General features: G+C 69.8%; 54 protein-coding genes and 1 pseudogene (1 of these 55 cut by a window edge). 35 read left to right on the top strand and 20 right to left on the bottom strand.

Features of this window, described 5'->3' with window-relative positions:
• Window positions 1–313: the 5' portion of a 1-deoxy-D-xylulose-5-phosphate reductoisomerase gene (gene dxr / locus AB0H42_RS07255; RefSeq protein ID WP_357051155.1), read on the bottom strand. It extends 827 nt beyond the left edge of the window; 313 of the gene's 1,140 nt are visible here — the first part of the coding sequence; it begins with the start codon at window positions 311–313; the stop codon falls past the left edge of the window.
• Window positions 314–408: 95 nt separating this feature from the next.
• On the opposite strand from dxr, the gene AB0H42_RS07250 reads away from it, so the two are divergent.
• From AB0H42_RS07250 to AB0H42_RS07235, 4 genes are all read left to right on the top strand, one after another.
• Window positions 409–675: a DUF2631 domain-containing protein gene (locus AB0H42_RS07250; protein WP_357051152.1), complete on the top strand. Its 267-nt coding sequence runs from the start codon at window positions 409–411 to the stop codon at window positions 673–675.
• Between the two features lie 168 nt (window positions 676–843).
• Window positions 844–2,001, top strand: coding sequence for a flavodoxin-dependent (E)-4-hydroxy-3-methylbut-2-enyl-diphosphate synthase (gene ispG / locus AB0H42_RS07245; RefSeq protein WP_357051149.1), 1,158 nt, complete (start codon window positions 844–846; stop codon window positions 1,999–2,001).
• Between the two features lie 124 nt (window positions 2,002–2,125).
• Window positions 2,126–2,989 (top strand): GNAT family N-acetyltransferase, encoded by an 864-nt coding sequence (locus AB0H42_RS07240; RefSeq protein ID WP_357051146.1) that lies wholly within the window; start codon window positions 2,126–2,128, stop codon window positions 2,987–2,989.
• Between the two features lie 63 nt (window positions 2,990–3,052).
• Window positions 3,053–4,840: a penicillin-binding transpeptidase domain-containing protein gene (locus tag AB0H42_RS07235; protein WP_357051143.1), complete on the top strand. Its 1,788-nt coding sequence runs from the start codon at window positions 3,053–3,055 to the stop codon at window positions 4,838–4,840.
• A 23-nt stretch (window positions 4,841–4,863) separates the two neighbouring features.
• Here AB0H42_RS07235 and AB0H42_RS07230 read toward each other — a convergent pair whose 3' ends face one another.
• The 6 genes and pseudogenes from AB0H42_RS07230 to AB0H42_RS07205 form a co-directional block, all read right to left on the bottom strand.
• Entirely contained in the window at window positions 4,864–5,091 is a 228-nt protein-coding gene (locus AB0H42_RS07230; protein ID WP_030521757.1) for a hypothetical protein, read from the bottom strand.
• Between the two features lie 213 nt (window positions 5,092–5,304).
• Window positions 5,305–5,799, bottom strand: a complete 495-nt coding sequence (locus tag AB0H42_RS07225) for a peroxynitrite isomerase (RefSeq protein ID WP_357051140.1) — start codon at window positions 5,797–5,799, stop codon at window positions 5,305–5,307.
• Window positions 5,800–5,868: 69 nt separating this feature from the next.
• Window positions 5,869–6,396, bottom strand: coding sequence for a hypothetical protein (locus AB0H42_RS07220; RefSeq protein WP_357051137.1), 528 nt, complete (start codon window positions 6,394–6,396; stop codon window positions 5,869–5,871).
• A gap of 99 nt (window positions 6,397–6,495) precedes the next feature.
• Window positions 6,496–7,820: pseudogene (locus AB0H42_RS07215) on the bottom strand (APC family permease).
• Window positions 7,821–7,986: 166 nt separating this feature from the next.
• Window positions 7,987–8,856, bottom strand: coding sequence for a helix-turn-helix transcriptional regulator (locus AB0H42_RS07210; RefSeq protein WP_357051134.1), 870 nt, complete (start codon window positions 8,854–8,856; stop codon window positions 7,987–7,989).
• A gap of 124 nt (window positions 8,857–8,980) precedes the next feature.
• Window positions 8,981–10,615 (bottom strand): class I adenylate-forming enzyme family protein, encoded by a 1,635-nt coding sequence (locus tag AB0H42_RS07205; RefSeq protein WP_357051132.1) that lies wholly within the window; start codon window positions 10,613–10,615, stop codon window positions 8,981–8,983.
• A 769-nt stretch (window positions 10,616–11,384) separates the two neighbouring features.
• Here AB0H42_RS07205 and AB0H42_RS07200 point away from each other — a divergent pair.
• The 5 genes from AB0H42_RS07200 (at window position 11,385) to AB0H42_RS07180 (ending at window position 15,880) form a co-directional block, all read left to right on the top strand.
• Complete coding sequence (locus AB0H42_RS07200; RefSeq protein ID WP_039825863.1) at window positions 11,385–11,744, top strand: DUF4254 domain-containing protein; 360 nt, start codon at window positions 11,385–11,387, stop codon at window positions 11,742–11,744.
• A 290-nt stretch (window positions 11,745–12,034) separates the two neighbouring features.
• Entirely contained in the window at window positions 12,035–12,682 is a 648-nt protein-coding gene (locus tag AB0H42_RS07195) for a GntR family transcriptional regulator (RefSeq protein ID WP_357051668.1), read from the top strand.
• A gap of 82 nt (window positions 12,683–12,764) precedes the next feature.
• Window positions 12,765–13,628, top strand: a complete 864-nt coding sequence (gene map / locus AB0H42_RS07190; RefSeq protein ID WP_357051129.1) for a type I methionyl aminopeptidase — start codon at window positions 12,765–12,767, stop codon at window positions 13,626–13,628.
• Window positions 13,625–15,229 carry a cobyric acid synthase gene (locus AB0H42_RS07185; RefSeq protein WP_357051126.1) on the top strand — a complete coding sequence of 535 codons (1,605 nt, stop codon included), beginning with the start codon at window positions 13,625–13,627 and terminating at the stop codon, window positions 15,227–15,229. Before map ends, AB0H42_RS07185 begins: the two co-directional genes overlap by 4 nt.
• 87 nt (window positions 15,230–15,316) lie before the next feature.
• The gene (locus tag AB0H42_RS07180; protein ID WP_357051123.1) at window positions 15,317–15,880 is read left to right on the top strand and encodes an alpha/beta hydrolase; all 564 of its coding nucleotides are present in this window, start codon (window positions 15,317–15,319) and stop codon (window positions 15,878–15,880) included.
• 1 nt (window position 15,881) lies between these two features.
• Here AB0H42_RS07180 and AB0H42_RS07175 read toward each other — a convergent pair whose 3' ends face one another.
• Complete coding sequence (locus AB0H42_RS07175) at window positions 15,882–16,913, bottom strand: alpha/beta hydrolase (protein WP_357051120.1); 1,032 nt, start codon at window positions 16,911–16,913, stop codon at window positions 15,882–15,884.
• Between the two features lie 271 nt (window positions 16,914–17,184).
• On the opposite strand from AB0H42_RS07175, the gene mqo reads away from it, so the two are divergent.
• From mqo to AB0H42_RS07145, 6 genes are all read left to right on the top strand, one after another.
• Window positions 17,185–18,702 carry a malate dehydrogenase (quinone) gene (gene mqo / locus AB0H42_RS07170; protein WP_357051117.1) on the top strand — a complete coding sequence of 506 codons (1,518 nt, stop codon included), beginning with the start codon at window positions 17,185–17,187 and terminating at the stop codon, window positions 18,700–18,702.
• 129 nt (window positions 18,703–18,831) lie between these two features.
• Window positions 18,832–19,281, top strand: coding sequence for a GNAT family N-acetyltransferase (locus tag AB0H42_RS07165; RefSeq protein WP_357051114.1), 450 nt, complete (start codon window positions 18,832–18,834; stop codon window positions 19,279–19,281).
• A gap of 113 nt (window positions 19,282–19,394) precedes the next feature.
• Window positions 19,395–21,353: a VWA domain-containing protein gene (locus AB0H42_RS07160; protein ID WP_357051665.1), complete on the top strand. Its 1,959-nt coding sequence runs from the start codon at window positions 19,395–19,397 to the stop codon at window positions 21,351–21,353.
• A gap of 57 nt (window positions 21,354–21,410) precedes the next feature.
• Window positions 21,411–22,025, top strand: a complete 615-nt coding sequence (gene cobO / locus AB0H42_RS07155; RefSeq protein ID WP_357051111.1) for a cob(I)yrinic acid a,c-diamide adenosyltransferase — start codon at window positions 21,411–21,413, stop codon at window positions 22,023–22,025.
• Window positions 22,026–22,092: 67 nt separating this feature from the next.
• Window positions 22,093–23,499, top strand: a complete 1,407-nt coding sequence (locus tag AB0H42_RS07150) for a cobyrinate a,c-diamide synthase (RefSeq protein WP_357051108.1) — start codon at window positions 22,093–22,095, stop codon at window positions 23,497–23,499.
• Complete coding sequence (locus tag AB0H42_RS07145) at window positions 23,496–23,900, top strand: cobalamin biosynthesis protein (RefSeq protein WP_357051106.1); 405 nt, start codon at window positions 23,496–23,498, stop codon at window positions 23,898–23,900. Before AB0H42_RS07150 ends, AB0H42_RS07145 begins: the two co-directional genes overlap by 4 nt.
• Window positions 23,901–23,977: 77 nt before the next feature.
• Here the strand turns inward: AB0H42_RS07145 and AB0H42_RS07140 are convergent, their stop codons facing one another.
• A complete protein-coding gene (locus AB0H42_RS07140; RefSeq protein ID WP_357051103.1) occupies window positions 23,978–25,108 on the bottom strand; it encodes a hypothetical protein in 1,131 nt (376 codons plus the stop codon).
• A 1-nt stretch (window position 25,109) separates the two neighbouring features.
• Window positions 25,110–26,240: a phosphotransferase family protein gene (locus tag AB0H42_RS07135; protein ID WP_357051100.1), complete on the bottom strand. Its 1,131-nt coding sequence runs from the start codon at window positions 26,238–26,240 to the stop codon at window positions 25,110–25,112.
• A 232-nt stretch (window positions 26,241–26,472) separates the two neighbouring features.
• On the opposite strand from AB0H42_RS07135, the gene AB0H42_RS07130 reads away from it, so the two are divergent.
• Complete coding sequence (locus AB0H42_RS07130; RefSeq protein ID WP_357051097.1) at window positions 26,473–27,189, top strand: DUF305 domain-containing protein; 717 nt, start codon at window positions 26,473–26,475, stop codon at window positions 27,187–27,189.
• Between the two features lie 39 nt (window positions 27,190–27,228).
• On the top strand, window positions 27,229–27,639 hold the full coding sequence (locus AB0H42_RS07125; protein ID WP_357051094.1) for a PPOX class F420-dependent oxidoreductase: 411 nt from the start codon (window positions 27,229–27,231) through the stop codon (window positions 27,637–27,639).
• Window positions 27,640–27,667: 28 nt separating this feature from the next.
• Here AB0H42_RS07125 and AB0H42_RS07120 read toward each other — a convergent pair whose 3' ends face one another.
• From AB0H42_RS07120 to yaaA, 3 genes are all read right to left on the bottom strand, one after another.
• The gene (locus AB0H42_RS07120; RefSeq protein ID WP_357051092.1) at window positions 27,668–29,116 is read right to left on the bottom strand and encodes an MFS transporter; all 1,449 of its coding nucleotides are present in this window, start codon (window positions 29,114–29,116) and stop codon (window positions 27,668–27,670) included.
• Window positions 29,117–29,155: 39 nt separating this feature from the next.
• Entirely contained in the window at window positions 29,156–30,427 is a 1,272-nt protein-coding gene (gene cobA, locus AB0H42_RS07115; protein ID WP_357051089.1) for a uroporphyrinogen-III C-methyltransferase, read from the bottom strand.
• 67 nt (window positions 30,428–30,494) lie between these two features.
• Window positions 30,495–31,238 carry a peroxide stress protein YaaA gene (gene yaaA, locus AB0H42_RS07110; RefSeq protein WP_357051086.1) on the bottom strand — a complete coding sequence of 248 codons (744 nt, stop codon included), beginning with the start codon at window positions 31,236–31,238 and terminating at the stop codon, window positions 30,495–30,497.
• A gap of 145 nt (window positions 31,239–31,383) precedes the next feature.
• Between yaaA and AB0H42_RS07105 the strand changes: the two genes are divergently transcribed.
• On the top strand, window positions 31,384–33,141 hold the full coding sequence (locus AB0H42_RS07105; protein ID WP_357051083.1) for a proline--tRNA ligase: 1,758 nt from the start codon (window positions 31,384–31,386) through the stop codon (window positions 33,139–33,141).
• On the opposite strand, the gene AB0H42_RS07100 is transcribed toward AB0H42_RS07105, so the two are convergent.
• Complete coding sequence (locus AB0H42_RS07100; protein ID WP_357051080.1) at window positions 33,103–33,756, bottom strand: helix-turn-helix domain-containing protein; 654 nt, start codon at window positions 33,754–33,756, stop codon at window positions 33,103–33,105. The two genes, AB0H42_RS07105 and AB0H42_RS07100, sit on opposite strands and share 39 nt — an antisense overlap.
• Before the next feature lie 334 nt (window positions 33,757–34,090).
• Window positions 34,091–34,825, bottom strand: coding sequence for a glucose 1-dehydrogenase (locus tag AB0H42_RS07095; protein WP_357051077.1), 735 nt, complete (start codon window positions 34,823–34,825; stop codon window positions 34,091–34,093).
• A gap of 120 nt (window positions 34,826–34,945) precedes the next feature.
• Between AB0H42_RS07095 and AB0H42_RS07090 the strand changes: the two genes are divergently transcribed.
• The 4 genes from AB0H42_RS07090 (at window position 34,946) to AB0H42_RS07075 (ending at window position 39,416) form a co-directional block, all read left to right on the top strand.
• Window positions 34,946–36,022 (top strand): diacylglycerol kinase, encoded by a 1,077-nt coding sequence (locus tag AB0H42_RS07090; RefSeq protein WP_357051074.1) that lies wholly within the window; start codon window positions 34,946–34,948, stop codon window positions 36,020–36,022.
• Window positions 36,023–36,134: 112 nt separating this feature from the next.
• Window positions 36,135–36,323, top strand: coding sequence for a hypothetical protein (locus AB0H42_RS07085; RefSeq protein WP_357051071.1), 189 nt, complete (start codon window positions 36,135–36,137; stop codon window positions 36,321–36,323).
• A gap of 85 nt (window positions 36,324–36,408) precedes the next feature.
• A complete protein-coding gene (locus AB0H42_RS07080) occupies window positions 36,409–38,295 on the top strand; it encodes a hypothetical protein (RefSeq protein WP_357051069.1) in 1,887 nt (628 codons plus the stop codon).
• Window positions 38,296–38,543: 248 nt separating this feature from the next.
• A complete protein-coding gene (locus tag AB0H42_RS07075) occupies window positions 38,544–39,416 on the top strand; it encodes a hypothetical protein (RefSeq protein WP_357051066.1) in 873 nt (290 codons plus the stop codon).
• Between the two features lie 12 nt (window positions 39,417–39,428).
• On the opposite strand, the gene AB0H42_RS07070 is transcribed toward AB0H42_RS07075, so the two are convergent.
• Together AB0H42_RS07070 and AB0H42_RS07065 are read right to left on the bottom strand one after the other, a co-directional pair.
• On the bottom strand, window positions 39,429–39,863 hold the full coding sequence (locus AB0H42_RS07070; protein ID WP_357051063.1) for a ferritin-like domain-containing protein: 435 nt from the start codon (window positions 39,861–39,863) through the stop codon (window positions 39,429–39,431).
• Window positions 39,860–40,423: a hypothetical protein gene (locus AB0H42_RS07065; RefSeq protein ID WP_357051060.1), complete on the bottom strand. Its 564-nt coding sequence runs from the start codon at window positions 40,421–40,423 to the stop codon at window positions 39,860–39,862. The genes AB0H42_RS07070 and AB0H42_RS07065 overlap by 4 nt, the downstream gene beginning before the upstream one ends.
• A gap of 159 nt (window positions 40,424–40,582) precedes the next feature.
• Between AB0H42_RS07065 and rimP the strand changes: the two genes are divergently transcribed.
• The 11 genes from rimP to truB all read left to right on the top strand — a co-directional run bounded on the left by rimP (window position 40,583) and on the right by truB (window position 51,916).
• A complete protein-coding gene (gene rimP, locus AB0H42_RS07060; RefSeq protein ID WP_357051057.1) occupies window positions 40,583–41,206 on the top strand; it encodes a ribosome maturation factor RimP in 624 nt (207 codons plus the stop codon).
• Window positions 41,203–42,231 (top strand): transcription termination factor NusA, encoded by a 1,029-nt coding sequence (gene nusA / locus AB0H42_RS07055; RefSeq protein WP_265804560.1) that lies wholly within the window; start codon window positions 41,203–41,205, stop codon window positions 42,229–42,231. The genes rimP and nusA overlap by 4 nt, the downstream gene beginning before the upstream one ends.
• Entirely contained in the window at window positions 42,228–42,719 is a 492-nt protein-coding gene (locus tag AB0H42_RS07050) for a YlxR family protein (RefSeq protein WP_357051054.1), read from the top strand. The genes nusA and AB0H42_RS07050 overlap by 4 nt, the downstream gene beginning before the upstream one ends.
• Window positions 42,720–42,827: 108 nt before the next feature.
• Window positions 42,828–45,827 carry a translation initiation factor IF-2 gene (infB, locus tag AB0H42_RS07045; protein ID WP_357051051.1) on the top strand — a complete coding sequence of 1,000 codons (3,000 nt, stop codon included), beginning with the start codon at window positions 42,828–42,830 and terminating at the stop codon, window positions 45,825–45,827.
• Between the two features lie 118 nt (window positions 45,828–45,945).
• Window positions 45,946–46,236 (top strand): DUF503 domain-containing protein, encoded by a 291-nt coding sequence (locus AB0H42_RS07040; RefSeq protein WP_030521718.1) that lies wholly within the window; start codon window positions 45,946–45,948, stop codon window positions 46,234–46,236.
• 92 nt (window positions 46,237–46,328) lie between these two features.
• Complete coding sequence (rbfA, locus tag AB0H42_RS07035; RefSeq protein ID WP_357051048.1) at window positions 46,329–46,769, top strand: 30S ribosome-binding factor RbfA; 441 nt, start codon at window positions 46,329–46,331, stop codon at window positions 46,767–46,769.
• 12 nt (window positions 46,770–46,781) lie between these two features.
• Window positions 46,782–47,810 (top strand): bifunctional oligoribonuclease/PAP phosphatase NrnA, encoded by a 1,029-nt coding sequence (locus AB0H42_RS07030; RefSeq protein WP_357051045.1) that lies wholly within the window; start codon window positions 46,782–46,784, stop codon window positions 47,808–47,810.
• A gap of 77 nt (window positions 47,811–47,887) precedes the next feature.
• Entirely contained in the window at window positions 47,888–49,231 is a 1,344-nt protein-coding gene (locus AB0H42_RS07025) for an MATE family efflux transporter (RefSeq protein ID WP_357051042.1), read from the top strand.
• 58 nt (window positions 49,232–49,289) lie between these two features.
• Entirely contained in the window at window positions 49,290–50,249 is a 960-nt protein-coding gene (locus AB0H42_RS07020; protein ID WP_357051662.1) for a metallophosphoesterase, read from the top strand.
• 99 nt (window positions 50,250–50,348) lie between these two features.
• On the top strand, window positions 50,349–51,017 hold the full coding sequence (gene npt, locus AB0H42_RS07015; protein WP_357051039.1) for a 4'-phosphopantetheinyl transferase Npt: 669 nt from the start codon (window positions 50,349–50,351) through the stop codon (window positions 51,015–51,017).
• A complete protein-coding gene (gene truB / locus AB0H42_RS07010) occupies window positions 51,017–51,916 on the top strand; it encodes a tRNA pseudouridine(55) synthase TruB (RefSeq protein WP_357051036.1) in 900 nt (299 codons plus the stop codon). Before npt ends, truB begins: the two co-directional genes overlap by 1 nt.
• A gap of 10 nt (window positions 51,917–51,926) precedes the next feature.
• Here the strand turns inward: truB and AB0H42_RS07005 are convergent, their stop codons facing one another.
• The 3 genes from AB0H42_RS07005 to AB0H42_RS06995 are packed head-to-tail and all read right to left on the bottom strand — an operon-like array spanning window position 51,927 to window position 54,090.
• Complete coding sequence (locus AB0H42_RS07005; RefSeq protein WP_357051033.1) at window positions 51,927–52,607, bottom strand: GntR family transcriptional regulator; 681 nt, start codon at window positions 52,605–52,607, stop codon at window positions 51,927–51,929.
• The gene (locus tag AB0H42_RS07000; RefSeq protein WP_357051030.1) at window positions 52,594–53,325 is read right to left on the bottom strand and encodes a maleate cis-trans isomerase; all 732 of its coding nucleotides are present in this window, start codon (window positions 53,323–53,325) and stop codon (window positions 52,594–52,596) included. The genes AB0H42_RS07005 and AB0H42_RS07000 overlap by 14 nt, the downstream gene beginning before the upstream one ends.
• Before the next feature lie 45 nt (window positions 53,326–53,370).
• Window positions 53,371–54,090, bottom strand: a complete 720-nt coding sequence (locus tag AB0H42_RS06995; RefSeq protein WP_210436807.1) for an Asp/Glu/hydantoin racemase — start codon at window positions 54,088–54,090, stop codon at window positions 53,371–53,373.
• 107 nt (window positions 54,091–54,197) lie between these two features.
• On the opposite strand from AB0H42_RS06995, the gene AB0H42_RS06990 reads away from it, so the two are divergent.
• Together AB0H42_RS06990 and AB0H42_RS06985 are read left to right on the top strand one after the other, a co-directional pair.
• Window positions 54,198–55,163: a D-2-hydroxyacid dehydrogenase gene (locus AB0H42_RS06990; RefSeq protein WP_357051027.1), complete on the top strand. Its 966-nt coding sequence runs from the start codon at window positions 54,198–54,200 to the stop codon at window positions 55,161–55,163.
• 13 nt (window positions 55,164–55,176) lie between these two features.
• Window positions 55,177–56,580, top strand: a complete 1,404-nt coding sequence (locus AB0H42_RS06985; protein WP_357051024.1) for an amidase — start codon at window positions 55,177–55,179, stop codon at window positions 56,578–56,580.
• Window positions 56,581–56,689: the final 109 nt, after the last annotated feature.

The following is a 56,689-nucleotide window of genomic DNA, read 5'->3' as shown; positions in this document are numbered from 1 at the left end:
GCGTCGGCTCCAGGCCCAGGGATCCGACCAGCGCGTTGAGTACGACGTCGGCCTCGGTGCGCCGGACCAGTTCGGTCACCGCGCCCGCGCCGGTCAATGGGACTCCCAGTTCGGCTCCCGCGGCCGGGTCGGCCACGGCGACGGCGGTCGTGCCGGTGGCAGCCATCTGCGCGGCGAGCAATTCGGTGTTCCCACCACCCGCGGCCAGGCCGACGACTTCGAATCTGTCCGGATTCGCGGCGATCACCTCGAGCGCCTGGGTGCCGATGGAACCGGTGCTGCCGAGCAGGAGGACTCTGCGGAGATCTGACACCTGCCCATTGTCACCGACCGTGCCCCTGCTGGCTACGACGGGCGGTCGTATGCCACGATATCGGGCAGTATCCGTTCTCTCGAGGAGGAGCGATCGTGGCCGCCACGGAAGTCGAACCCACCAGTGACAAGGCTGTCGTCACCAAGGTGGACCCCGCAGAGGTTCCGTCGGCGGCCTGGGGCTGGAGCGGGGAATCCCGCCGGACGTTCCAGGTGGCCGCGGTCGTGGTGATCATCATCCTGCTGGGCATGCTCAAGGGCAATCACCACGGCAAGGTCGAGGATCTCTACCTCGTCGGATTCGCCGCCGCCCTGGCGGTCCTCGTGATCCGCGATATCCTGCTGCGCCGCAAGCCCCGGTAATCCGCGGTTCTCCGCAGGCCGCGCTACCGCGCGAGGTACCGCGGGTGACGGCGAGGTGACGTGCTGGTGCCGGTCGCGACTGTTGTCCATGTCTCGGCGGCTCCCCGCCGGGGCGAGACTAGACTCGGCACCGACCGGCCGGACCAGTACGAAAGTAGGCAGCCGAAAGTGACCAGCACAATCGGATTGGGGATGCCGACCGCACCGGCCGCGGTGCTCGCACCGCGGCGCAAAACCCGCCAGTTGATGGTGGGTGGGGTCGGTGTGGGCAGTGACCACCCGATCTCGGTGCAGTCGATGACGACGACCAAAACGCACGATGTGAACGCGACATTGCAGCAGATCGCGGAGCTCACCGCGTCGGGCTGCGATATCGTGCGGGTGGCGTGCCCGCGGCAGGAGGATGCCGACGCGCTACCCACGATCGCGAAGAAATCGCAGATCCCGGTGATCGCCGATATCCATTTCCAGCCGCGCTACATCTTCGCCGCTATCGATGCGGGCTGCGCGGCGGTGCGGGTGAATCCCGGCAACATCAAAGAGTTCGACGGGCGGGTCGCGGAGGTCGCCAAGGCGGCCGGTGCCGCCGGTATCCCGATCCGGATCGGGGTGAACGCCGGTTCCCTCGACAAGCGGATGATGGCCAAATACGGCAAGGCCACCCCGGAAGCGCTGGTGGAGTCGGCGCTGTGGGAGGCGAGCCTGTTCGAGGAGCACGGGTTCGGCGATATCAAGATCTCGGTCAAGCACAACGACCCGGTGGTGATGGTCGAGGCGTACCGGCAGCTGGCCGCGCAGTGCGACTACCCGCTGCACCTCGGCGTCACCGAGGCGGGTCCGGCTTTTCAGGGCACCGTGAAGTCCGCGGTCGCGTTCGGCGCGCTGCTGAGCGAGGGTATCGGCGACACCATCCGGGTCTCGCTGTCCGCACCACCGGCCGAGGAAGTGAAGGTCGGCGGGCAGATCCTGCAGTCGCTGAACCTGCGGCCCCGCAAACTCGAGATCGTGTCCTGTCCCTCCTGCGGTCGCGCGCAGGTGGATGTGTACACCCTGGCCGACGAGGTCACCGCAGGTCTGGACGGCCTGGAGGTGCCGCTGCGGGTCGCGGTCATGGGCTGTGTGGTGAACGGCCCGGGCGAGGCCCGGGAGGCCGATCTCGGTGTCGCCTCCGGTAACGGCAAGGGGCAGATCTTCGTCAAGGGTGAAGTCGTGAAAACGGTGCCCGAGGCGCAGATCGTGGAGACCCTCATCGAAGAGGCCATGCGGATCGCCGAGGAGATGGGTGCGGACGCCGAAACCGGTCAGCCGGTCGTCAGCGTGGGCTGAGTTCCCCGCGCCATCGGCTCGCCGGCGCGGCGAGCCGGTCGGCGCTGCCCGCCCCGCCGGCGCCGCGCGGACGCTTTCCGGATATTCGTACCGTCGCGGTGCGGTTCATGGCAGGCTGTTGTAGGTGCGGAGTCTGCTGGAGCCGACCCGGCGCGCGAAATATGTTCCCGCGCGTCAGCTCGCCAAGCGGGACCTTGCCCAGGTACTCCGGGTCCTCGACGATGACCCGGTGGCCACCTGCATGGTCGCCGCCCGGTTACAGGAATACGGTCTGGACAACCGGTGCGGCCAGGGTGAGCTGTGGAGTCACGGCGGCCCGTCGGAATCACTGTGCTTCTCCGGAGTGAATCTCATTCCGCTGCGCGGCGGCCGTGAGGCGCTGCGCGCCTTCGCCGACCGGGCCATCCGGTGGCCCCGGATGTGCTCCTCGGTGGTCGGCCGGCAGGAACTCGCGCTGCCGCTGTGGGAGATGCTCGCCGACCATTGGGGTCCGGAACGAGAGCTGCGCGGTGCGCAGCCGCTGCTGGCCCTCACCGATACCGCCGTATCGGCCGCCGACCCGCAGGTGCGCCAAGTCCGTCCCGAAGAAATCGACCGGTATCTCGCGGCGGCGATCGCCATGTTCATCGAAGAGGTCGGGATCGATCCCCGGGCCGGTGACGGGGGCCGCGGCTATCGGCGCCGCGTGGCCGGACTGATCGAGGCCGGCCGGGCCTGGGCACGGTTCGAGGACGGCGAGGTCGTGTTCAAGGCGGAGGTGGGGGCCCAGTCCCGGCGTACCGGGCAGATCCAGGGCGTCTGGGTGCATCCGGAACACCGGGGGCAGGGCCTGGGCACGGCGGGTACGGCGGCGGTGGCCAACTCGGTCGTCGCTTCGGGACGTACCGCCAGCCTGTACGTCAACGACTACAACGAAGTGGCCCGGCGGGCCTATCGGGCGGTCGGCTTCCGGCAGATCGCCACATTCGCCACGGTCCTGCTCGACTGATCCCGTTCGGATCCGGTGTGCCGCAGGTGGATCACCGGCTCCGGTCGCCTACCATCGGCTCCGATGACGATCCGATCGGTACTCGTGATCGCGGTCGCGGCGCTCGCATTCGCCGTGACCGGTTGTGCGGCGGGCTCCTCCGGGCCGATCACCGCCGCGGACGGTTTTCTCGGTGCGTTCACCGCGCGTGATATCGAGGCGGCCGCCGATCGGACCACCCGGCCCGAAAAGGCTTTCGCCGCACTGACTTCGGCGTGGGATGAATTGGGCGCCGAAGAGCTGTACGCCGACACCGGCGCCGCCCGCATCACCGGTGACACCGCCACTGTCGACTACACCTACGAATGGCGGCTGCCCGGCGGTCGCATTTGGACCTATTCGGGGCAGTTACCGATGGTGCGCGCCGGCGGTGCCTGGACGGTGCGCTGGAGCGGCGCGGCCGTGCATCCGCGCCTCGGCGATACCCAGACCATGGCGTTGTCGATACAGCCCGCGCCGCGGGCCCGGGTCAACGAACAGTCCGGTAGCGATGTCCTGGTTCCGGGCACCGTCTCGCGGGTGACCTTCGATGCCGCCGACAGCGCCGACCCGCAGCGGGTGGCGACGGCGCTGTCCCGGGCCCTGGCCGAAATCGACGACCGGCTCACCCCGGAGCGGATCCTGGATTCCGCGCGCGCCGCCGACGGCGTGTACACGGTGATCGTGCTCAACGAGGTCGAGTTCGGCCGGGCCGGCCCCCAGCTGATCGGGCTCCCGGGCGTGCGCGTGACCCAGGAGTGGGATATGGCGCCCACCGACCGGAAATTCGCCCCCGATCTGATGACCCAGGTCCGGCAGGCTGTGATCGACGATGTCGACGGCCGGTCGGGTTGGCGGGTGGTGGCCCGCAATGCCGGCGGTGCCGAGACCGGAGTGCTGCACGAGGTGGCGGCGCAACCGGCGCCGTCCTTTGCGCTGAGTGTGGACCGCCGCATCCAGAACGCGGCCCAGCGTGCGGTCGACGGCCGCCGGGAACAGGCCATGATGGTGGTGATCGAGCCCTCGACCGGCGGCATCCTCGCGGTGGCGCAGAACGCGGCCGCCGACCGGGACGGGCCGGTGGCCACCATCGGCCAGTACCCGCCCGGGTCGGTGTTCAAAACGGTGACCGCGGCCGCCGCGATGAGCGAGGGTATCGCGACACCGGATACCGTCGTCTCCTGTCCTAGCGCGGTCACCATCGGCGAGCGGATGATTCCGAACTACAACGGATTCTCCGTCGGCGACGTACCCATGACGACCGCGTACGCGCGGTCGTGCAATACCTCGTTCGCCCGATTGGCCAGTAAATTGCCGGAATCCGCTCTCACCGACAGCGCGGCGTCTTTCGGTATCGGACCGGATTACACGGTGGCGGGCCTGCCGACCTTTTCCGGATCGGTGCCCGCGGCCGACGACCGCACCCAGCGCACCGAGGACGGGATCGGCCAGGGACGGGTGGTGGTGAGTCCTTTCGGCATGGCCCTCCTGGCCGCGGCTGTCGCCTCGGGTTCGGCGCCGACGCCCTACTTGATCGCGGGTCGGGAGACGGTGGTCGACGGTTCGCGTCCGGCCCTCGCACCGGAGGTGGTGCGCGGGTTGCGGGCGATGATGCGGCAGGTGGTCGTCGCGGGCACCGCGGACCGGATCGCCGATCAGGGGGAGGTGTTCGGCAAGACCGGCGAAGCGGAAGTGGAGGGAGGTTCGCATTCCTGGTTCGTCGGGTACCGGGGCGATATCGCCTTTGCGACGCTGCTGGTCAGAGGCGGAAGTTCGGATAACGCGGTGGCGGTGACGCGGGATATGCTGGCGGTGCTGCCCCCGGGGTACTGATACCGGTCGTTACCCGCGGCCCGTTACTGTCCGGCGGACCCGGTTTCCGACGCGGTCGCGTAACGGTGACCGATATCGGTGATGCGAGTATCGGTGGTCACCGAATCGCTGACCCGGGCGGGCGCGACAACCGATACGGTCCGGTCGGCGACCGGTGCGGACGAAGCGGTATCGGTTCCCAGGATCTCGACGACCCCGGCACCCCCCAGGATCAATCCGGCAGTGATGAAAGCAACGGCGGAACGCTTCATTTCCGGCTCCCTCCGATTCAGAGGTTCGACAGACAGCGAGCTCGGAGTGCTGCTGGCGACCGGGCTCTGCGGAAGAGTTTTCTGATGATTTGCTGCTCCAGCCAACCTAAGCGGGGGATACCCACCGAGACAAGACGGGAAGGTGGATTGAATCGATGACGAGCAAATCGTGACCCGGGCCACATTATCCGTGATCCACTCGTTACGTTCCATTCAGATTTTGCGCAGACTTGCCGCGAGGTGATCCTGTAACGGCAGTCCGACCGCACCCATCTGCAGGGTGTAGTCGATGACGCCGCCGTGCATGTGAACGGTCCGGCTGAGGGCGGTCACCGATTTGGCCGTGCTACTCAGACCGATCGCGGTCGACTCCAGCTCCAGGCGCAGTTCGTCGTCGCCGAGCGTGAGTTTTCCCTCGCAGATCTCGGTGATCCCGGTGGGATGGGAGAGGATGAGTTCCACCCGGTCGGGGCCGGGGCAGCGCAGATATCCGGCCTCCACATGGAGTGGACGGTTGTCGTCGGCGTGCCGGGTGCGCTGCCGGTAGGTCAGGAACGGCCGACCCAGATGCCCGAAGGTGATCTCCTCCAGATAACCGAAGGGTTCGATCGTCGGGTAGTCGCCCTGGCCGCGACCGCGCCAGGTGCCGAGCAAACCGGCCAGCGGGGCGATAGCGGGATGCGGGGCAGGTGTCTGCGGTTCGGCCACGGCCCACAAGCGTAGACCCTCGGCCGGCCCCCGCCGCACTCGTGCCCGATCCGCGCGCCGGATCTGTCGCTACTTGTTGCGGCGGCGGCCGAACGGCCAGAAGGAGCGGGTGCGGCGCCGGGGCAGCGCCGCGTAAACCATGGTCATTTCGGCGTAGACCCCGGCCTCGCGTTCCCGGTCGGGGCCGAAATCGTCGCGGCCCAGAATCTGCGTGATCGACCCGGGGGCGATCGTGGCGAGAGCGTCGAGCAGTGAGGCGTTCAGCGCACCCAGCGAGATACGGGTGGTATCGGGGTCCTCGGCACCCGGGCCGCCGTGCCCCAGCAGCATATGGCCGACCGCGTGCAGCACGATGTGGTCGGCGTTGCGGCCGGAGGCCGACGCATCGTAGACGATGATGTCGTCGTTCTTACGGGCGATCCAGAGGCCGTTGCCGTTGCAGCCCAGATCGGCCAGCGCCGACCGGTGGGCCGGCTGCAATGAGATCGGCCGCTTCCGGTGCGCGGCCACCTCGGCGAGGTAGGCGTTGAGGTCCCACGGGCTGGGCAGGGGCACCGACCCAGCCGCATCGCCGAACCTGGCGTCCATGCTTGTCATCGGCGAATACGTTACCGATCGCGCGTCGACTCGTCACTTCCGCGAATTCGCGCGCATCGCTGGGAAACCGGCGACCTGGGCGGAAGACGCGGCAGGTGGTCAGATATCGACCCCCGGGCCCACCGGCCGGACATTGTGCTGTGTGTTCCACAGCGCGGTGAACGCCCAGAGCACGACGCCGACGACCAGCAGGACCCCGGCGATGGCGTACTGCTGGGGATTGCGGTCGGTGAAGGGTGTGGCCAGATACGCACAGCACACCGCGCCGAGTACGGGCAGCGGTGTCGGGGTGCGGAAGTGCTCGTGCGCCACCCGGTCGCGCCGGAGCACGAGAACCGCGATGTTGACGATGGTGAACACCACGAGCAGCAGCAGTGCGGTGGTGCCACCGAGCTCGGGCACCTGGTCGACGAAGGTGAGCAGGCCGAAGGCCAGCAGGGTGGTGAACAGGATCGCGATATAGGGGGTACGCCGGCGCCGGTCCACCCGGCCCAGCACCCGGGGGACCACTTTGTGCTTGGCCATGCCGTACAGCAGCCGGCTGGCCATCAGCATATTGATGAGGGCCGAATTGGCCACCGCGAACATCGTGATGAAGGCGAAGAGCTGGGTGGGGAACCCGGGTGCCCCGATCTTCACCACCTGCAGCAGCGGGGTATCGCCCTCGGCGAGTTCGTCCGGTGGAACCAGCGCCACCGCGGTGATCGAGACCAGCACATAGATCACCCCGGTGATGAGCAGCCCGGTGAGCAGGATCCTGGGGAAGATCCTGTTGGGCTCTTTGGTCTCCTCGGCCATGTTCACCGAGTCCTCGAAGCCGACCATGGCGTAGAAGGCCAGTGTGGTCGCCGCGATGACGCCGCCGAACGCGGTGCGGTCGCCGGTGTCGAATTCGATGACCCGGCCGAAGTCGCCGTTGCCGAATCCCAGCGCCCAGAGGCCGATGCACACCACGATCAGCAGACCGGACAGTTCCACACAGGTGAGCAGGACATTGGCTTTGACGCTCTCCCCACGCCGCGCAGGTTGATCGCGGCGGCCGCCGCCATGAAGGCCAGCGCGATCACGGTGAGCAGTGGCCCCTCCCCGTCGAATTCGAAGGCTTCGGCGAAATTCGCCGCGAAGGCCTTGGCCGCGGTCGCGGCGGAGGTGATACCGGAACTCATCACCGCGAACGTCACCATGAAGGTGACGAAATGGATCCCGAACGCCTTATGGGTGTAGAGGGCGGCGCCGGCGGCCTGCGGATATTTGGTGACCAGTTCCAGATAGCTGAGCCCGGTGACCATCGCGACCGCGAAGGCGACCAGGAACGGGATCCACACCGCCCCGCCGACCTCCCCGGCCACCCGGCCGGTGAGTGCGTAGATGCCGGTACCGAGAATATCGCCGACGATGAACAGCAACAGCAGCCACGGGCCCATGACCCGTTTCAACTCCGGTTGCGGTGCCGGATCGGTCCGGTCGGTGATGTCTGCCAAGAGAACCCCTCAGCTCCGCAGTGGCTGTGCGAGCCCTGAATCGGACAGTTCCGATCTGGGTACCCACTCGGTGTGGCCCGGACTCCTCGTTCACGGGCTGTTCACAAGGTCAGGCCAGAGCTTCGGCTGCCGCGGCCGATTCCGCGATCACGACCGCGGAATCGCGGGGACTCAGGGCCATCGCCCGCAATTGGTCGAACATGACACCGAATCGCCGGATCTCGGTATGTCCTTCGACGAGGGCGTCTCCGGAGATGCCCTCGACATAGACCAGCTCGGGATCGGTCGGATCGGGGAAGTCGAGAATTGTGAAGGACCCGGCCATGCCCGGGTGCGCCCCCGCGTCGAAGGGCAGGATCTGCAGGATCACATTCTTGCGTTTCGTCGCCTCACCCAGCCGGCGCAGCTGACCGCTCATGACCTCCGGGCCCCCGACCATCCGGCGGATCGCGGCCTCGTCGAGTACCACCCACAGTTCCAGCGGCTCGTCCTTGGCCAGTACCGCCGCCCGGTCCATCCGGGCGCGGGCGCGCCGCTCCAGATCCGACGCCTCCAATTTCGGCATGCACGTATCGATCACAGCCATGGCGTACTGCTCGGTCTGCAACAGGCCGGGGATGAAGGAGGTCTGATAGTGCCGGGCGGACAACGCCACCGATTCGAAATTGATGTACGCGGCGTACACCTCCGACAGACTGGCCTCGTAAGGCCGCGACATCCCGGGTTTCTGCGCGTCCGACAGCAGCTCCAGCGCCTCCTGACGCCGTGCCTCCTCGACGTCGTAGAGGTCCAGCATGGTCATCAGGGTGCGGCGCTGAGGCCGGGCCTGAGCGGTCTCGATGCGGTACAACGTGGTCACATTGATGCCGGTGCGCGCGCTGACGTCCTCCTTGCTCAGCTTCGCGTCGTCGCGCATCTCCAACAGCAGCACCGAGAGCCGGCGCAGGCCCGCCGTGAGGACGGTGCGTTTGCCTGCCATGTCATCCCTTTCCCTCGCGCCCGGCGCGGCCCGCCGACCACGATCCTCGCCCGCCGCGCCCTCTGTCGAGCAACAATAACGAGGAAAGACCGAAAGTGGGGCGAGGAGCGGCCGGAACCGGTGCTCATGGCGTGATTTCGCGGCGCAACACCTTTCCGGTTGCGTTGCGCGGCAGTGGTGTCGCGGTGAGCGTCCAGCGTTCGGGGACCTTGAAGTACGCCAGCCGTTCGGCGACGAACGCGCGCAGTTCGCCGGCGTCGAGGGTGTCCGCATCATCGGTCACCACCACCGCCGCGACCCGCTGTCCCAGATCGTCGTCGGGCACACCGACGACCGCCGATTCCCGGACTGCGGGATGTTCGTCGAGGACGTTCTCGATCTCGGTGGGGTACACGTTCTCTCCGCCACGCAGGATCAGATCGGTACGGCGCCCGGCCATTCGGAGCCGGCCGTCGGCCAGAGTCCCGAAATCACCCGTTCGTAACCAGCGTTCGCCGTCGATCGCCGCGGCGGTGGCCGCCTCGTCCCGCCAGTAGCCGAGCATGACGTACGGGCTGCGCACCCAGATCTCGCCTTCGGTGCCCTGCGCCACCGGAGTTCCGGCGGGATCGCGGATCTCCACGGAGACACCGAGAATCGGGCGCCCGACGGTCTCCGGGTCGGCGGCGAGTTCGGCGGGTGTCGCGACGGTGGCGGCGGTGCCGCTCTCGGTGAGGCCGTAACTGGTGGTGAGGGCGATTCCGGTGCCGGGCAGCCGGGCGCGCAGTCGCTGCTGGAAGGCCGGTGAGGAAGGGGCGGCGTTGAGGGACAGCGCGGTGAGTGCCGACAGGTCGTAACCGGCCGGATCGTGTTCCAGCAGCCGGGCGGCCAGGGTCGGCACGGCGCCCCAGTTGGTCACGCGCTCCCGCGCCATCAGCGACAGCACCTGGTCGGCCGCGAAAGCGCCGGTGTGCACGATCACCGCCGCACCTGTCGCGAGCCGGGGGACGACCAGATTGTGCAGGCTGGCGATATGGAACAGGGGAGAGGTGAGCAGGAAGCGCTTATCGCTCGGCTCGCGGTGCGCGCGGCCGGCCAGTGCCGCGCCGAGCGCGTCGGTGTAGCGGTGGTAGTCGGCGATCGCGATGAGGTTGCGGTGGGTGTGTACCACTCCTTTGGGGCGGCCGGTGGTTCCGCTGGTGTAGAGGACGACGGCCGGATCGTCCTCATCGACCGGTATCACCGGGGCCGGGCCCCGATGGTCGGCGATCAGCCGGGGCAGGTCCGCGGTGGTGAGCACGGGCACTCCGTGGCCCGCGGCGAGGGCGGCACGGGGGTCGTCGGCGACGACGACCCCCGGTTCGGTGTGCCGGATACCGAATTCGACCTCCGGTGCGGCCCACCACGCGTTGTACGCGACCGCGACCGCGCCCAGGCATTGCGCCGCCCAGAAGGCGATCACCCATTCGGGGCCGTTGGCGGCCAGGATGCCGATCCGGTCGCCGCGGCCGATGCCGTACCTGCCGTCCAGCGCGCGGGCCAGCGCCTGGGCGTCGGCGGCATGCTCGGTGAACGAGATACGCCGGTCGGCGGTGACCAGGTAATCGCGTTCACCCCAGGACTGTGAGTGGTCGAGCAGTTCGCGCAGTGAGCGGTGCCGCTGGCGCCGGACGGCGAGCGGGGCGCCGAGCACCGTCTCGGTGGACAGCTCGAACGGTCCACCGGGGCCGGTGAGCTCGGCGGCCACCTGCGCGGCTCGTGGGTCGGGGGCACTGCTCATGGGTCCACATCCTTGTCGGCGACTGTCCGCAGAATCCATACCGCACAGCGCGGGCGCGACGGTGACCGGCCGTCGTGGCCGGGTGTCCGCGGTTCTCCTCGCCTCGGCGAATGGTCCACGAGCCAGGGCATCCGGACGAGATGGCAAACAGTTGGCAAACGGTGCCGAGCGTTTGATCGTGCTTCCCGGGTGCAAGGCCGGATGGCCGCCGTGGGTTTCGGACCGGCCGGGAGCCGGCGCCGCGAAGAAGGCCCCGTGACGGCGGGTGGTGTGGCCGGGGGTCGTTGTGTCACAGGACCATAGGGGTCGGTATGGTTGCCGGTGCGTGCCGCGCCCAGATCTCGGCACGGTTGCGATGTGGTCGCATAACGAGGTGTCGTGCCTGGTCCGGGGTGTGTGCCGGGTATGGTTCGCGGCGGCGGGGATTCGGACCGCCGACGGGAAGGATCTTGGCGGATACGCATTTTCGGTGGGACCGCTTCCAGGTTCCGCGGAAGGGATCGTTAGGCTCGCGCACGACGCTGTTCGCAACATTGCGTACCGAAGTCTTGTGTTCTTGCATATGTAAGAGCATGATCCAGCTAGCCTTGTTGTGAACAACGATCCGATGTCCGGGATTACCGAATCGAGAGCCGATCATGTTGGTACAGAGTGTGATGGTGCCGGGTGAGTTCGAGGGGTGCGGATGAGCGCACTCACTCTGGGAACCCTGCCGACTGCGCCACAACTGCTGTGCGCCTTTCAAGGGCGGCGGATCCAGGAGCGTGTGCTGTTGCGCTTCGCGCACGCACTGGTCGAACTGCACAAGCGTCGCGCGCAGGTTAGAGATATGGCGCAGATAGCGGAAATCGACTGTCGTAGAACAGAACTCGTGGACGACATCAACGACTGGATCACCCGTAGGATGCCGCAGCACCGCAACGGCGCCTCGCTGCACACCGAAAGCCTCGGCGCGGTGATCGACCGGATGGCGTTCAGTTGGGTGGCCGCGAATCAGGCGATCGAGGCCGACGGGGTGCGGAGCGACCGGACGCACCGGCACTGGTACCACCTGGCCGAACTGGTCGACGGTTACACGGATTTGATCGCCGAGGTAGCGGGTGGGCGCCGGCGGCTGCCGGTGCAGTAAGGGTTCGTCGGATCACCGCCACGTTCAGTTCGCTGGACGTCGTCGAACCTCTGAGTTGGGCACGCGAAAGACCGCAGATTGTCGAATGGCCTAGACCTGAGGGAACCGTAGGGCGAATGCCCGGTTACCGCATCGGTACAGGCCAATTGGAGGTAGTTTCTGCCATGAGGCAGACCGAAGGGGTCGTAGACGCCGTCACGGCGCGCGAAGACCTCGACACAGAGGCAGCCGCGGTGCCGGGAATCGCCGCTCTGTCGAAGGTATACCGGGTCCGGGCCGAACTGGACACGATGCTCGGCGAGCTACGTCCCGGCGACCGGGTGCCCGCCGAGCGGGAACTGGCCGGACGTTTCGGAGTCGCCCGGGAAACCGTTCGGCACGCCCTGCGGGATCTCGCGGTGGAGGGCCGCATCCGCAGACAGGGCCGCGGGACCGTGCTCGCCCGCCCGAAGGTGGTGCGGCCGCTGGCGCCCGAACCCACCGTCGAGGACGGATCCGGGGTGGTGCGCAGCCTGCTCTCCTGGGAGGATACCGAGGCCGACGCCGAGATCGCCCGGGACCTGGAACTTCCGCTGCACACCCCGATCATGACGCTGGAACGGTTGCTGCACGCCGACGGCGAACCGATCGCGCTGGAACGTATCGATCTCTCGCTGGACCGTTTCGGCTGGCTGCGCGCGGGTTTCGATCCGCTCGCCTCGCTGTCGGCGACGATCGGCAGTTCCGGTGTCGAATACGGCGGCGCCACCGAACGTATCGAGACCGTGCTCGCCGCGCCCCGGGAAGCCGGTCTGCTCGGCTGCCGGCCCGCGGTCCCGCTGATCCGGGTGGTGCGCCGCGGGATGGACACCCAGGGCCGTCCGATCGAACGGGTCGCCGCCCTCTATCGGGGTGACCGGGTCGCGTTCGAGGTCCGTACGGGCGGCCGCATCCGCTGAGGCGGAGCCGGCGCGGGTCGGGCGGCACCGTCCGGGACCGTTCCCGGCGACCGCCCGGCCTGCGCCGACTACTCTGGAACGCATGTCCGTGCGTACTCGCCAGCCGCTGCTTCCCGGAACCCCCACTCCGATCCGTGAGGTCCCGCGTGGGATCGAACGGCCGGAGTACGTCTGGAAGAAAACGGCCGAGGAGGGTTCCGAACCCTGGGTACAGACCCCCGAGACCATCGAGAAGATGCGGATCGCCGGGCAGATCGCCGCCCGGGCGCTGGCCGAGGCGGGTAAGGCGGTCGCCCCGGGTGTCACCACCGACGAACTCGACCGAATCGCCCATGAGTACATGTGCGATCACGGGGCCTACCCCTCGACGCTCGGGTACAAGGGCTTTCCGAAATCGTGCTGCACCTCGCTCAACGAGGTGATCTGCCACGGTATCCCCGACAGCACCGTGGTCCGCGACGGTGACATCGTGAATATCGATGTCACCGCCTATATCCACGGTGTGCACGGCGACACCAACGCCACCTTTCTCGCCGGTGAGGTCGAGGAAGAGGTGAAACTGCTGGTCGAGCGCACCGAAGAAGCGACCGCGCGGGCCATCAAGGCGGTGCGTCCCGGGCGGGCGCTGAACGTGATCGGCCGGGTGATCGAGTCCTACGCGAACCGTTTCGGCTACGGCGTCGTCCGGGATTTCACCGGGCACGGGGTCGGGCCGACCTTCCACAGTGGCCTGGTGATCCTGCACTACGACCAGCCCGCGGTCGAATCGGTGATCGAACCGGGAATGACGTTCACCATCGAACCCATGATCAACCTGGGCGGTATCGACTACGAGATCTGGGACGACGGCTGGACCGTGGTCACCAAGGACCGCAAGTGGACGGCCCAGTTCGAGCACACCCTGGTGGTCACCGAGACCGGCGCCGAAATCCTTACTCTGCCGTGAGCCGGCCCGGTGGGGCGCTGCTGATCGCGGGGACGACCTCCGACGCGGGCAAGAGCGTGGTGGTCGCCGGTATCTGCCGGATGCTGCGGCGGCGTGGTGTACGGGTGGCGCCGTTCAAGGCGCAGAACATGTCGAACAACTCCGTGGTCACCCTGGACGGTGGGGAGATCGGCCGGGCCCAGGCACTGCAGGCCCGGGCGTGCGGGCTGGAACCGAGCGTGCGGTTCAATCCGATCCTGCTGAAACCCGGCAGCGACCGGCGTTCCCAGCTGGTGGTGCGCGGCCGGGTGGTGGACACGGTAGGGGCCGCGGACTATTTCACCCATCGCACCCGGTTACGCGAGGTGGTGGCCGCCGAACTCGCCGCGCTGCGCGCGGAGTTCGATGTGGTGATCTGTGAGGGGGCGGGCTCGCCCGCCGAGATCAACCTGCGCGCCACCGATCTGGCGAATATGGGTCTGGCCCGGGCCGCGGAGCTCCCGGTGCTCGTGGTCGGCGATATCGACCGGGGTGGGGTGCTGGCGCATCTCTTCGGCACGCTCGCGGTACTGGAACCCGAGGATCAACGGCTGATCGCCGGATTCGTGATCAACAAGTTCCGCGGCGATGTGGAACTGCTGCGGCCGGGCCTGGACCAGCTGACCGCGCGCACCGGACGCCCGACGCTAGGCGTGCTGCCGTACTGCGACGAGCTGTGGATCGACGCCGAGGATTCGCTGGGGACCGTCGCCGGTGCCGCGGTGGGCCGCCCCATCGCCCCGATCGGCAGCGAATGGCTCACCGTCGCCGCCGTGCGCTTGCCGCGGATATCGAATTCGACCGATGTGGAGGCGCTGGCCTGCGAGCCCGGCGTCACGGTGCGCTGGGTGAGTGACCCGTCGGCGCTGGTGGACGCGGACCTGGTCGTCCTGCCCGGGAGCAAGGCCACGGTGGACGATCTGGCCTGGCTGCGGCGCACCGGTATCGCCGAGGCGCTGACCCGCCGGGCCGCGGCGGGCGGGCCGATCCTCGGCATCTGCGGGGGTTACCAGATGCTGGGCCGCCGGATCGTGGACACCGTGGAATCGGGCACGGGGGAGGTGGCCGGGCTGGGACTGCTCGATATGGATATCGAATTCGGCAGGCAGAAGGTGCTGCGCCGGACGACCGCGGCCGGTGCGCGGGGTGCGGCAGGGGATACGACCGCGGCCGGATACGAGATCCATCACGGCCGGGTCCGGCGTACCGCCGAGCAGCCGTGGCTGTACGTCACCGGCTGGGCGGAGGCGGCGGATGGCGCCGGCCCGGTGATCGGGGAGCGCGTCCCGGAGGGCGGGGCACGGGGCGCGGTCTGGGGCACCCATCTGCACGGGCTCCTGGAATCCGACGAATTCCGGCGGGGCTGGCTCACCGAGGTCGCCCGGTGTGCCGGCCGCGCCGGGTTCACGGTGGCTCCCGGGACCCGGGTGGCGGCGGTGCGAGCCGCGCAACTGGACCTGCTCGCCGATCTGGTGTCCGCGCATCTCGACGTCGCCGGGCTGGATCGGCTCCTCGCCGAGGGCGTCCCCGCCGGGCTGCCGAGTGTCGGGTCGACGCTGGAAGCGCTGTCGGGCGCGGGCTGATCGCGGCGGCGGATCCGGCGTCACGATCTCGGCGCGGTCGACCCGGTCGACCCCACGGTGGGGGTGGGCGGTGTAGCGTCAACCGGCATGGAATCTCGGCGCATCGCGGTCGGTGACCGGGACTGGACGGTGCGGGTGGACGGGCCGGTGACCCAGCACAGCGTGCTGCTGCTCCCCGATTCCGGTGATCCCCCGGACGTCTACGACCGGGTGTGCGCACGGCTGCACAGTTCCGATCTGCGGACCATCGTGTTCGAAACGGCCGCGGGACTCGACACCGCCGGGGTGTACGCGGCCCTCGACGAGATCGGCGTGCCCTGGGCCAATGTGGCCGGCCGGGGCACCGGCGCCAGCGTGGCCTGGGAAGTCTGCGCGAAGGGTTTCGGCCGCTTCGTGAGCCTGGTGGTCGCCGATCGCGGGCATCCGGCCGTACCCGACGAGGACGGGGCGGTGCTCGACGCCCGCTGTCCGGCGGTAGAACTGCCCACCACCGTGCTGGTGACCAAACGGCTGCCGCGTCCGGTGGCCGATAGCTCCGGCCGCCACGTGTACGGCGAGTTCCGGGTGGTGGGCGTCGACGTCGACAATGTCGCCACCGAAGCCGATCAGCAGTTCGCGACCGAGATCGTGCTGCGGACCAGTATGTGGTGACTCAGGCCGGCCGAGCGGCCAGCCAGTCGAGCCAGTTGTCCAGTTCCCGGAAGGCCTCGGTCCGTGGGCCCTCGGCGGACAGGAACACATCGTGGCGGGCTCCGTCGATCGGGACGATATTGGTACGGCCGCCCAGACAGCCCGCCCAGCGCTGGATCTGCGCGACGTCCAGGACCGCGTCCGCGACATCCACCGCGGGCCCGTATGCGCGGGCGAATTCGGTGAGCTTGGATCGCAGCAGCAGCGCGGGCACCCCGATGTCCAGGCCGCGGTGCAGCCGCGCCTGACCCAGCCGGATCGCGCGCAACCACCCGGCCCGCACCGGGAAACCGTGCCGCGGCTTCCAGTCCAGGTCATAGTCCCATTCCCCGGCCAGGCTGTGGTGCAGGCTGTCGCCGTAGGCGCTGGATTTGCCCAGCGGCAGCGCCGACTTCGCCCGGAAACGGCCCACCGTGTTGATGAGTTGGGTACCCACGGTGCGCACATAGGCCGGGCCCTGCAGGTCGAACCACGGGCTGTTCAGCACCAGCCCGCTGATACCGGCGGCCGCCGTGCCCCCGGCGCGTTGCCGCCGGTCCAGCCACAGCGAGGTCACCAGGCCGCCGGTCGAATGCGCCACCACCAGCACGTTCGCCTCGGTCTCGGCGGCGATCAGCCGCAGCGAATCGTCGAGTTCCCGGTCGTAGAGGGCGAGGTCGCTGATGAAGTGGGGGGTCTGGCCGGTTTGTAGTGATCGGCCACATTTGCGCAGGTCCAGTGCGTAGAACCGGTGTCCGCGGGCGGCGAAGTGCTCGGCGACGTGCCGGTGGAAGAAATAGTCGGTGAAGCCGTGCACGTACAGCACCGCGTCGGCGGTGGCCACCGCATCGGCCGCGGGCAGATGCCGGACCAGGGTGGCGACGATATCCCCCTCGCCGTCGGGATCGGGCCCGAGTTCCAGGGTGCGGTATTCGTACCCGTCACCGAGGACATCCGGCTGCCAATCGGCGGTCCGGCCGAGGGCGCCGATACCGGCCGCGGAATCGTTCGTCACGGCCTCCAATCTAGGCGACCGATGAGTAGCAATGGCAGGCCCGAAGGTGACGAGGAGGAGGAATCTACGTCACAATCGCCGCCCTGGCTGCGGATTCCGGGCGTGTCGAGGTGCACAATTAGCAATAGTGAACGACGGGTAACCTACATTCGGCCGAGCCCGGAAGGCTCACCATCGCGACCCGTACACAACTGCACAAGAGCCCGTGCCCCAGCGGGCCGCATCCCACGGATGTGCGCCCCGCGCATCAGGACAAGGAAGTCGAACACCCGTGCCGAACGCTGCCCAGACTGAAAAGACCGATGTAGTCCTCATCGGTGCCGGCATCATGAGCGCCACGCTCGGCGCGCTGCTGCGTCAGTTGCAGCCGGACTGGTCGATCTCGGTGTTCGAACGGCTGGACGCCGCCGCGGCCGAGAGCAGTGATCCGTGGAACAACGCCGGTACCGGGCATTCGGCCCTGTGTGAGCTCAATTACAGCCCGCAGAGGCCGGACGGTTCGGTCGATATCAGCAAGGCTGTCGATATCAACGAGCGGTTCCAGGTCTCCCGCCAGTTCTGGGCCTACGCGGTGGAGAACGGGATCCTGAGCGATCCCTCCCGCTTCATCAACCCCATCCCGCACGTGAGTTTCGTGCACGGCGCCGCCGATGTGGAGTACCTGCGCAGGCGGTACGAGGCGCTCTCCCGGCACCCACTGTTCGCCGGGATGGAGTACATCGACAGCCCCGACGAGTTCGCCCGCCGGCTACCGCTGATGGCCCGCGGCCGCGATTTCTCCGACCCCATCGCCCTCAACTGGTCGGACGGGGGCACCGATATCGATTTCGGTTCGCTCACCAAGGAACTGCTCGCCCATATCGGTGCCAGCGGCGGGGAGATCGGCTTCGGTAACGAGGTTCGTAACCTGTCCAAGCAGAAGGACGGCAGCTGGAAGGTCACGGTGCGCAACACCCGGACCGGGCGCACTCGCACGCTGATCAGCAAGTTCGTCTTCGTCGGGGCCGGCGGCGGGGCGCTTCCGCTGCTGCAGAAGGCGGGAATCAAGGAGATCCGCGGTTTCGCGGGATTCCCGGTCTCGGGTCAGTTCCTGCGGTGTACCAATCCCGAACTGATCGCAAAGCACGGAGCCAAGGTCTACGGCAAGGCGGCGGTCGGTGCGCCGCCGATGTCGGTGCCGCATCTGGACACCCGCGTCATCAAGGGCAGGCCCGGCCTGCTGTTCGGCCCCTATGCCGGCTGGACCCCCAAGTTCCTCAAGGACGGCAGCAATGCCGACCTGTTCAAATCGATCAAACCCGGCAACCTGGCACCGATGCTCGGCGTCGGCGTCACCGAGTTGAGCCTGGTCAAATACCTGATCACCGAGTTGATGAAATCGCAATCCGGCCGGGTGTACACCATGGAGGAGTTCCTCCCGCGCGCCGAGGGCCGGGACTGGGAACTCATCACGGCCGGCCAGCGAGTCCAGGTGATCCGCCGTAAGGGCATCGGCGGTGTCCTGGAACTGGGTACCGCCGTCATCGCGGCGCAGGACGGTTCCATCGCCGGCCTGCTGGGCGCCTCGCCCGGCGCCTCCACCTGTGTCACCGCCATGCTGGACGTCCTGGAACGCTGCTTCCCGGCCGAGTACGAGCAGTGGACGCCCAAACTGGAGGAAATGGTCCCGTCGCTGGGTGTGAAACTGTCGGAGAACCAGCGCCTCTTCGGCGAGGTGTGGGACTGGACGGGTAAGGCTCTGCAGCTCACCCGGTCCGATACACGCGCCGGGGTCGCCGCCGGGGTCTGATCCGGGCAAAATCGCGCGCGACGGCCCGCGGGGTGGAACCTCGCGGGCCGTGCCGTGTCGCGGCCGCGCGCCACGGTGCGCCCGGGGCATTCGCGTGCATCTCGCGCCGAGGTGTGATAGCAAGGCGCGATGATGTCAACGGTTGCACTCCGGCGGTCATGGGCGCAGGATCTCGATACCCCCACCCTGTACGAGTTGCTGAAGCTGCGGGTCGAAGTGTTCGTGGTCGAGCAGAAATGCGCGTACCCGGAGCTGGACGGACAGGACCTGCTGCCGGAGACCCGGCATCTGTGGCTCGACGACGAGGGCGAGGTCATCGCCACCCTGCGCCTGCTCGAAGAGCACGAGGACGGCGTCAAATCCTTCCGGATCGGGCGGTTGTGTACCGCGGTCGAGGCCCGCGGGCACGGATACACCACCCGGCTGCTGCAGGCCGCCCTGGCCGAGACCGGATCGCACACCGTCCGGCTCAACGCGCAGACCTACCTGATCGATCTCTACACCAAACACGGTTTCGAGGTCGACGGCCCGGAGTTCATCGAGGACGGCGTCGCGCACGTACCGATGCGCAAGGGATAGCCACCCCGGGCCCTTCCGCCCGTCTCGGGCAGGGGAGGGCCGGGCCGGGCGACAGCACGTTTTAGAGTGGGGCCGTGTCCTCCACCGAAACCGCCCGGCCCGCATCCCGACCGATCGTCTCCGCCGCGGATGGCGGTGAGGCCGGGTTCCCGTTCTCCGCGGTGGTCGGACAGGAGCGGTTGCAACTGGCGCTGATCCTGTGCGCTGTGCATCCCGGTATCGGTGGCGTACTCGTGCGCGGCGAGAAGGGAACCGCGAAGTCCACGGTGGTGCGGGCGCTGGCGCGGCTGCTACCGCCGGTGGTAGACGAATCGGGCGCCCGCCCGGCGCGACTGGTGGAACTCCCGGTCGGCGCCACCGAGGACCGGGTCGTGGGCTCGCTCGATCTGGAGCGGGTCCTGCGCGACGGCGAACAGGCGTTCCGGCCCGGACTGCTCGCCGCCGCCCATCACGGTGTGCTGTACGTGGACGAGGTCAACCTGCTGCACGACCACCTGGTGGATGTGCTGCTGGACGCCGCGGCCATGGGCCGGGTGCACATCGAACGCGACGGTGTCTCGCATTCCCATCCGGCCCGGTTCGTCCTGGTCGGCACCATGAACCCGGAGGAAGGCGAGCTGCGGCCGCAGCTGCTCGACCGATTCGGCCTGACCGTGGATGTGATCGCCTCCCGGGACGTGGACGTCCGGATGGTCGTGGTCCGCCGCCGCCTCGATTACGAGGCCGATCCGAACGGTTTCGCGGCCGCCTACGCCGCCGCGGACGCCGAGATCGCCGACCGTGTCCTCACCGCGCGCGACCGGCTGCCCGAGGTCGCGCTCGACGATGTGGAACTGCGGCGTATCGCCGCGGTCTGCGCCTCCTTCGACGTCGACGGTATGCGGGCGGATCTGGTGGTGGCCCGCACCGCCGCCGCCCATGCCGCCTGGTGCGGGCGCGGCAGTGTCACCGCCGACGATGTGCGCGTCGCCGCCGAACTGGCGCTGCCGCACCGGCGGCGGCGGGACCCGTTCGACGAACCCGGGATCACCCCCGAACAGCTCGACGACGCCATGCGCGACGCGGCCGAGCAGGCCGGCGATCAGCAAAACGCACCGGCCGACGACGAGGCGCAGGGGTCTCGGGGCCCCGCCGATCCCGACGACGACCCGGACGGTCCCGGTGGCGGCGCCGAGGCACCCGGTGCGGACACCGAGACGAGCGAGAACTCCGGCAACCCGGATGGCGCCGGCGGGGCCGGGCAGACGAGCGCGCCGGTCGCGGCACCGGTCCGGCCGCCGCGCTGGGAGGTGCCGGGTGTGGGCGAAGGAGCGCCCGGCCGGCGGTCCCGCGCGCAGACCCGGCAGGGCCGCGTGGTGAACTCGACTCCCGAGCCCACCGGCGGCCTGCATCTACTGGGCACCCTGCGGGCCGCGGCGCCGCATCAGCGGGCGCGTGGCCGGCGCACCGGGCCACTGGTGCTCGCGCCCGGCGATCTGCGCGGGGCGTACCGCGAGGGCCGCGAGGGCAACCTGGTGCTCTTCGTGGTCGACACCTCCGGTTCCATGGCCGCCCGCGACCGGCTGTCCGCGGTGACCGGCGCGGTGGTGACTTTGCTGCGCGATGCCTATCAGCGGCGCGACAAGGTCGCGGTGATCTCGGTCCGCGGCAGCGAGGCCGAACTGGTACTACCGCCCACCTCCTCGATCGATATCGCCGTCCGCCGCCTGACCGGGTTGCGTACCGGCGGGAAGACTCCGCTGGCCGCGGGGTTGCACACCGCACGCGAGGTGGTCTACCGGGAACGCGTCCGCGACCCGCAGCGCCGGCCGATGCTGGTGTTGCTCACCGACGGCCGCGCCACCGGCGGAACCGATCCGGTGCCGCGGGCCCGCGCGGCGGCCGACCGGCTCGCCCGCGACGGTGTCACCTCCGTTGTCGTCGACTGCGAACGCGGCATGGTCCGGCTGGGACTGGCCGCCGAACTGGCGGCCGCGCTGGGCGGTACGGCCGTCCGGCTCGGCGAATTGACCGGTGCCTCGGTGGCCGAGGTGGTCCGCGCGGGCGCCTCCGGCGGCGCGCGCGCCGCGTGAGCCCGGTTCCGGCCCGTACCGGACGAGCACGAAATCCGAACCAGATCAGGAGAACTCATGCCCCAAGGGGTGCCCGAGCATGTACCCGACGACGGGCTGACCACCCGGCAGCGCCGTAATCAGCCGGTTCTCGCCGTGCACACCGGTCCGGGCAAAGGTAAGTCCACCGCCGCCTTCGGGATGGCGTTGCGCGCCTGGAACCAGGGTTTCGATGTGGCGGTGTTCCAGTTCGTCAAGAGCGCCAAGTGGAAGGTGGGGGAGGAAGCGGCTTTCCGCGAGCTCGGCCGGCTGCACGGCGAGACCGGTGTGGGCGGGCCGGTGCAGTGGCACAAGATGGGCGAGGGCTGGTCGTGGACTCGTAAACAGGGCACCGAAACCGATCACGCGGCCGCGGCGCTGGCCGGCTGGCAGGAGATCGCGCGGCGACTGCGTGCCGAGGAGCACCGGTTCTATGTGCTCGACGAATTCACCTACCCGCTGAAATGGGGGTGGGTGGATGTGGCCGAGGTCGTCGACACCCTGCGCGCGCGTCCGGGCAACCAGCATGTCGTCATCACCGGCCGGGACGCGCCGCCGGAACTGGTGGAGGCGGCGGACCTGGTGACCGAAATGACCAAGGTGCGCCACCCCATGGACGCGGGACGCAAGGGGCAACGGGGTATCGAATGGTGAGCCGGTCCCGGGGTGCCGGGATCCGGTGCGCGGGCCGCCGGTCCCGCTCGACCGGGAATGCCGGGCGATGAGCGCCGCCCCGGGGATAGTGCTCGCCGCGCCGGCCTCCGGCAGCGGGAAGACCACTGTCGCCACCGGTCTCATCGGTGCGCTGCGCGGTGCGGGCCGCCGGGTGGCCCCCTTCAAGGTGGGGCCCGACTACATCGATCCCGGCTATCACGGCCTCGCCGCCGGACGCCCCGGTCGTAACCTGGATCCGGTGCTGGTCGGGCACGACCGGATCGCCCCGCTCTATCGCCACGGTGCCCGCGACTGCGATATCGCGGTGGTGGAAGGGGTGATGGGTCTGTTCGACGGACGGATCGACGAACAGGCCGCCGACCCCGTCGCGGAAGGCTCCACCGCCCAGGTGGCGAGCCTGCTGGGCCTACCGGTGGTCCTGGTCGTGGACGCGCGCGGGCACAGCCAGAGCCTGGCCGCACTGCTGCACGGGTTCGCCACCTTCGACTCCGGTGTGCGGCTGGGCGGGGTGGTGCTCAACCGGGTCGGTAGTGCGCGGCACGAGCAGGTGCTGCGCGCCGCCTGCGACCGGGTGGGCCTGCCCGTGCTCGGCGCGCTGCCCCGGCTGGCCGAACTCGAGGTCCCGTCCCGGCATCTGGGCCTCATCCCGGCGGTGGAACACGGCCTCGCGGCGCGGCGCGCGGTGGACGCGATGACCGATCTGGCCACGCGTCATATCGATCTCGCCGCGGTCGTGGCGCTGGCCGCGGCGCCGGAGTCCGGGCCGAGCTGGGACGCGGACCGGGAACTCGCGGACGACGTCGCGCTGCCGCACGGGCCGGATCCGGTGATCGCGGTAGCCGGTGGACCCGCCTTCACCTTCGGCTATGCCGAACATCGGGAACTGCTCACCGCCGCGGGCGCCCGGGTCGTCGTGATCGACCCGCTGCACGACACCCTGCCGGGCGAGGCCGCGGGCCTGGTGTTGCCGGGCGGATTCCCGGAGGAGCACGCGGGAACGCTGGCGGCCAATACCGGACTGCGCGCCGCGGTGGCGGAGCGAGCCCGGGCGGGGCTGCCCGTCCACGCCGAATGTGCCGGGCTGCTGTACCTCACCCGATCCCTGGACGGTCATCCGATGGCGGGCCTGATCGACGCGGTCGCCGAGTTCGGACCCCGCCTGACCCTGGGATACCGAGACGCGGTGGCGCTGGCCGATTCCGCGCTGTGGCGGACCGGTGAGCGGGTACGCGGCCACGAATTCCATCGGACCCGGCTGGTGGAATCCGGCGGTGCCCCGCCTGCCTGGGGGTGGCGTACCGCCGGGGAGCAGTGGCGCGAGGGTGCGGTCGTGCACCGGGTGCACGCGTCCTACCTGCACACCCACCCGGCCGGAAACCCGGACGCCGTGCGCCGGTTCGTCGCCGCCGCACGCGCCCATCAGCGCACCCGCCCCGCGGCGCGCGCACGGTGATCGGCGGAGACCGGCGGTCCGGAGCCGCCCCGGCACCCTGCCGTGAAGAACTCGCGGTCGGTCTCGGCCTGCGCCCGGATCCGTCCGCCGAGCAAATTCTCGCGGTACTGGTACAGGCCTTCCCCGGGCAGCGGATAGCCTGCCTCGCGACCCTGGATCGCCGGGCCGGGGAGCCGGGGCCTCGCGACGCTGCCGCCGTACTGGGCGTGCCACTGTTCGGCTATTCCACCGAGCGGCTGGCGCGGGTGCCGGTGCCGAACCCATCGGAGCGGGTAGTCGCCGCGCTGGGTATCCCCGGTGTGGCCGAGGCCGCCGCGCTGCTGGTCGGCACCGGGCCGTTGCTCGTGCCGCGGCGGGTGGTCGGGGGCATCGTGGTCGCCGCGACCGCCGCGCACGATTAGACCGGGCCGGCGCACCGCCGGTCTGCCGGAGGGAGAGCGCTTCGACCACGCGTGCCGGTCGTCGTCGACCTCTGACGCTAGGGCGCCACCGACAGCAGATCCGCGAAACCGGTGGGGTCGTGCCGGCCGACGCTCGCGTGTTCGAACAGTCCCCAGCCCTCGGCGTCCCCGCAGCGGGCGTGCGCGATGTGGTCGGTGACGCCCCACGGCATCCGCCCGGCGATCGCCGGATCGGTGAGGTCGTAGCTGTTGGCCCACGACCAGTCGCGGCCCTTCCACTGCCCGTGCTGCCAGTCCGGGTCGCCGCCGTAACCGCAGCCGATGTGCAGCGGTATCCCGGTGACGGTGCGGATATCGATGGTCAGCGGTTTCCCGTCGGGAGTCCGCAGTTCCAGGCTCGCGCTCTCGGGATGGCGGCTTCCCGACCGGTAGTCGATGGTGATCCGCGGCCAGCCCAATTGTTCCACCGATCCGTCCGGGAACACCCGGACCGCATCGTTGAGGGTGCGGTAGCCGTCGGGGCTTTCCTGGATGATCACCACTACCGCGAAATCGTCGAATCGCAGCGGCACGTACAGCCACCAGAACCCACCGGCACCTTCGGCGGCGGCCCGGCCCGGCGGTTCGGCCTCACCGACGGGGCGGATACCCCAGGAGCGGTCCCGGGTGCCGGTCCAGATCGCCGGGTCCACGGTGATGTCCTCGCCGCCGATCGCGAGCGTGCCCGCCCACGAACCGACCTGGGCGAAGCGGGAGGCGTCGAGGGTCGGACGGTTGCCGGCCAGCATGACGTGCGGCTGCTCCTGCACGGCGGGGAAGGCGCCGGTCCAGGTGAGGTCGAGGCCCAGGTCCTCGTGTTCGCACACCACCCGGATGCGGCGCAGCGGTTCGACCACTTCGATCCGGTAACCGCCGACCGCCATATCCAGACTCCGGTCGCCGCGTGCGTCGGAGAACCGCACGGAGGTGATCTCGTCGCCGCGGCGTACCGCGGCGTAGGCGTCGGCGACACCGAGATTCGGGTAGACCCCGAATCCGGTCACCAGCATGATCGCGCCGTCGCGGTTGTGCGCGTTGAAATAGCTGCGGTCGTAGAAGTTCCGGTCGCTGGTCGCGGCCCGGGCGATGGGCAGCGGTGCCTGGTGGATCGGGTACTCGTCCAGGGCCCCCGGGGCGGTGGCCGGGGTGTGGGCGGTGGTTTCGCTCATCTCAGTCCCATCCGTAGGTGCCGTCGAGCAGGGCTTCCAGGGTGGCGCGGTGCATGATGTAGTCGTCACGCTCCGCCGGGGCGGTGTCCTCGCCCATATGGATCATCCGGCGTTTGATCCGGGCCATGACGATCGCGTGCCGCAGCGCGGCATAGGTGAGGTAGAAGTCCAGGTCTGTGACGGTGTGTCCGCTGACCTTCTGGTAGTGCGCGACGACCTCGTCGCGGCGCAGGAAATCGGGAAGGCCGGGGAAGCCGAATCCGGTGGCGATGTCCTGGAAGAAGCGGTGCAGGAAGATCATCCAGGCCAGATCGAGTTCGCGCGGGCCCAGTGTGGCCATCTCCCAGTCCAATACGGCGACCGGGGCGAACCCCTCGTAGATGATATTACCGGGCCGGGCATCACCCCAGCTCAGCACATCGGGACCGGGATCGTCGGGAAAGTTGCGGTCCAGCCAGTCGAAAGCGCTTTCGATGAGCGGGATCTCGTAGCCGTCGCCGGCCAGCGCCCAGTGGTACCAGGCCCGGTCCGCTTCGATATGGCGGCGTAGCGCCGTGCCCGGCCCGTCGAGTTCGGGGAACCGTCGTGCCGGTTCGGGCAGCGCGTGGATCCGGGCCAGGACATCGAGGGTGTTGCGGGTGAGTTCGGCCCGCTCGGCGGTGGTCGCGTCGTAGAGCCAGCCCGCGAACACGTAGGGCGGATTGTCCCCCGGGATGCGGCCGGGTACCCGGTCCATCACGAAGAACGGCGCACCGCAGGCCGCGCTCCCGGTTTCCAGCCAGCGCAACCGTGGTACCGGGACATCGGTGGCGGCGGCGATTTCGGTGATGACCCGGTACTGCAGTTCCAGATCGTATTTCTCGAAGACCGGGAACGCGCCTTCCTCCGGGATCATCCGCGCGACGAAGGCGCCCCCTTCGGTGCGGCCGCCGGATTTCCAGTGCGCGTCGAAGAGCACCGAGGCGCTGGACAGGCCGCCGGACAGCGGCCGCTGCAGATCACTGATGACCGGCGGTCCGTCGGCGCCGACCCGGTCCCGTAACCACTCCGAGAGTTGTCCCCCCAGCGCGTCCAGATCGCGTTCGCTGGTGGTGAGCCGCATATGTTCGGTGGGGTTCACATCGTCGGGCATCGTCGTCCTCCTGACGCCATCCGGCCTCGGCGCGGAGACCGCCCGGTCTCGGCTGACAGGTCACCGGGCCGCCCGCGTGCGGGAGACTGTAACGTGTTTCAGTCTCGGGCGGTGCCGATTCGGCGGATCATCGGTCTGCCGGAACATCGCGAATCGCTCCCCGCGCGCGGCCGGCCGACCATAATTCCTGCTATGGCCGGGGCGAGCCGCTCGGCCGGGTGGGAGGACCACGATGAGCGTGACGCTGTGCCGGCGCGACCGCGGGTGGTGGGGCGCGGCGGCGGGATCGTCCCCGGCCCGGCAGACCGGGCGGGCCCGCATAAAGCGTTTACGCGACGCGATCGCCGTGCTGGTGGCGGCGGTGCTGCTCCTGGCGCTGGGGACGGCGTTGCGCCCGCTGTTCGTCGACGACCCGGCGGCACCGGAGGTGCTGTCCGCCACGGAGATCGGATTCGTCCAGGATATGGCCGCCCATCACCATCAGGCACTGGTGATGGTGCAACGACTCGATCCCGGCGTCGCCCCCGCGGTGCAGGGTTTGGCCCGGCAGATCGAGGACACCCAGCTCTCCGAGATCGGCACCCTGCTGGGCTGGTTGCGGCTGGCCGGAGCGCCGGCCGCGGGCGCGGAGCCGATGGGCTGGATGCCCGCGCGGACCCACGATCATCACGCCGCCCACGACCCGGCGGCGGCCGTGATGCCGGGGATGGCCACGCAGGCCGAACTCGACAGCCTGTCGGCCGCGCGGGGCCGTACTGCCGCGGTCCTGTTCCTGCAACTCATGCAGCGCCATCACGACGGTGGTATCGCCATGGCCCGGGTGGCCGACGCGCTGCTCACCGAGGGGGTGGTGAAACAGGTGGCCCGGGAGATGATCACCGCGCAAACCCAGGAGTCCGGCCTGATGACCTTGCTGCTGGCGGAGCTGGCGGCGGATCCGCCGGGCTGAGCCGGAATGAACGCCCCCCGGAGCCGGTTGCTCGTGTGCATGAGCGCTATCTCGTTGCCCGACACCGTCAAGCAGTACATCGACGATGCCAAACTGTTCGTGACAGTGGCCACCATCGGCCGCGACGGGCACCCGCATCTGACCGTCACCTGGATCGACCGGGACGGCGACGAGTTGCTCTACTCCACGACGACCGACCGCGTCCAGGGCAAGAATCTGGCCCGCGATCCGCGCATCTCGGTTCTGATCGCGCCGCCGGACAACCCGTATGTCTACGCGGAGATCCGCGGTACCGCCACCCTCACCCCGGACCCCGACCTGCTGGTCGGCGACCGGATGTCGATCAAGTACACCGGCAAGCCGTACGCTGAGTTCAATCCGGCCGCGGTGGACGACGGCCCCCGGGTGGCGGTGCGGATCACCCCGACCAAGATCACCGGGAGGCTGTGACGCCGGGTGACCGGGTGGGTCGCCGGGGTCAGGCCGCCTGGGCTTCGTCCTGGGCGTGCTGAGCCCGGGCGACCTCTTCCGCGGTGTAGCGCAGGGTCAGCGCGATCAGGCCCACCAGCAGCCCGCCGATCGCGGCCACCAGCAGGGCCAGGGTGTAGCCGTCACCGAGTGCGGTGATCTCCGCCGCCGTCATCTCGGCCGGTTTCTTGATGGTCCCGCCCTCGGACAGGGTCCGGGAGGCGGCCAGCGGAGTGAGCACGCCGATGGCGATGGGGGTCCCGAGGTTCAGGAACATCTGGCCGATCGCCGACAGCGGGCCGATCTCGTCCGGCGGCACCCCGACCAGCACACACAGCGGAATGAGCACCATGGCGATACCGATGCCGAAACCGATCACCGAGAACAGCGGCAGCAGGGTGGACCAGTAGCCGACGTCCGCGTCCAGCGTCGAGCCGTAGCCGAGGCCGGCCATCAGCACCACCGCCGCGCCGACCAGCAGCCACCGGGGCGCGATGTGCAGGGCCAGCCGGGTGGCCACCGCGCTGCCGAGGCCGACGCCGACGGTGAACGGGATGAACGAGATCCCGGCGACCAGCGGGCTGTAACCGACCACGTTCTGTACGAACAGGCCGGCGAAATAGGTGGTGGCGCCGAGCACGCCACTGGCGAGCAGGATCACCACGAAGGTGGCGACGCGGTCGCGGCTGTCGAACAGCGTCCATGGCAGCAGGGGATTGTCCACGTGCCGTTCCGCGAAGACGAAAACCGGCAGCAGCACCGCGCCCGCGATCAGGGTGCCGTAGACCAGGGGGTCACCCCAGCCGAGTTCCGGTCCCTCGGTGGCGCCCCAGACGATCAGGGCGCACGCCAGGGTGCCGAGGAACGCGCCGCGCACATCCAAAGTGAGCCGCTGATGGTGGGTATCGCGGAGCGCGACCAGCGCGCCGATCACGATGAGCACGCCGATCGGCACATTGATCAGGAAGATCCACCGCCAGCTGGCCTCGGTGAGTGCCCCGCCGATCACCAGCCCGCCGACCGAGCCCAGCGCGACCATCGAGCCGAAGATGGCGAAGGCCTGGTTGCGGACCTTGCCCGGGGCGAAGGTGCTGGCGACCAGCGCGAAGGCGGCGGGCGCGGCGAGTGCGGCGCCGGTGCCCTGGAAGGCTCGCGCGGCGATGAGCATCTGCTCGCCCTGCGCCAGCCCGCACAGCATGGAGGCCAGCGTGAACAGGCCCACACCGAGGACGAACATGCGCCGTCGTCCGAACGAATCGCCGATCCGGCCGCCGAGCAGCATCAGGCCGGCGAACGGCAGCCCGTAGGCGGTGATGGTCCACGCGCTGCCCGAACTGGACAGGCCCATTTCCTCCTGCAGCCGCGGCAGGGCCAGGATCACCACGGTGCCGTCCAGCACCACCATCAGCTGTAACCCGCTGAGCACGAGAATGGCGAGGCCGAAGGCTCGTTTCGTCACCGGATATTTGATAGCTGGGGGGTTATCGAGCACAGTGGGTCACTGTAACCGACCGTCGCCGGCCGCTACCGGCGCGGCGCTGAACCCGGCCGTGGGCCCGATCACAATGATCGCGGGCGGCCGGATCCCTTCGGCGCGGACGCGTTCGGCCACATCGGCGAGGGTGGCCCGCAATACCCGCTGGCCACGCAGGGTGCCCTCCTGGATCACCGTCGCCGGGGTCTCGGCGGGGCGGCCACCCGCGCGCAGGACGGCGGCGAACTGTTCGATCCGCTCCACCGCCATCATCAGGACAAGGGTGCCGCGCAGCCGGGCCAGTGCCGGCCAGTCGACCAGCGAATCCGGGTGGTCCGGTGGAATATGGCCACTGACCACCACGAATTCATGGGTGACACCGCGATGGGTGACCGGGATGCCCGCGGCTGCCGGCACCGAGATCGGGCTGGTGACTCCCGGCACCACCGTCACCGGCACCCCGGCGTCTACACAGGCCTCGAGTTCTTCGTAGCCGCGCCCGAATACATACGGGTCCCCGCCCTTGAGCCGGACCACGAATTTGCCCGCCCGGGCGCCGTCCACCAGGGCCCGGTTGATCGCGTCCTGTGCCATCGAGCGTCCGTACGGGATCTTGGCGGCGTCCACGACTTCGACATCCGGGCCCAGCTCGGCCAGCAACTCCGGCGGGGCCAGGCGGTCGGCCACCACCAGATCGGCCCGGGCCAGGAGCCGGCGGCCGCGCACGGTGATCAGATCGGGGTCGCCGGGCCCGCCACCGACCAGGGCGACTCCGGGGGCCATGGGGGTCGCGTCGTCGGTGACCACACCCGATTGCAGCGCTTCCAGCAGCGCCGTCCGGACCGCGGCCGAGCGCCGATGCCTGCCGCCGGCCAGTACGCCCAGGGTCATCCCGTCGTAGCGGGCGGTGGCCGGGGTGACCGCCGTCCCGGACTGCGCGTGATCGGCGCGGACGCAGAAGATCCGGCGCCGGGTGGCCTCGGCGACGACGGCGGCGTTGGTCTCCGGCCCGTCGGTGCAGGCGATGGCGTACCAGGCGCCGTCGAGGTCACCGTCGGCGTAATCGCGCAGGGTGAGCGTGATCTGGCCCGCGGTGGCCATCGCCTCGACCGCGGGGGTGGCCTCCCGGGTGATCACCTCGAGGACCGCACCGGCGGCGATGAGCAGGCCCAACCGGCGCTGTGCCACGCTGCCCCCGCCCACGACGACGACCCGGCGTCCGTTCAGATCGAGTCCCACCAGGTAGTTCGAGTCCCCGGCGGACAGGTTGTCGGTATCGGCTGACGTGTTCGGCACAAGGCTCGAGCCTACGGCCCGGGGCGGCGTGGTCCGCAGCCGCCCGTCGGAGGTTCCGGGGCCCGAATCAGGTGAGGACGACCAGCTCGGTATCGGAGGCGACCTCGGTGCGCAGTCCGGCTTTGTTCGCGACCCGGGCGACCGCACGGATATCCCCGGGTTCGGCGCGGGTGAGCACCAGGGCCCGGGCCAGCAGGCCCTTGTGGTGCTTGTTGAAGTGGCTGACCACCGTGCGGGATCCGTCCGCGTGCTCGGTGAGCACCGTTGCGGTGACCGCGCCCGGTACCCGGCCGAGCTGCTGGTAGGTGCCCGAACGGAGGTCCACCACGAGTTCGTCGCCGGCCGCGTCGCGCAGGGCCGGGCCCAGGTGCTCACGCCAGACCGCGGCCAGGGTGGGCCGGCCCGGGAGTTTCGAGCCACCCGACAGCCGATAGGCGGGAATGGGATCACCGGCCCGCACCGCGCCGAAAAGCGCCGAGCCGACCGCGATCCGGGCGAGCGCTTTCGCGCGCTGGGTTCGGGTGAAGGAACTCGCGGCCAGCGCGTCGTACAGAACGCCGGTATAGCGTTCCAGCGCCGGCCGAGTCGGGGAGGTGCGCACCGCGGCGTTGCGGGCCAGCTCGGCCTCGGAGTTCTTGCCGAGCCCGAGGGCGGCCCGGGCGGCGTCCGGGTCACCGGCCAGTGCGACCAGGTCACCGACCAGCTGCGCACGGACCTCGGTGAGCGAGTCGAAGGCCAGCGCCGACAGATTCAGCGGGCCGCCGGAACCGCCGTCGGATTTGGTTTCGGAAGGGGGGAGCAGCACCAGCACGACCGGTTACGGTACCGGTCGCCGCCCCGCGCGCCCGCCGGGCCCGGCGGGACGGATCCGGGGCGCGGCGCCCGCCGAGCGCACGTCGCCCACCACCGGTAATCGAATGTGGCCGGCGGGTGCACAGGGGCTACGCTGGGCAACCGTGATCACCCGCCTCTCCCGACTGTTCCTCCGTACGTTGCGCGACGATCCCGCCGACGCCGAGGTGCCCAGCCACAAGCTGCTGGTGCGCGCCGGCTATGTGCGCCGGATCGCGCCGGGTGTGTACTCGTGGCTGCCGCTGGGCCTGCGGGTGCTGCACAGGGTGGAGGAGGTGGTGCGCGAGGAGATGAACGCCATCGGCGCGCAGGAGATCTCGCTACCGGCGCTGCTGCCGCGCGACCCCTACGAGGCCACCAACCGCTGGACCGAATACGGTGACGCCCTGTTCCGGCTGCAGGACCGCAAGGGCGCCGACTATCTGCTCGGCCCCACCCACGAGGAACTGTTCACCCTCACGGTGAAGGGTGAGTACAACTCCTACAAGGACCTGCCGGTCACCCTGTACCAGATCCAGGCCAAGTACCGCGACGAGGAACGGCCCCGGGCCGGCATCCTGCGCGGCCGCGAATTCATCATGAAGGACTCCTACTCCTTCGACCTCGACGAGGACGGGCTGAAGGCCAGCTACACCGCGCACCGCGAGGCCTACCAGCGTATCTTCGACCGGCTCGGCGTGAAGTACGTGATCGTCGCCGCGACCTCCGGCGCCATGGGCGGCAGTGCCTCCGAGGAGTTCCTGGCCGACAGCCCGGTCGGCGAGGACACCTATGTGGTGTGCCGGGAATCCGGATACGCCGCGAATGTGGAGGCCGTGGTCACCCCCGCGCCCGAGCCGCTGCCCCTCGAAGGGCAGCCTGAGGCGCAGGTCCACGACACCCCCGACACCCCGACCATCGCGACCCTGGTGGACTGGGCGAACGGTGCGGGAATCGCCGAGCGCTACGGCCGCCCGGTCACCGCCGCGGACACGCTGAAGAACGTCATGGTGAAACTGCGGCATCCCGATGGAAAGACCGAGATCATCGGTATCGGCGTGCCCGGCGATCGCGAGGTCGACGACAAGCGTCTCGGCGCGTCGGTCGAACCGGCCGAGGTGGAACTGCTCACCGACGCCGATTTCGCCGCCAACCCCTTCCTGGTGAAGGGTTATATCGGCCCGAAGGGGCTGCAGGCCAACGGTATCCGCTACCTGGTCGACCCCCGGGTGGTCACCGGCACCTCCTGGATCACCGGCGCCGACGCGCCCGGCAAACATGTCGTCGGCCTGGTGTCCGGCCGTGATTTCACCCCGGACGGCACCATCGAGGCCGCGCAGGTGCGCGACGGGGATATGTCCCCCGACGGCCGTGGCCCGCTGGTCTCGGCGCGTGGTATCGAGATCGGGCACATCTTCCAGCTCGGTTATAAGTACACCGACGCTTTCGAGGTCGATGTGCTGGGGGAGAACGGTAAACCGGTGCGGCTCGTGATGGGGTCCTACGGTATCGGCGTCTCGCGCATGGTGGCGGTCATCGCCGAACAGCAGCACGACGACAAGGGTCTGCGCTGGCCGTCCGAGGTCGCGCCGTACGACGTGCACGTGGTGATCGCCAACAAGGACGAGGCGGCCCGGGCCGGGGCCGAGGAGGTGGTGTCGGCACTGAACGCGCAGGGCCTGGACATCCTGTTCGACGATCGCACGGCCTCGCCCGGGGTGAAGTTCAAGGACGCCGAACTGCTCGGTATGCCCTACGTGCTGGTGATCGGCCGGGGCTGGGCCGAGGGCAGGGTGGAGCTGCGCGACCGGTTCACCGGAGAGACCCAGGACGTGCCCGCCGAATCAGCGGTCGAGGCGGTGCTCGCCCGGGTCCGCGGCTGACCCGCCGCTTTCTCGCCGAGCGGGTACGCCTCGCGTCGCCTGCTCGGCGAGCTGGAGTGCGGCCGCCCGCGTCGCTGCCGCGGCGGTCTGCTCGCCGGTGATGGAAAAGCTGATGATCGCGCCCTCGTGCAGGCTCAGCAGCTGCACCGCGAGCCGGTCGGGGTCCGCGGCCCCCGCCGCCGCGGCCAACTCCCGGAAGAGGTCGCGTAGCCACGTCTTCTCGTCGACGATCACCCGTCGGCCCGGGTGATCGGGTTCGGGCAGTTCGGCGAAGGCGTTGATGAAGCCGCAGCCACGGCTGTTGCCGGGCAGCCATTCGGGGAGAACGTCGAAGGGCACCAGTAGCCGCCGCATCGGATCGGTGTGCCCGGCCAGGTGGTCGGCGATCCGGGCGCGCCAGCGCCGGTCGCGATCTTCGAGATAGGTGACGAGCAGGCCGTCCTTGGAACCGAAGCGGTCGTACAGGGTGCGTTTGGTGACGCCGGATTCGGCGGCGATCGTATCGACGCCGACCGCGTGGATGCCGCGCGAGTAGAACAGCTCGGCGGCGGTGTCCAGGATCCGGCGGGCCGCCGGCGTGAGTGCCGGTTCTGCCCTGTCCGTCATGCCGGTCATGCGCGCCTCCCTTGCCTTCACAGGTCTGTGTACCTATCGTATAGGGCGACGGACTTTACAGATCTGTGTAGTGGAGGTCGGTATGCGGCGGATGATGCGTGGTCTGGTGAGATTCGCTCGCGATTTCGCGCTGGGAGTGCACACGGCCCACGGGATACGGCACGGCGTGGTGCGTCCGGAGGGTGCGCGGGAGCCTGCCGCGGAGACGGCGGAAGAAGGCCGGGTATGGGTGATGCGGGGTGGGCCGGTGGCCGCCGACCGTATGTCCGGATGGCCGCATCCCGCGCCGTCCGGGAGCTGAGCGCCCGCGGCGGGTGTGGCACCGGGTTCGGCGTTACTTGTGCGGGACTCCGGTGACCAGCCCGCCGTCCACCACGAATTCGCTGCCTGTCGCGTAGAAGGATTCGTCGCTGGCCAGGAAGAGGATGAAGGTGGCGACCTCGGCCGAGTCCGCCGGGCGGCCCAGCGGAATCGTCACCAGGTCGTCGGGGATGTTCTCGGTCATCGGGGTGCGGATGAGACCGGGGTGGACCGAATTGACCCGGATCTTGTGCGGGGCCAGTTCCAGCGCGGCGGATTTCGCCAGCCCGCGCACACCCCACTTCGATGCCACGTAGCCGTGTGCGAAGGGCGCGCCGCGCAGGCCTTCGACGGAGGAGACATTGATGATCGATCCGCCCCCGGCGGCGATCATGGGTTCGACGGCGGCGCGCATGCCCAGGAAGGTGCCGACCAGGTTGACGTCGAGGACCGCACGGAACTTCTCCAGGGACAGTTTCTGCAGCGGGGCGCCGTTGACGATCCCGGCATTGTTCACCAGTACGTCGAGCTTGCCGAATTCGGTGACGGCCGTCGCGACGGCGGTATCCCACTGGTCGGGCTCGGTGACGTCCAGCGGGACATAACGCGCGGGGGCTCCGATCTCATCGGCCAGGGCTTTGCCCTCGTCGTGGAGAACATCGCCGATGACAACCTGCGCGCCCTCGGCCACGAGCAGTTTCGCGTGGGCGGCGCCCATGCCCCGTGCGCCGCCACTGATCAGGGCGACTTTGCCGTCTACACGTCCCATGGCGGTGACGTTACCATGAAACTGGAACACGTTCTAGACACTGGTCCAGAGCCGTGCCCAGTTGGCAGGCGGCGGCTGAACAGCGTGTGCACCGCCGCGATCCCGGATCTAGGAGAATCAATGGCCCAACGCGTCGTCCTCATCGGCACCGGTAACGCCGGGCGGATCGCCCTCACCCAGCTCATCACCGACGCACGGTTCGAACTGGTCGGGGTATGGGTGTCCGACCCGGCCAAGATCGGCATCGACGCGGGGGAACTGGCCGGGCTGGGCGCCGGTACCGGGATCACGGCGGTCGGCGACCTCGACGAGCTGCTCGCCACCCGCCCGGACTGCGCGGTGTACTGCGCCATGGGCGATACCCGGCTGGTCGAGGCGATGGCCGATATCCGCCGCATCCTCGCCGCCGGAGTGAACGTCGTGGGCACCGCGCCCGGGCTGCTGATGTATCCGTGGGGGACGCTGCCGGCGAGATTCTTCGCCGAGGTGGAGGCGGCGGCCGCGGCAGGCGGCGCGAGTCTGTTCGTCAACGGAGTCGATCCGGGTTTCGTCAACGACCTGATCCCGTTCGCACTGGCCTCCACCTGCCGGCAGATCGAGCAGGTGCGCTGCCTGGAACTGGCGGACTACGCCACCTACGACGGCTCCACGGTCATGTTCGACGTCATGGGGTTCGGTACGCCGCTCGACACGACGCCGATGCTGCTGCAACCGGGTGTGCTGGGTATCGCGTGGGGTGCGGCGATGCGGGCGCTCGCGGCCGGGCTCGGCGTGCAGATCGATGAGATCACCGAAACCTACGAGCGGGAGCCCGCCCCGGAGAGCTTCCGGGTCGCGGTGGGCGAGGTGCCCGAAGGCACGCAGGCCGCGCTGCGTTTCGAGATCACCGGCCAGGTGGCCGGCCGCCCCGCCATCGTGGTCGAGCACATCACCCGGCTGCGTGACGATCTGCGACCGGACTGGGCGCGGCCGGCGCAGCCCGGCGGCTCCTACCGGGTGGAGGTCATCGGCGAACCCTCTTACGCGGTGGATATCTGCCCGTCCAGCCGGCACGGTGACCACAATTACGCGGCGATACTGGCCGGGGTGGGTCGGGTGGTCAACGCCATACCCGCCGTGGTGGCCGCCGAACCGGGTATCCGAACCACCGGTGACCTGCCGTTGTACACCGGCCCCGGGCTCAGGGCTCGCGGCTGACCGGGGGGATCTTCCGCCGGATTCGGCGGCGATCCGGCAGCGCACCTAAGCTCGGATACCAGAGCGTACGAGCCGCTGGCTCGGCGCCGAACCTCCAGGGAAGGTGCGCTGTATGTATGAGCCCGAACGGTCCGGCCATCGCGAGCCGAACCTGACCGAATTGCGCGAACGGGCCGCGCACGGTGATTCCGACGCCGTCGCGCAACTGCTGGATATCGGGGACGAACGCACCGATGCCGTGGATCTGAGCGAGTACGACCTCGGCGTGGCCGCCGAGCCGAACGCCGAGGCCGACAAGTAGGACCCCTTGTGGAAAACCGTCGCCGACCCGGCCGGAGCACCGATCCCACGGTGCTCCGGCCGGGTCGCTTGTAGGGTGGGTCGACATGGGAACCGCTCCGGCACTCACACCGGAGCGAACGTCTATCCGGAGCCCGGCGGCGTTCCCGGCGCACGCGCGGGCGGTGCTGGCGAACCGGCTGCGACTCCCCGGCGTCACCGTGTTGTGGGTGGCGGCCGGGCTCATCGCGGCACAACTCGCGGTCCGTGGGTGGGTGACCGCGCATGGATACTTCTACTGGGACGATCTGATCCTGGCCGGCCGGGCCGGGACCCTGCCGCTGCTGTCCGGTGATCTGCTGCTGCACGATCACGACGGCCATTTCATGCCGCTGGCCTTCGCGGTGTCCTGGCTGGTCACCACCATCGCGCCGCTGAACTGGGGCGTGACGGCGGCAGTGTTGCTGGCCGCCCAGCTGGCGGCCTCGCTCGCGGTGCTGCGCATGCTGCTGGTGCTACTCGGTCGGCGCCGGGCGCTGCTGATCCCCCTGGCGTTCTATCTGTTCTCCCCCCTCACCCTGCCCGCCTTCGCCTGGTGGTCGGCGGCGCTGAACGCCCTCCCCCTGCAGTTCGCGATCGCCTGGGTGGTGGGCGACGCGGTGCTGCTGGACCGTACCGGCCGCCGCCGGTACGCGATCTCCGGAGTCCTGGTCACGACGGTGGGGCTGCTGTTCTTCGAAAAAGCGGTCGTGGTGCCGTTCGTGGCGTTCGCCGTGGTACTGCTGCGGCGCTACGTCGACGGGCACCGTCCGGCCGTGCCGGAGGTACTGCGACGCGGCGCGGGGCTGTGGGCCGGGGCCGCGGCGGTCGTCGCGCTGTGGGCGGTGTTCTATCTGGCGGCGGTCGGGATTTCGAGCGGCGAGGGCGGCTCCGCCGACCTGGCCCATATGCTGCCCCGCGCGGCCTGGGCCGGAGTGGTGACCGCGCTCCTGGGCGGGCCGTGGGGCTGGGAACGGTGGGTGCCGTCGGCGCCGTGGGCCGTCGCCCCCGGCTGGGCGGTCTGGGCGGCGTGGGCGCTGCTGGCCGCCGGAATACTGCTGACCGTCCGGGCCCGGCGCGTGGTCTGGCCGGTGTGGGTGGCGGCGGTGGTCTACGTACCCGCGGTGCAGATTCCGGTGGTCCTGATGCGGGCGGGGCCCAATACCGTCGACGAACTCATGATGTCGTTGCGCTATCTGGCCGATGCCGCGGTGGTTCTCACCGCGGCGGGCGCCCTGATCCTGCGGGCCTTCGTGCGTGGCCGTGTGGTGGGCGGCGCCTTGCCTGGGTACACGACAGGAGACAGCCGGTGGCGCGGGCCCCTCCCTGCGATCGTCGTGGTGGCGATATTCGCGCTGAGCAGCCTCTGGTCGACCTACACGTTCACCCGCAGCTGGTCCGAGGGGCCGACGAAAGCGTATGTGAGCACGGTGAAATCGGAGTTCGCGCAGTGGGACGGGGCTCCGCTGCTCGCCCAGGAGGTGCCGTGGACCGTGTTGAATCCGACGGCCTATCCGGAGAACGAGGCGGGCCGGGTGCTCTCGTCGATCGCCCCGCCCGGCGCCTTCGCCGCCGCCACCGACCGCCTGCGCATGATCACCGACTCCGGCGAATTCGCCGATGCCCGCGTCTGGTGGAACCGCGGAATCCCGCCCGGTCCGGAACCGGGCTGCGGTTACCGGATCGGCGGGGATCTTTCGGTCCGGGTCCCCCTCGATGGCCCCATGATCGCGCACGAGTGGACCGCCCAGCTCAACTATTTCGCCGATCGCGACGCGACTCTCACCGTGGGGCTCGAACGCGGTGACCGGGTCGAGGCGCCGGTACGGGCCGGCCTGAACACCGTCTACGTGCGGATCGTCGGCAGCGGCTCGGCACTGATCCTCCGGAACGGGACCCCCGGATCGGTGGTGTGCCTGGGTACCGGTCCGGTCGGAGTGGCGTCGTACTCGTAGCGAGGTGCCGTCGTGCCGGTAGCCCGGGCGCCGGGCGCTTCCCGCCGATTACGCTCCCCGAGCGTGCCTTCCCACTCCCGGTGGTAGCAGCCGGGAGTGGCGGTGGTTACGTGTCAGATGTCGCGTGGTGTCCGGGTCCACGGTCGAGGGGACGAGTCGATCCGGGCGTCGGCGGCGTGAGGTTTCGTGCACGGTATAGCGGCCGCGGTCGTGACGACCGGGCCCGAGGGTGAAGCGAGGCGGTGGCGATGACCGAGGACGGTGCGTCCGTGGACTCCGTCACCGGAGAGCTGGCCACCAGGCTCGGGACGGTCGGGGGGTACGCCGGCGAGGCGATGCGGCGCGGCGTGCGGGACGCGGCCGGGGGTGCGCAGACGATCGCCTTGCTGGTGCAGGCGGATACGGCGGCCACGCAGCATCTCGAACCGGCCGATACCGCCGCCCCCACCGCGCCCGGCGGTGCGGAACCCCCGCCGCCCGCAGCACTCCCGCCCGCCGGGGACGTCCCGCCACCCGCCGACCGTCCCGTCCCGGAGGAGAAGTCCACCGAGACCGGTGCCGCCGATCACTACCGGGGTTCCGCCGACCGGCCGACGGCCGACGCTTCCCCGGAATCCACGTCGACCCGTGGAGCGGTAGGTGACCGGCCTGTCCCGGATCCGGGCCCGGCACCGCGTGCGGCGGCCGAGGCGCACCCGGCCCCGGATACCACCCCGGCCCAGGAACCATCACCCAAGCCCGCCCTCGGCCCGCCGGCCGCGGAGCAGCACCCGGCACCGCCGGTCCCCACCACGGACGACCCGTCCCGGGCCGACGCTGCGGTGCCGCCGGGCGACCCGATCGCCGCGGCCGCCGGGCACACCCCGTGGACTCCCGCGGGATCGGAGCAGACATCCGGTCATCCGCCCGGGTCCACGCCGTGGAACTCGGGGACGGGCTCGTCGATGCCCTATGCTCCCGGCATGCCGGGCGGGCTGGGATCCCTCACCCCGCAGGAACGCCCACCGCGGGGCAGCGCGCCCTGGTCGCGTGGCCGCGGCAGCAAGGAGGAGACGGTCTTCCCCCGGCCCCGGCCCGATCGGTCGAACTCGACCAACCGCACGGAATGGGCACCACCCTGATCCGGAACCGGATCAGGGTTGTCCGGGGAACGCGGTGGTCGCCGGGGCGATACCGGCCGCTGCCTGCCAGACGGCTCGCCGCCCGGCCGATTCGGTGAGCGCTTCCAGACCGGTGCGCCGGATGAGCTCGGTACCGGCGTGTTCGATCACCGCGCGCCAGGCCACGGCCGAATCGGTTTCCACCACTATGGCCAGCCGCGCGGCCGACGCCGGGTCGGTGACCTCGACGGGCACCGTGTAGGCGGGCTCGGGAGGTGGCGCGGCGGCCCCGTCGCCGGTGAGGAGATCGACGGTGCCGTCCCGGCGGGCGCGGTGCGCGGCGGTGTGCTCGTTGACCGTGCGCCGCAGCTCCGGGCTCGAATGGGCGGCGATCACGCCGTACGCGTAGACCGCCGCGTATTCGGCGTCGAGGGCGTCGCGCAGCGCCTGCTGTTCTTTCCCGCTCATACCAGCAGCACCCCCACCTGAACCGCGCAGGCGGCGCTGATCGAGGCGAGCAGGCCCGCCCGATACCCGGACTGGGTGACGGCGAGATCGGATGCGGCCCGCTGCGAGGACGTCAGCTGATCGCGCAGCGCGGCGATACTCGGTGGCGCGTGCGGGGCCGCTGTCGTGGTGGGCGCCGGGGTGCGTACGGCGGGGGTCGTCCCGTCGCCGTAGACGCCGATCGCCCGATCGATCTCGGTGCGCAGCGCCGCCGCGTGCGCGGTGCGTTCCGCGGCGATGACGGTGAGCGCGTCCGTGCGCTGCGGTTCGATCGCGATGGCGGCGGTGGCCGCCGCGGCATCGCTGCGTGCTGAGAATTCCTGCGCGACCAGCACATCCGGCTCGGTGATCGGCTCTTCCGCGCAGGCGACCAGGGCGCCGACGGCGAACAATCCGACTGTGCCGCCGCCCGCGACCCGTAGCGCGGTACGGCGATTCATCCGGCGGGCGCTGCCCGCCCGGTCGGGGGAGGGGCCGCGGGGACACCCGGCCGCGGGCCGGTCGGTAACGCGCTCGGTCACCGGACCATCGTGCCAGACCGCAGGCGCCCCCCGGCTGCGGGCACCACCGCGCGAACTTACCGCCGACCGCTGGTCCTTTACCTTCTCCGGGCGCGTTACGCTAGGTCACCGGCACAGAACATTTCCGTCCGCGTGACAACTGAACCAGGAGCTGCCCATATGCCCATGCCGACCGAGGAGAGGGTGAGCCGGCTCGTCGCCGGACTCGTCGCCGGTCGAGGATTCGATCTCGAGGGTGTCGAGGTTTCGACCGCGGCGGGACAGACCCGGGTACGGGTTATCGTGGACAGTGACCGCAGCGCCGACCTGGACAGTATCGCCGAACTCAGCGCGCAGGTGTCGGCTTGCCTGGACGACGCGGACGACGAATTCGAGGCCGCCCGGTACCTGCTCGAGGTAACCACCCCCGGAATCGACCGCCCGCTCACCGCCCCCCGGCACTGGCGCCGGGCTCGCGGCCGGAAGGCCGAGATCACCTTGAAACCGGGCGTCGCACCGCCGGAACCCGGCCTGCCGACGCGCTTCACCGCCCGGATCGGTGTCCTCGACGACGATCGGATCGCGCTGGTACTGAGTGGCAAACCCGGACCGCGCCTGGCGAGTGTCGGTCTGGCGGATATCGCGCGCGCCGTGGTGGAGGTGGAGTTCTCCCCGCCGAACGCGCGCGAACTCGAACTTGCCGGGGGCGTCGCCGCCGGCCGCCCGCCCGCGGGAGTGGACGCCGCGGAGCCCACCGGAACTGCTGTCGCCGCGTCCGATTCGACCGAAGGGACCATGGAATGAACATCGAAATCGAAGCCCTGCGCGCCATCGTGGCGGATAAGGGGATATCGATCGAAACCGTGATCTCCGCGATCGAATCCGCGTTGCTCACCGCCTACAAGCATACCGAGGGTCATCAACCCAACGCCCGGGTCGAGATCAATCAGCGCACCGGAGTCGTGCGGGTGCTGGCCACCGAACTCGACGCCGACGGCAATGTGATCTCCGAATGGGACGACACCCCCGAGGGTTTCGGCCGGATCGCCGCCACCACCGCGCGTCAGGTCGTACTGCAGCGGTTGCGGGACGCGGAGAACGAGAAGTCCTTCGGTGAGTTCTCGACCCACGAGGGCGATATCGTCGGCGGCGTGGTGCAGCGCGACGCGCGCGCCAATGCCCGTGGCACGGTCGTGGTGCGGATCGGCAGCGAGTTGCACGGGACCGAGGGTCTGATCCCGTCCGCCGAGCAGGTGCCCGGCGAGAGCTACGAGCACGGCGACCGGATCAAGTGCTACGTGGTGGGGGTGTCGCGGGGCTCGCGTGGTCCGCAGATCACGCTGTCGCGGACCCATCCCAATCTGGTTCGGCGCCTGTTCGCGCTGGAGGTGCCCGAGATCGCGGACGGGTCGGTGGAGATCGTGGCGGTGGCCCGGGAGGCGGGGCACCGATCCAAGATCGCGGTGCGCTCCACGGTCTCCGGGGTGAACGCCAAGGGCGCCTGTATCGGTCCGATGGGGCAGCGGGTGCGCAATGTGATGAGCGAACTGGCCGGCGAGAAGATAGACATCATCGACTATGCCGACGATCCGGCGACTTTTGTCGGTAATGCACTCTCGCCGTCGAAGGTGGTTTCCGTCACAGTTGTGGACCCGGACGCCCGGGCCGCCCGGGTGATCGTCCCGGATTTCCAGCTCTCGCTGGCCATCGGCAAGGAGGGGCAGAACGCCCGCCTCGCGGCCCGGCTCACCGGCTGGCGGATCGATATCCGCAGCGACGCGGCCCCGGACGCCGGAGGCGCGGTGCGAACGGAGGCGCATCGCCGGTGACACCCGACCCCGAATCGGCGTCCGCGCGGCCGGCGACCCGCGACCAGCGAACACGCCGCGCGGACTCGGTCCGCGCGACGTCATCGGGGGCGGGGTTGGAGGGCACGCAGCGGTCAGCGGTAGAGTGGTACAAGGTTCGGTCCGAGTCTTCGGTTACCGACCGCGAACGCGGCGATGAGTCGGCGGCGCTCCGGCGCCCGGTGGCTCCGGTGCGAACGTGTGTCGGTTGCCGGAAACGCGAACCGGCCCCCGAACTGCTGAGGATCGTGGTGTGCGGATGTTCGACCGGCGACGGTGCGGACACAGTCACAATCGTTCCCGATCCACAGCGCAGACTTTCCGGGCGGGGTGCGTGGCTGCACCCCTTTTCGGCTTGTCTGAGCACAGCGGTCCGGCGCCGAGCGATCGGCAGAGCACTACGAGTGTCCGGACATCTGGATATCTCAGCCGTGGAGCAACACCTCGAGAACAGGCACGAGCACTCATGAGCACACCGTGAAGTACCAACGATGAACGTCCATCGGAGTTAACCCGAGGTCGTGCGGGTCCCCGCCAGCAGGCGGGCGGCACTGCTCGACCTCTCAGTGAGGAGAGCAGTGGCAGGCAAGGCCCGCGTGCACGAGTTGGCCAAAGAACTCGGTGTCACGAGCAAAGAACTACTCGCGAAGCTCAAGGAGCAGGGCGAGTTCGTGAAGTCTGCGTCGTCGACGGTGGAGGCACCCGTCGCGCGCCGGCTGCGCGAATCGTTCGCGGCGAAATCCGCCCCGGCGAAATCCGGATCCAACGGATCCAAGACCACCGCGCGCCCCGGTCCCTCGGGCGCGGCGAAACCCGCGGCGCCCGGCCCGCGCCCCGGACCGCGGACCCCCGCGGCCCCGAGCCCGGCCGATACCGCGCCGACCGCCGAGTCCACCGTGGCTCCGGCCGCCGGTAACGCCCCGAAACCGGCGGGTCCGCGTCCCGGCCCCGCGGTGAAGCCGGGTCCGGCGCCCACCCAGGAGCCCGAGCGTCCCCAGGCGCAGGCCCCCACGGCCGAACCGGCAGCCCCCGGCGCGCGTCCGGCGGGCAATGCCCCGCGTCCCGCTCAGGCGCGTCCGGCCGCCCCCGGCCAGGGCCCGGCCCGGCCGGGCCCGAAGCCCGGCCCCAAGACCCCGCGCGTCGGCAACAACCCGTTCTCGTCGGCGCCCGAACGTGAGCGTCCGTCCCCGCGTCCGCAGCCGGGCCCCCGCCCGGCTCCGGGCCAGGGCGGCCCGCGTCCCGGTCCGGCGCAGGGCGGCCCGCGCCCGCAGGGCGGTCCGCGCCCGCAGGGCGGCCCCCGTCCCGGCCAGAATGCCCCGCGTCCCGGTCCCGGCGGTCCCCGTCCGGCGGCCGCTCAGGGCGGTCCCCGTCCCGGTGGTCCGCGGCCGAGCCCCAACTCCATGCCCCCGCGTCCGACCCCCGGTGCGATGCCGCAGCGTTCGGCCCGTCCGGGCCCGGCCGCCGGTGGTCGGCCCGGTCGTCCAGGTGGCGGCCCCGGTGGCGGCGGTGGTCGGCCCGGTGGTGGTGGCGGCGGCGGTGGTTACCGCGGTGGTGGCGGCGGCGCCCCCGCCGGTACCGGTGCTCCCGCCGGTGGTGGCGGTTTCCGTGGTCGTCCCGGTGGTGGCGGTGGCCGGCCGGGCGGTCCCGGTGGCCGTGGTGGTGCGGCCGGTGCGTTCGGCCGGCCCGGTGGCGCGCCCCGGCGTGGTCGCAAGTCGAAGCGGCAGAAGCGCCAGGAATACGATTCGATGCAGGCCCCGTCGGTCGGCGGCGTGCGGTTGCCCCGTGGCAACGGTGAGGTGATCCGTCTCGCTCGCGGCGCGTCGCTGTCCGATTTCGCGGAGAAGATCGACGCGAACCCGGCTGCCTTGGTCCAGGCTCTGTTCAACCTGGGCGAGATGGTCACCGCGACCCAGTCGGTCAACGACGAGACCCTCGAGCTGCTCGGCGGCGAGATGAACTACGTCGTGCACGTGGTCAGCCCCGAGGACGAGGACCGCGAGCTGCTGGAATCGTTCGACCTGACCTACGGTGAGGACGAGGGCGGCGAGGAAGACCTCGAGCAGCGTCCGCCCGTGGTCACCGTCATGGGTCACGTCGATCACGGTAAGACCCGACTGCTGGACACCATCCGTAAGGCGAATGTCCGTGAGGGCGAGGCCGGCGGTATCACCCAGCACATCGGCGCCTACCAGGTGCTCACCCATCTGGGCGACGACGACCGGCTCATCACCTTCATCGACACCCCGGGTCACGAGGCGTTCACCGCCATGCGTGCCCGCGGTGCGAAGGCCACCGATATCGCGATCCTGGTGGTCGCCGCCGACGACGGCGTCATGCCGCAGACGGTGGAGGCGATCAACCACGCGCAGGCGGCCGACGTGCCGATCGTGGTGGCGGTCAACAAGATCGATAAGGAAGGCGCGAACCCGGAGAAGATCCGGCAGCAGCTGACCGAGTACAACCTGGTGGCCGAGGAGTACGGCGGCGACACCATGTTCGTCGACATCTCCGCCAAACAGGGCACCAATATCGACGCCCTGCTGGAGGCCGTGCTGCTCACCGCGGACGCCGCGCTCGACCTGCGGGCGAATCCGGAACAGGATGCCCAGGGTGTGGCCATCGAGGCGCATCTGGACCGCGGTCGCGGCCCGGTCGCCACGGTGCTCATCCAGCGCGGCACGCTGCGGGTCGGCGATTCCATCGTCGCCGGCGACGCCTACGGCCGCGTCCGCCGGATGGTCGACGAGCACGGCGCCGATGTCGAGGCGGCCCTGCCGTCGCGGCCGGTGCAGGTGGTCGGTTTCACCTCGGTGCCCGGCGCCGGTGACAACCTGCTGGTGGTGGACGAGGACCGGATCGCCCGCCAGATCGCCGACCGGCGCAACGCGCGTAAGCGCAACGCGCTGGCCGCGCGTAGCCGCAAGCGCATCAGCCTGGAAGATCTGGATGCCGCGCTGAAGGAAACCAGCGAGTTGAACCTCATCCTCAAGGGTGACAACTCCGGTACCGTCGAGGCGCTCGAAGAGGCCCTGCTCGGGATTCAGATCGACGACGAGGTCCGGCTGCGGGTCATCGACCGCGGTGTCGGTGGTGTCACCGAGACCAACGTGAACCTGGCGTCGGCGTCGAACGCGATCATCATCGGGTTCAATGTCCGGGCCGAGGGCAAGGCGACCGAACTCGCCAACCGCGAAGGCGTGGACATCCGGTACTACTCGGTGATCTACCAGGCCATCGACGAGATCGAGAGCGCGCTCAAGGGCATGCTCAAGCCCATCTACGAAGAGGTGGAGCTCGGCCGGGCCGAGATCCGCGCCATCTTCCGCTCCTCGAAGATCGGTCTCATCGCCGGCTGCATGGTCACCTCGGGCAGCGTCAAACGCAATGCCAAGGCTCGTCTGCTGCGCGACAACGTGGTGATCGCCGAATCCACGACGATCAGCTCGTTGCGGCGGGAGAAGGACGATGCCACCGAGGTTCGCGAGGGCTTCGAATGCGGTATGACGCTGACCTACTCCGATATCAAGGAAGGCGACATCATCGAGGCCTACGAGTTGCGCGAGAAGCCGCGCGACTGAGCTGATACGGGCCGGGCGGAATTCCACCGCCCGGTCCGGCCATCGATATCGGCACAGCGATGACCGGCCCGATGGGCGGTCCCGCCGGGCCGGAATGTCGCGATAACCGGGAGGTTGCGTGTACCTGGGTGCACTCGAATTCGACATCCTGCTGGGTGATGTGCACTCATTGAAGGAGAAGCGTTCGGTGATCCGGCCGATTCTGGCCGAACTCCAGCGCTTCGGGGTGAGCACTGCCGAGGCGGGGGAACACGACCGATACCGCCGCACCCTGCTCGGGGTGGCGATGGTGTCGGCCGGAATGGACCATCTGACGGCCGTGCTGGATCGATGCGAACGGCATGTCGCGGCACGTCCGGAGTTACAGTTGCTGGCAGTACGCCGGCGCGTCTTCGGACCCGAGGACTGACCGGCCGCGAGTGATATCAGCGGTGGCCGCGGTCCGTGCGGCAAATATCGCGCGGACCGTCCCACCGTCGCTGAACAGGGAAAGGAGCGGCCATGGTGGATCAAGCCAGGGCACGCCGGCTCGCCAAGCGGATCTCCGCGATCGTGGCCACGGCAATCGAATACGAAATCAAAGATCCGCGGCTGCGTTTCGTCACCGTCACCGACGCACGGGTGACCGGCGATCTGCACGATGCGACGATCTTCTACACGGTGATGGGTGAAACCGTCGACGCCGAACCCGACTACGCCGCCGCGTCCGCGGGCCTGGAGAAGGCCAAGGGAGTACTGCGGTCGAAGGTGGGCGCGGGCACCGGGGTGAAGTTCACTCCCACGCTCAGCTTCGTGCTCGATACCGTGCCGGACGCGGCGCAGCAGATGGAGAATCTGCTGGCGCGGGCGCGGGCCGCCGACGACGAAGTCGCGCGGGTTGCCGCCGAGGCCACCCCGGCGGGTGACGCGGACCCGTACAAAACACCCCGCGACGACGACTGAATCGCGGCCGATATGACCACAACCGGTGCCGCGGTCGATTTCACCGCGGCCGTCGGGGCGCTGGACAGCGCACGCTCGGTAACCATCCTGTGCCATATCCAGCCCGATGCCGACACCCTCGGCAGCGGTCTGGCGCTGGCCGCGGTACTGGACCGCCGCGGCGTGCCGGTACGGGTGTCGTTCGCCGAACCGGCCGAACCGGCGGCCGGACTGCGTACCCTGCCGGGGATGCGGTTCCTGGTGCCGCCCGGCGAGGTGCCGGCCGAGGTGGATCTGCTGGTCACAGTGGACTGCGGCAGTGCGGGCCGGCTCGGGGCACTCGCCGACCGGCTGCCCGGGGCGTCGCGCACGCTGGTGATCGACCACCATCGGTCCAACACCCGGTTCGGGGAGATCAACCTGATCGATCCCGACGCCGTGTCCACCGCCAGTGTCATCACGGCCCTGCTGGACGCCTGGGGTGAGCCGATCGACGCCGGGATCGCCCACTGCCTGTTCGCCGGGCTGGCCACCGACAGCGGGTCGTTCCGCTGGGTGACCCCCGGGACCCACGCGCTGGCCGAACGGTTGCTGGCCACCGGTATCGACGGTGCCGCCATCACCCGCACCCTGATGGACACCCATCCCTTCGCGTGGTTGCAGATGTTGTCGACAGTGCTCGCCTCGGCCCGGCTCGATCGCGCGGCGCACGGCGGAACCGGGCTGGTCGCGGCGTTCGTGCTGGCCACGGATCTCGCGGAGGTGCGGCAGGAAGAGGCCGAAAGTGTGGTCGATATCGTGCGCGCGACCGCGGAGGCCGGGATCGCGGCAGTGTTCAAAGAAGCCCGCCCGACCGATGACCGACGCCGCTGGACGGTATCGCTGCGGTCCAAGGACAGCGGTCCCGGGACCGGCGACGGCGCCGATGTCGCGGCCGTGGCCGCGGGTCTGGGCGGCGGCGGTCATCGCTACGCGGCCGGGTACACGACCTACGGTGAGCCGGCGGACATCCTGGCGCAGTTGCGTACCGCGCTGGGCCGGCGTGCGAGCGCTCGCGAATAGTTGAAGAGGCGCCCCGCGGCGCGACCCGGGGCCGCCGGGCGCGCTCGCACGGGGCGAGTACGGACGGGAAGCCGACGATGCACACGGAGCTGACCGGGCCACCGGCCCCGGCGGTGGGGCCCCGGCGGATCCTGGGTCTGGCGCTGCCGACCCTGGGCGTGCTGGTGGCCGAACCGATCTACCTGTTGTTCGATTTCGCCGTGGTGGGCCGGCTGGGGGCGCCGGCGCTCGCGGGACTGGCCGTCGGTGGCCTGATCCTCGCCCAGGTCAGTTCGCAGCTGACCTTCCTCGCCTACGGGACGACCGCTCGCTCGGCGCGGCGGCACGGGGCGGGGGACGAGCCGGGAGCGATCGAGGAGGGCGTCCAGGCGAGCTGGCTGGCCGGCGGTATCGGACTGGTGATCGTCCTGGTGGTGCAGGTGGCCGGGGTGCCGATCGCCGGAGCCGTCGCGGGGGACACGGAGATCGCGGCCGAGGCGCTGGCCTGGTTGCGGATCGCCCTGTTCGGAGTGCCGCTGATCCTGCTGTCCATGGCCGGGAACGGGTGGATGCGGGGGGTGCAGCAGACGCGGCGCCCGTTCACCTATGTGGTGCTCGGGCTGGGCTTGTCGGCGGTGCTGTGCCCGCTGCTGGTGCACGGACTCGCCGGGCTGCCGCGGCTGGGACTGCCCGGGTCCGCGGTGGCCAATGTGGTGGGTCAGGCGGTGACGGCCGGGCTGTTCCTGGGTGCGCTCGCCCGGGCCCGGGTGCCGCTCGCCCCGCAGCTGCCGGTGATGCGGGCCCAGCTGGTGCTCGGCCGTGATCTGATCGTGCGAAGTCTCGCCTTCCAGGCGTGTTTTGTCTCCGCCGCCGCCGTCGCGTCCCGGTTCGGGGCGGCGTCGGTGGCGGCACATCAGCTGGTCCTGCAGCTGTGGAATTTCCTCGCCCTCACCCTGGATTCGCTGGCCATCGCGGCGCAGACGCTGGTGGGATCGGCGCTGGGCGCCCGGAACGCGGCGGGCGCGCGGGCGGTGGCCCGCCGGGTCACCGGCTGGTCGGAAGTGTTCGCGCTGGCCCTGGCCGCGGCCTTCGCGGCCGGTGCGGTGCTGATTCCGCCGGTGTTCACCACCGATCCGGCGGTCCTGGACCGGACCGGCGTCGTGTGGTGGTACTTCGTGGCCATGATCCCGGTGGCCGGTGTGGTCTTCGCGCTGGACGGGGTGCTGCTGGGTGCGGGGGACGCCGCCTATCTGCGCACCACCACCCTGGGGGCCGCCCTGGTCGGCTTCCTGCCGGCGATCTGGCTGTCGCTGGTCTTCGACTGGGGGATCGGCGGAATCTGGTGCGGTCTGATCGCGTTCATGCTGTTGCGGCTGGCGGCGGTGAGCGCGCGGGCGCTCTCGGGGCGCTGGATCCGTGTCGGTGCCGAAATCCCGTCGTGAGCGGGTGGCCGGGTACAGAGGTGCCGGGCGACGCAGGCGATATGCGAAGGTGGGTGTGGTGATACCCAAGTTGATGGCGGTGAGTGATATCCATGTCGGTCACCAGGGCAACAAGCCGGTGGTCGAGGACATCCGTCCCGATTCCCCGGAGGACTGGCTGATCGTCGCCGGTGATGTCGCCGAACGCAGCGACGATATCCGCTGGGCGTTGAAACTGCTGCGGGAGCGGTTCGCCACCGTGATCTGGGTGCCCGGCAACCACGAACTGTGGACTACCGCCAAGGATCCGGTACAGATGCACGGGGCGGCACGCTATGACTACCTGGTCTCGATGTGCCGGGATCTGGACGTGCTCACCCCGGAGGACCCGTTCCCGGTGTGGACCGGCGCGGGCGCCGAGGCCCACGGCGGCGCGGTGACCATCGCTCCGCTGTTCCTGCTCTACGACTACTCGTTCCGGCCCGAGGGTGCCCGCACCAAAGCCGAGGGCCTGGCCATCGCGCGGGAGCGCAATGTCGTGGCCACCGACGAATTCCTGCTGTCGCCGGACCCCTACCTCACCCGCGACGCCTGGTGCGAGGCCCGGGTGCGCGCGACCCGGCGCAGGCTCGATAATCTGCCCGAGGGCACCCCGCTGGTGCTGATCAACCATTTCCCGCTGCTGCGCGAGCCCACGGATATGCTCTGGTACCCCGAGTTCGCGCTGTGGTGCGGGACCGAGCAGACCGCCGACTGGCACACCCGCTACAACGTGCTCTGCGCCGTCTACGGGCATCTGCACATCCCGCGGACCACCTTCTACGACGGGGTCCGGTTCGAGGAGGTCTCGCTCGGCTATCCGCGGGAATGGCAGAAACGCGGTAAGCCCGACAACCTGCTACGCCAGATCCTGCCCGACCCGAAGTACGCCCCCGGTGATCTGAACGAATGGGGCGGCCATTTCCGGGTGACGCCCGAGATGGCGGCCGCCGCGGCGGAGATGCGGGCCAAGGCACAGCGCCGGCGGGGGCTGGACTGAGGTGCCCGGCCGTACCCCGGGGTTCCCGGCAGCGCCGTGCGCGGGCGGTGGGCGGTGTGCCCGGCGTCGCCGGGTGCGCACCCAGTAGGCTCGGCGACGATGATCGAGACAATTCTGCCCGCCGATGTCGCCTCCGCCGAGTTGTTCGACTATCCGGAGGATCTGAAACCGCATCCCGCCGAGGAGCACCTCATCGCGAAATCGGTGGACAAGCGGCGACGTGACTTCATCGGCGCGCGGCACTGCGCCCGGCAGGCCCTGGCGCAGCTCGGCGAACCGGCGGTGGCGATCGGCAAGGGGGAGCGGGGCGCGCCGGTGTGGCCGCGCGGGATCGTGGGCAGCCTCACACATTGCGACGGCTTCCGCGGGGCGGCGCTGGCACACAAGATGCGCTACCGGTCGATCGGGATCGACGCCGAACCACACGACACCCTGCCCGAGGGAGTTCTCGATTCGGTGAGCCTGCCCGCCGAACGGGAATGGCTGCGCACCAGCGATTCCGCGCTGCACCTCGATCGCCTGCTGTTCTGTGCCAAAGAGGCCACCTACAAGGCGTGGTTCCCGCTCACCACCCGCTGGCTCGGTTTCGAGGACGCGCACATCACCTTCACCGTGGACGAGGCCACCGACAGCACCGGCTCGGGGACCTTCCGGTCGCAGCTGCTGGTACCCGGGCAGACCGGGGACGGCGGACTGCCGCTGACCTCCTTCGCCGGGCGCTGGCGGATCACCGGCGGTTTCATCGTCACCGCGATCGCGCACGGCTGATGGCGGATCTGCTGGGCGGTCTGCTGATCGTCGACAAGCCGGAGGGCCCGACCAGCCACGATATCGTGGCGAAAACGCGCAAATTGTTGCGCACCAAGAAGATCGGGCATGCAGGCACGCTCGATCCCATGGCGACCGGGGTGCTGGTGCTCGGGGTGGAACGTGCCACCAAACTGCTGGGACTGCTCACCCTCACCACGAAGAGCTATACCGCGACCATCCGCCTGGGCCGGTCCACCACCACCGACGACGCGGAGGGCGAGGTGCTCACCACCACGGCGGCCGACGGTATCGACGACGCCGGGATCGCTCGGGTGGTCGCCACACTCACCGGTGAGATCCAGCAGGTGCCGGCCACCGTGAGCGCGATCAAGGTCGGTGGGGAGCGGGCCTACGCCCGGCATCGGGCCGGCGAAGAGGTGAAACTCGCGGCGCGTCCGGTCACCGTCTCCCGGTTCGAGGTGCTGGCGCGTCGCGACCTTCCGGACGAGAGCCTGGTCGATCTGGATGTGGTGGTCGACTGCTCGTCGGGCACCTATGTGCGCGCGCTGGCCCGCGATCTGGGTGCGGCGCTCGGCGTGGGCGGCCACCTGACCGCGTTGCGACGGACCCGGGTCGGGCCGTTCACACTGGAGCACGCGCGCACGCTGGAGGAGCTGGCCGAGGATCCGGCGCCCAGTTTGGGTATCGATGCCGCGGTGGCCCTGTGCTTCCCGCATCGCACGATCGACGCCGCCGAGGCGGACAAACTGCGGGACGGGCGCTGGCTGGAACCCGTCGGGACAGCGGGCGTATATGCCGCCCGCACCGCGGACGAGAAGGTGATCGCGCTGCTCCAGGAGAAGGGTAATCGTGCCTCGCCGGTGCTGGTGGTGCGCCCGCGGGGGCTGATCGACTGATCGCCCGGAATCAGCCGGGGATCGGTTCGGCGGTGTACCGGCCGCGCAGCCGCTGGACCGCGTCGTCCATATGTTCACGCAGCAGCCGGTGTATCCGGGGTGCTGTGGCCGCCCCGATCGCCTCGCGCAACGCCACATGCTCCTGGGCCTGGACTCCCAGATCCGGGTAGGTGGTTTGCAGGGCGCCCAGGCACATCCGGGTCTCGATCAGTAGCGTGCGCGCCGCCCGGACCAGTCGCGGGCTACCGGCGGCCGCCACCAGCGCCTCGTGGAACTGCCGATCGGCGTCGGAGACGCCCGCGGCATCCCCGGCCTCGGCCCGGTCGAGCATGACCTGCACGCTCGGAGCCAGTGCCGCGTAGGCGATCTCCCGGCGGCCGTCGAGGATCAGGGTGAGTGCCCCGCCCTCGATGGCGGTGCGGGAACGGTAGATATCGACGACATCGGCGAGGGTCAGCTCGATGACGAAGATGCCGCGATTGCGGATACTGCGTAGCAGTCCCTCCGACACCAGGCGCTGCATGGCTTCCCGGACCGGTCCCCGGGAGACCCCGAACTGCGCGGCCAGATCGGCTTCGCCCAGCTGGGCGCCCGGCTCCAGACCACCGCGCACAATCGCCTCGCGCAGTTTGTCCGCGATCACTTCGGCGGTGGACCGCTGATCGACCGGTTCGAAATCAACCACCGACATGTTCGGCCCCTTCCGCGAACAATGCGCCCAGCGACGACGATATCGGGGTTGCGCCGATGAGCCGCAATCCTTCCCAGATGGTGACCTGGTTCGCGGTGAGCACCGGTTTGCCCAGCGCTTCTTCCAGCCGCGGCAGTACTTCGAGTGTGTGCATGGCGGTATCGGGGATCAGTAGCGCCTGCGCGTCGGGGTGGTCGTTGGCGACGGCGAGTTCGAGTACCTGCTCGGTGGTGAGCGTGCCGACCTCCGCCGCGGTTTCGATACCCGCGCTCCGGAACGCGACCACCGTGATTCCGGCGTCGGCCAGGAAATCGGCGAACAGCCGTGCGACCTCGTCGGGGTAGCTCGCCGCTACCGCCACCCGGTGCACACCGAGCGCTCGGGCCGCCGAGACGAACGCGAAGCTGGTGCTGGAGGCGGGTATGCCCGCGGCTTCCGCCAGGCCGCGAACCTGCTCGCGGGCGCCGTCCGGGCCGAAGACGAAACTGCCGGAGGTGCAGGCCCAGACGACCGCGTCGGGTTGCTGTGCGGCGAGCTGCTCGGCCCCGTGCCGCAGTTTGTCCGGGCTGCCCAGATCCAGTAGTTCCGGGATCGCGTGCAGGTCGGTGCCGTAGATGTGGGCCACCGGCAGGCGGACGCCGAGCAGCGATTCCGCGCGCGGGTAGTCGTCCTCGGCGGCGTGGTCGGGGTAGATGAAACCGATCGTGGGTGCCGTCATGGGGTCTCCGTTCTCGAATCGGGATCTGTGGGTGGACGGCATATCTCAGAACACCTCCAGCAGCCATCGGCCGGGGCCCATCATGGGCAGTTTCATGCGGCCGAGACAGGCCCACATGGTGAGCTGGTTGGCGGTGAGGATCGGCTTGCCCAATGCCTTTTCCAGCGGTTCGATGATGTCGTAGGTGGGCAGATTGGTGCAGCTGACGAAAATGGCCTCGGCCTGCGGATCGTCGGCGCCGATGATCCGTTCGGCGATGGTGCGATAGTTGACTTTCCAGATACCGCCGCCCAGGCCCAGGTGTTCGGAGCGGACCACCGTGCAGCCGGCTTCGTCGAGGAAATCGCGTAGTTTTCCGGTGAGCACTTCGTCGTAGGGGGTCATGATCGAGATCCGGCCGATATCGAGATGGCGGACGGCCTCGAGCAGCGCGCCGGAGGTGGTGACGGCGTTCGCGGCGCCGGCGCGGCAGATGGTGTCGCGCAGCGAGCGTTCGTACTCGATTCCCTTGATGAAACTGCCCGAGGTGCACAGGTAGGCGACGACCTCGGGTTCGACGTGCAGCACATTGCGCGTCGCGGCCGTCAGATGCACCGCGTCGGAGACCAGTTCGGCCATGGCCAGCGAGACGGGGACCGGTTCGTACGGTGTCCGCGCCAGGTGCAGGCTCACCTCCAGCGGTGCCCAGCGCCAGAGTTCGCGCTCGAGCGCCAGGTCGAACGGTGCGATGACACCGATGCCCCGCTGCGCGACCGGGCCCTCCATATCGGGAAAATCGAACTCCACTGCGGCCCCTCTCGCACTCAGCCGGGAAGACCTCCGAGAACGATCGGATTGTTGACAATCATACGATGTGACCATACCGTGTCAATATGGAATCGGGACCGATTGTCACAGTTGTGCACAGTGGCCGTCCGCCCGATCCGGCCCTGATGGCGCCGGTGAGTGCGCGGGCCACGGTGCGGGACACCGACTCCGCCGGATTGGCGGACGCGCTGCCCGGCGCGCAGGTGCTCTTCGTCTACGACTTCCAGACGCACGCGCTGCCCGACGCCTGGCCCGCGGTCGACCGGCTGCAGTGGGTGCACGTCGCCGCGACCGGTGTCGATACCGTGCTGTTCCCCGAACTGTGCGGCAGCGACGTGGTCGTCACCAATACCCGGGGCGTCTTCGACACCGCGATCGCCGAATACGTCCTCGGGCAGATCCTGGATTTCGCCAAGGATCTCACCGGCTCCCATCGGCTCCAGCAGCAGCAGGTCTGGCGGCACCGTGAATCCGAGCGTATCGCGGGCGCCACCGCGCTCGTCGTCGGCACCGGGGCGATCGGCCGGGCCATCGCCGGACTGCTGCGTGCCACCGGGATGCGGGTACGCGCGATCGGCCGCCGGGCCCGCCACGACGATCCGGATTTCGGTGTCGTGAGCACCGACCTGTACGCCGAACTGCCCTGCGCCGACTACGTGATCGCCATCGCCCCGCTCACCGACCGCACCCGGCACATGTTCGACGCCCGCGCGTTCGGCGCCATGAAACCCCACGCCCGGTTCATCAATGTGGGCCGCGGCGAACTCGTGGTGACCGACGACCTCGTCGCCGCCCTGCGTTCGGATGGAATCGCCGGTACCGCGCTGGACGTGGTGGACCCGGAACCGCTACCGTCCGGCCATCCGCTGTGGACCCTGCCCACCGCGCGGATCACGCCGCACAACTCCGGGGATTTCATCGGCTGGCGTGCCGAGATGGTCTCCGCGTTCGCCGCCAACTTCGACCGCTGGTCGGCCGGCCGTCCGCTGGACAATGTCGTCGACAAAACGCTCGGGTACGTGCCCGGCTGAAGGAGGGCCTCAGATGAGCCGACCCGAGACCCCGCGACCGACCGACCCCGTCGAGATGACCGCGGTGGAACTGGTCTCGGCCTATGCCGCCGGGATCCTGTCCCCGGTCGAAGCGACCGAGGCCGTGCTCGCCGCCATCACCGCCCGCGATACCGATATCAACGCCTACTGCCTCGTCGACCCCGACCGGGCGCTGGTGCAGGCCAAGGATTCCGAGGCCCGCTGGCAGTCCGGACACGTTCGCGGCCTGCTCGACGGGGTACCCATCTCGATCAAGGACATCTTCCTCACCGAGGGCTGGCCCACCCGGCGCGGCTCCCTGAGCATCGGCCCGGAAGGCCCGTGGCCGGTGGACAGTCCCGTCGCCGCCCGGGTGCGGGAGGACGGCATGGTGATCGTCGGTAAGACGACCACACCGGAGATCGCCTGGAAGGGTGTGACGGACAGTCCGCTCACCGGGATCACCCGCAACCCCGTCGACCCCACCCGCACCGCGGGCGGGTCCTCCGGCGGCAGCGCCGCGGCGGTCGCCGCCGGGATGGGTCCGGTCTCGGTCGGCACCGACGGCGGCGGCAGCGTCCGGATCCCGGCCGCGTTCTGCGGCATCGTCGGATTCAAACCCACCCACGGCCGTATCCCGCTGTACCCGGCCAGCCCGTTCGGTCCGCTGGCCCACGGCGGGCCGCTGACCCGCACGGTCGAGGACGCGGCACTGCTGCTCGATATCCTCGCCCTCCCGGACCCGCGCGATCCCACCGCGCTCGCGCCCACACTGACCACGTTTCGCGGCCAGATCCAGCGCGATGTCCGCGGCGTGACCGCCGCCTATTCGGCGACGCTGGGCTATGTCCGGCCCGATCCCGAGGTCGAGGCGATCGTGTCCGGGGCCGTGCACGCGCTCGAGACCGCCGGGTTGCGTGTCTCGGCCGCCGACCCCGGCTTCCCCGACCCGCGCGACGCCTTCGATGTGATGTGGGCGGCGGGCGCCGCGGCGATGCTGGCGAACTTCCCGGCGGGTGCGCGCCAGAACGCCGACCCCGGCCTGCGGCGGATCTGGGAACAGGGTGAAACCCTTACCGCGACCGACTATCTCGACGCCCGCGCGGTCGCCGCCCAGGTGGCGATCACCATGGGGACGTTCCACACCGCCTACGACATCCTCCTCACTCCCACGGTCCCGATCACGGCGTTCGAAGCCGGCCACGATGTGCCGCCCGGCAGCGATATGTCGGACTGGCCGGATTGGACGCCCTACACCTACCCGTTCAATCTCACTCAGCAACCCGCCCTCAGCATTCCGGCCGGGCGGACGAGCGACGGCATGCCGGTCGGGCTACAGATCGTAGGGCCCCGGCACTCCGACGACCTGGTGCTGGCGATCGGGCGGTACGCGGAAGCGGTACTGGCCGGGCGCTGAGCTGTGTTCATTGGCGGCGCCTGCGGCGCCGCGGGGTCGAGGCCCCCTTGGTCCCGCCGTTCAGCCCTCGAGACTCGCGCCTGCGGCGCATGCACTTCGAGGGCTGAAC

The sequence above is a fragment of the Nocardia sp. NPDC050799 genome (assembly GCF_040654015.1).
GTDB lineage: Bacteria > Actinomycetota > Actinomycetes > Mycobacteriales > Mycobacteriaceae > Nocardia.
The sequence above is the reverse complement of the archived record's forward strand: the minus strand, read 5'-3'. Positions and strand labels throughout refer to the sequence as shown.

Bases quoted from the DNA above. Each gene is read 5' to 3' on its own strand.
- AB0H42_RS07210 (WP_357051134.1), bottom strand. From the start codon at position 8,856: ATGGCAGGCAAACGCACCGTCCTCACGGCGGGCCTGCGCCGGCTCTCG.
- AB0H42_RS07220 (WP_357051137.1), bottom strand. From the start codon at position 6,396: ATGACAAGCATGGACGCCAGGTTCGGCGATGCGGCTGGGTCGGTGCCC.
- AB0H42_RS07100 (WP_357051080.1), bottom strand. From the start codon at position 33,756: ATGACCGGCATGACGGACAGGGCAGAACCGGCACTCACGCCGGCGGCC.
- AB0H42_RS07235 (WP_357051143.1), top strand. From the start codon at position 3,053: ATGACGATCCGATCGGTACTCGTGATCGCGGTCGCGGCGCTCGCATTC.
- AB0H42_RS07005 (WP_357051033.1), bottom strand. From the start codon at position 52,607: ATGTCGGTGGTTGATTTCGAACCGGTCGATCAGCGGTCCACCGCCGAA.
- nusA (WP_265804560.1), top strand. From the start codon at position 41,203: ATGAACATCGAAATCGAAGCCCTGCGCGCCATCGTGGCGGATAAGGGG.
- AB0H42_RS07180 (WP_357051123.1), top strand. From the start codon at position 15,317: ATGGAATCTCGGCGCATCGCGGTCGGTGACCGGGACTGGACGGTGCGG.
- AB0H42_RS07095 (WP_357051077.1), bottom strand. From the start codon at position 34,825: ATGGGACGTGTAGACGGCAAAGTCGCCCTGATCAGTGGCGGCGCACGG.
- AB0H42_RS07195 (WP_357051668.1), top strand. From the start codon at position 12,035: ATGCTCGGCGAGCTACGTCCCGGCGACCGGGTGCCCGCCGAGCGGGAA.
- AB0H42_RS07000 (WP_357051030.1), bottom strand. From the start codon at position 53,325: ATGACGGCACCCACGATCGGTTTCATCTACCCCGACCACGCCGCCGAG.
- AB0H42_RS07025 (WP_357051042.1), top strand. From the start codon at position 47,888: ATGCACACGGAGCTGACCGGGCCACCGGCCCCGGCGGTGGGGCCCCGG.
- AB0H42_RS07140 (WP_357051103.1), bottom strand. From the start codon at position 25,108: ATGAGCGAAACCACCGCCCACACCCCGGCCACCGCCCCGGGGGCCCTG.
- cobO (WP_357051111.1), top strand. From the start codon at position 21,411: ATGCCCCAAGGGGTGCCCGAGCATGTACCCGACGACGGGCTGACCACC.
- AB0H42_RS07085 (WP_357051071.1), top strand. From the start codon at position 36,135: ATGTATGAGCCCGAACGGTCCGGCCATCGCGAGCCGAACCTGACCGAA.
- AB0H42_RS07125 (WP_357051094.1), top strand. From the start codon at position 27,229: ATGAGCGCTATCTCGTTGCCCGACACCGTCAAGCAGTACATCGACGAT.
- AB0H42_RS07080 (WP_357051069.1), top strand. From the start codon at position 36,409: ATGGGAACCGCTCCGGCACTCACACCGGAGCGAACGTCTATCCGGAGC.
- AB0H42_RS07205 (WP_357051132.1), bottom strand. From the start codon at position 10,615: ATGAGCAGTGCCCCCGACCCACGAGCCGCGCAGGTGGCCGCCGAGCTC.
- AB0H42_RS07135 (WP_357051100.1), bottom strand. From the start codon at position 26,240: ATGCCCGACGATGTGAACCCCACCGAACATATGCGGCTCACCACCAGC.
- npt (WP_357051039.1), top strand. From the start codon at position 50,349: ATGATCGAGACAATTCTGCCCGCCGATGTCGCCTCCGCCGAGTTGTTC.
- AB0H42_RS07070 (WP_357051063.1), bottom strand. From the start codon at position 39,863: ATGAGCGGGAAAGAACAGCAGGCGCTGCGCGACGCCCTCGACGCCGAA.
- AB0H42_RS07030 (WP_357051045.1), top strand. From the start codon at position 46,782: ATGACCACAACCGGTGCCGCGGTCGATTTCACCGCGGCCGTCGGGGCG.
- truB (WP_357051036.1), top strand. From the start codon at position 51,017: ATGGCGGATCTGCTGGGCGGTCTGCTGATCGTCGACAAGCCGGAGGGC.
- AB0H42_RS07230 (WP_030521757.1), bottom strand. From the start codon at position 5,091: ATGAAGCGTTCCGCCGTTGCTTTCATCACTGCCGGATTGATCCTGGGG.
- map (WP_357051129.1), top strand. From the start codon at position 12,765: ATGTCCGTGCGTACTCGCCAGCCGCTGCTTCCCGGAACCCCCACTCCG.
- AB0H42_RS07075 (WP_357051066.1), top strand. From the start codon at position 38,544: ATGACCGAGGACGGTGCGTCCGTGGACTCCGTCACCGGAGAGCTGGCC.
- rimP (WP_357051057.1), top strand. From the start codon at position 40,583: ATGCCCATGCCGACCGAGGAGAGGGTGAGCCGGCTCGTCGCCGGACTC.
- AB0H42_RS07165 (WP_357051114.1), top strand. From the start codon at position 18,832: ATGATGTCAACGGTTGCACTCCGGCGGTCATGGGCGCAGGATCTCGAT.
- AB0H42_RS07090 (WP_357051074.1), top strand. From the start codon at position 34,946: ATGGCCCAACGCGTCGTCCTCATCGGCACCGGTAACGCCGGGCGGATC.
- AB0H42_RS06995 (WP_210436807.1), bottom strand. From the start codon at position 54,090: ATGGAGGGCCCGGTCGCGCAGCGGGGCATCGGTGTCATCGCACCGTTC.
- AB0H42_RS07150 (WP_357051108.1), top strand. From the start codon at position 22,093: ATGAGCGCCGCCCCGGGGATAGTGCTCGCCGCGCCGGCCTCCGGCAGC.
- AB0H42_RS07130 (WP_357051097.1), top strand. From the start codon at position 26,473: ATGAGCGTGACGCTGTGCCGGCGCGACCGCGGGTGGTGGGGCGCGGCG.
- AB0H42_RS06990 (WP_357051027.1), top strand. From the start codon at position 54,198: ATGGAATCGGGACCGATTGTCACAGTTGTGCACAGTGGCCGTCCGCCC.
- AB0H42_RS06985 (WP_357051024.1), top strand. From the start codon at position 55,177: ATGAGCCGACCCGAGACCCCGCGACCGACCGACCCCGTCGAGATGACC.
- rbfA (WP_357051048.1), top strand. From the start codon at position 46,329: ATGGTGGATCAAGCCAGGGCACGCCGGCTCGCCAAGCGGATCTCCGCG.